Below are 54,497 nucleotides of genomic sequence, written 5' to 3'. Positions count from 1 at the left end.
AGCGCAGCCCGGCCGCGACCCGCCAGCTCGCCAGCCGCGCCCGGCGCCGGGTCCGCGGCGCCACCCCGCCCACCGAGCCGGACCTGGGACGGCACCGCCAGGTCCTGGACGCCTTCCTGACGGCCTGCCGGGCCGGGGACTTCGACGCCCTGCTGGAACTCCTCGACCCCGGGATCGTGCTGCGTGCCGACTCCGGTCCGTTGGTCGGCGGGGCGGCGGCGTCGAAGATGGTGCGGGGCGCAGCCGGTGGCCGAACAGGCAATGCTGTTCCGCGAGTTCGCGCGGTACGCGCCGGTCGTGCCGGGGGTGGTCGCGCCCGACGGCAAGCCACTGTCGGTCACGGCGCTTACCGTCACCGACGGCCGGATCACCGGTATGTACATCCTGGCCGACCCCGCGCGGCGGCCGGGCTCGACCTGTCTGACCTGGCCGGATAGCGGCGCGCGGACGCCCGTAGGCTGGTCGGCATGCGAGATCTGCCCCTCGACCCGGCCGGCCTGCGCGGCGACTGCGCGAACTGCTTCGGACTGTGCTGTGTCGCCCTGCCGTTCGCCGCGTCCGCCGACTTCCCCGTCGACAAGCGGGCCGGGACGCCCTGCCGCAACCTCCAGGACGACCACCGCTGCGGCATCCACACCCGGCTGCGGGAGCGGGGCTGGTCCGGGTGCACGGTCTACGACTGCTTCGGTGCCGGTCAGCGGGTCTCGCAGGTCACCTTCGGCGGCCAGGACTGGCGCACCGGTCCCGCCGAGCACGCCCGGCGCATGTTCGACGTGTTCCCGGTCGTCCGCCAGCTCCACGAACTGCTCTGGTACCTCACCGAGGCCCTGACCCTCCCCGCCGCCCGCCCCGTCCACGCCGGTCTGCGCCGCCTGCTGCGGAAGACGGAGGACCTGGCGGCGGGCACTCCAAAGGAGCTGTCCGCCCTGGACGTGGGCCCCCACCGCCAGGAAGTGGGCATGCTGCTGCTCCGGGCAAGCGAACTGACCCGGGCGAACCTGCGCGGCCGCCGCAAGGACCGCCGGGGCGCCGACCTGGTGGGCGCCCGTCTCCAGGGCGCCGACCTCCGGGGCATCAGCCTCCGCGGCACCTACCTCATCGCGGCCGACCTCACCGGAGCGGACCTGCGGGGCGCGGACCTGCTGGGCGCGGACCTGCGCGACGCGGATCTGACCGACGCCGACCTGACCGGCGCGATCTTCCTGACCCAGCCGCAGGTGAACGCGGCACGGGGGAGCGGCGGGACCAAGCTGCCGGGGGCGCTGGAGCGGCCCGCGCACTGGGCCGCCGCGAAGGGCTGACGGTCAGCCCTCCACCCCACTGGCGGGACAGCGTGCCTCCGCTCCGACCGGACCGGCAGTCCTCCGCTCCACTCCCATCCGCAGCCCGTCCGGCATCAGGGTCAGCCGTTCCGTCACCCGGAGCCGATAGCCGGGGTCCGGCCGCAGGGTGTAACGGCGCAGCAGCAGACCCAGGACCAGCGTCGCCTCGTGCAGGGCGAACTGGCGGCCGATACAGGCGCGGGCGCCGGTGCCGAAGGGCTTGAAGGTGTGCGGGGGCCGGGACCGTACCGCCTTGGGGTCGAAGCGGTCGGGGTCGAAACGCTCGGCGTCCGGGCCCCAGGCCGCAGGATCGCGGTGCAGCAGCGGGGTGAGGACCAGCGTCCAGGCGCCGCGCCGCATGGGGTGCTCCCCGGCCAGCACGGTGTCCTCCCGCGCCTCCCGGCCGAAGGCGGGCGCCGTCGGCCACAGCCGCAGCGACTCGTCCAGTACGCGGCGTACGTACCGCAGCTTGGCCACCTGGTCGTAGCCGGGCCGTTCGGTGTCGCCCCACACCTCGTCCACCTCGGCGCGGGCTCGGGCGGCCACCTCCGGGTGCCGGGCGAGGTAGTACAGCGCGAAGGACAGCGCGCCGGAGGTCGTCTCGTGGCCCGCGACCAGGAAGGTGATGACCTGGCGGCGGACGTTCTCGGGGGCGAGGCGTTCCCCGGTCTCGGGGTGGGCGGTCTCCAGCATCCGGTCGAGCAGGTCCCCGCTCCCGCCGGAACCGCCGCGGCGCCTGCGGACCAGGTCGTCGACCGTGCGGTGGAGGTAGGCGATGTCGGCGTCGTTGCGGCGCGCGGCGGAGCTCAGCAGGAAAGGCGCCGGGACGGTGTTCAGCCGCTGGGCGTAGGCGAGCACGCCGACCATCGCGGTGACGAAGGGGTGCGGACGGGACCGTTCGAAGGAGTCGAAGTCGTGCCCGAACCCGGTGCGCGCGATGGTCTCCAGGGTCAGCTTGGTCATGTCGCCGGGCACGTCCACGGTCCGCCCGGCCAGGGCCGCCCGGTCCCAGTGGTCGGTCAGCCGCCCGGCCACGTCCAGCATCATCGGGTGGTACCCCTCCATGGCCTCCCGGCTGAACCCGGGCGCCAGCACGTCATGCGCGAGCTGCCAGTTCGGCTCGTGGTTGTACGCCGTGAACAGCGCGTCCCCGACCACGGGCCGCAGGTTCGCTATGCCGAGGCCGACGTGCTTGGCGAACCGCGTCTCGTCCGCGAGGTCGGCGGCCAGCGCCGCGCCCCACACGAACACGAACTCCCTGTTGAACGCCTTGCGCCGGAAGATCGGCCCCAGTTGGCGGCCCAGGCGCATGGAGTCCTGGAGCGGCGTGGACCGGTTGGCGCCCAGCACATCGCCGAGCAGCGGGAGCCGGCGCGGCGGGTGCGGGATGCGGTGCAGTGCGGGCCAGCCCTGGCCGGCGCCGCGGAAACCCTTGGGCGACGCGGACCGGGTCGTCGTCTCCGCCATGGCGCGATCTCCCTTGATCCTCCGGCAGATGGGGTCTGTTGTACGTCGGTTCAATAGCGCGCGGCCCCAGTCTGATCCGGTTGTTGAACCCGCGTCAAGTAAGGTGCGGGCATGAGCGCGAACCAGGGCGGCGCGCGCACCAGGCGCCGGCTCAGCACCGAGGAGCGCAGGGAGCAGCTCCTCGCCGTCGGGGCGCGGCTGTTCTCGGAGAGCCCGTACGACGAGGTGTGGATCGAGCAGGTCGCCGAGATCGCCGGGGTGTCGCGCGGGCTGCTGTACCACTACTTCCCGACCAAGCGGGACTTCTTCGCCGCCGTGGTGGAACGGGAGAGCGAGCGGATGCTGCGGATGACGGCGGCCGTGCCCGGCGTCCCGGTCCGCGACCAGCTCACCGCGAGCCTCGACACCTACCTGGCCTGGGCGGAGGAGCAGGCGCACGGCTTCCGTGCCTTCCACCGCGCCGAGGCCTCCGGCGACCCTGCCGTGCGCAAGGTCTACCACCGCGCGCTCGCCGCCCAGGAGCGGCAGATCCTCGCGGCCATGGCCGCCGACCCGGAGTTCGGCCCGGTCTGCGAGGCCCGCCCGGACATCCGCCTCGCCGTGCGCGGCTGGCTGGCCTTCACCACCGCCGTCTGCCTGGAATGGCTGCGCGGCTCCGCGGACCTGACCCGGGACCAGGTCCGCGACCTGTGTGCTCGCGCGCTGTTGGGTGTCATCGGCGCATAACCACCAAAGGCGGGAGTGACTCCGCGCACGATCGCGCGGGGTGGTTGGCGCGCGCCCCGATCTTCGGTAGGTTAGGCAAGGCTTACCTAAGGAGGTTCGGGAATGGGTGACAGCCAGAGCTGGACGGCCGCTCCGGCCGCGGCCGAACGCGCCCGGTCGGTGCTCGCCACCGCGTGGTCCTGCGCGGTGACCGCGGAGGGCACCCGGGAGGAGTTCGTCGGCGCGCACTCCGTGACCGACGACGGCCGGATACTGCTCGCCGTACCCGAGGACAGCGTGCTGGCCGCGGCCGCGATCTGCGCCCCGCGCGGAGAGCCGTCCGCCGTGCTGGAGTTCGCCGACGTCGCGCCCGTCCCCGTCCGCAACCGCATCCGGGCCCGGCTGTGGCTGGCCGGGTGGTTCGCCCCCGAGGACGGCCACCTCGTCTTCCGGGCCACCCGCGTCGTCCTGCGGCAGCCGAGCGGCGCGGTCATCGTCGAACTCGACGAGTTCGCCGCCGCCCGGCCCGACCCGCTCGCCCTCGCCGAGGCCAGACTGCTCACCCACCTCGCCGACTGCCACCCCGACGCCGTCGAGCGGCTGACCCGGCTGGTCGAGCCGGACAGCCTGCACGGCGCCGTCCGCGTCCAGCCCCTCGCCGTCGACCGGCACGGACTGACCCTGCGCATCGAGCGCGCCCGCGCCCACGGCGACGTACGCCTGCCCTTCCACCGTCCGGCCGACGACATCGCCCAGCTCACCGAGCGCATGCACGTCCTGCTCGGCCAGGCGGCCGCGGTCACCTGCCCGCGCCCCCTACAGCGGCAGCGCGCAGACCGCGACGGGTGAGGCGAACGGCGCGCCCGCGCGCCGCAGTTCACCCTTGTCCTCGTCGACGTGGAACACGGTCACGTCGCCGGACCGCTGGTTCGCCGCGAAGAGCAGCCCGCCGTCCGGCGACAGGGCGATCTGCCGCGGGAAGTCCCCGCCCACGGGCACGGTTCCCAGCAGCCCGAGCCGGGCCCCGTCCGCCTCCACCGCGTACCGCGACAGGCTGTTGTGGCCCCGGTTGGCGAGGAAGGCGTACCGGCCGTTGGCCGTCACCACGAACTGCGCCGGGTAGCTGGTACCCGACCCGGTGCCCGTGGACTGCGCCTCGCCGACGGTGACCCGCCCGCTGCCGGGGTCGTAGGCGCAGACCGCCACGGTGTTGTCGACCTCGTTGGCGAGATAGGCGTACCGCCCGCCCGGATGAAAGGTGAGATGGCGCGGCCCCGCGCCCGGCCGGGTACGGGCGCGCGCGACCTCGGCGAGCGTGCCCTTCGCCTCGTCGAGGTGGTACGTGTACACCGTGTCCGTGCCCAGGTCGACGGCGAGGACATGGCCGCCGTCCGGGCTGGTGATCACCTGGTGGGCGTGCGGGCCCCGCTGATCCGGGCCCGGCGCGGGGGAGGAGTGCGTGACCAGGTCCGTGCGCTCGCCCAGCGCACCCGAGGCCGCGACCGGGTGCACGGCCACACTGCCGGTGCCGTAATTCGCGCTGAACAGCCAGCGCCCGCTCGGATGCACCGACAGATGACACGGCGCCGACCCGCCGGTGCTCCGGCTGCCCAGCACCTCGCGGTCGGCGAGCCGTACCGCGGTCACGGCGCCGTCCTCGCGCTCGTTCACGGCGTACAGCGTGCGCCCGTCCGGATGCACCGCCAGATACGACGGATCGCCGACGCCCGCGATCGTGCCGGAGCCGGTGATCCGGCCGGTCCGCACGTCGTACGACGCGACCCCGATGCCCTCGCCGCCGCCCTCGGCGGACGTGTACGTGCCGAGGTACAGCGCGCGGGGCCCCGGCGCGGCCTCCCGGGAAGGGCTCGGTGCCGGGGTGCCCCGCACCGGAGGCACCGGAGGCACCGGAGGCGACGGAGGCGGCGCGTTCTCGCACCCCGCCAGGGCCACCGCGGCGGCGCTTCCCGCGACGGCGCCGACGAACCGGCGCCTGCTCACGCCCCCACTGCCCATGCCCACACCCTCGGGTCGTCCGTACTCCGGCGCCTGCCACCCTGGCGCGGATCACCGGCCCGGTGCAACCGAGGGCGCTGCGACCGAGGGCGCCGCCGCTACCAGTCCCCGTCCTCGACCGGCTGCCCCTTGAGGTGCTTCACCTGGCCCGGCACGGGAGCCTCCCAGGGCTCGTGGTCGTCGCCGATCCACTCGCCGACCGGCTTGACCGCCTCCAGCGTGCCGGTGGGGTCCAGATCCTGGGCCGCGTCGTCGTAGTAGTCGAACCAGGGCAGCCCCGCCCGCGTGTACGCCGCCCGGTCCACGGGCGACGGCGGCGGCTCCTCGCCGGTGATCCGGCGCCACTGCGGGGGCGTCACCAGATGGACGAAGACCCGCCCCGCCGGTTCCTCGGCCCAGTCCGACGCCGGGCGGTCGTCCCGGTAGACCTCCTGGCGCATCGAACCGCCCACACCGAGCCCCATGGCCGGAGCCGACCGGGGTGCCGCACCCGGCGCGGCCGCCGGTGCCGCCGGAGCCATCGGCGGCGCGCCGAAGGGACCCCCGGCCGCCGTGAACGCCCGTCGCCGCTCCTCGCGCAGCCGCTCCTCCTCACGCCACCGCGCCAGCGCCTCGGCGCCCAGCGGGAACGTCTGGAGCTGGACGCCGCCCCAGACCTCCTCCCCGGTCACCTGGCCCTCCACGGTGGCCCCGAGCCCCAGCGGCACGGCCACGAACTGGCGGACCGTGCCCTTGCCGGAGTTGATGCCGTCCAGCCACGGCTGGCGGGGGAGGACGAGGTAGTTCTGCGGGTCCCGGGCGAGCCGGTCGCTCCACGGCTTTCCGGAGACCGCGCACACCTTGCCCACGCCGACCTGCAGAGCGGCGGGCTCGGCGGTCCCGGCGAAGCTCAGCCACATCGCCTCGCGCAGATACACCGGCAGCATCACCCCGCCGCGCGCCCGCCACTCCCGCGGAACCGTGTCCGGGTAGTCCGCCACCCGCCGCAGCGGGAACTCGCCGAGCCCCGGCGGCAGCGGATGCGTGCCCGTCTCGGGCAGCCGCAGCGTGCGGATGAACCGCACCGCCGCCCCGCCCGGCAGCCGCAGAGTGTTCCCGTCGATCCGTACGCCGTCGCCCACTGCCCGTGCCCCCCTGTCGATGACCTTGTCACCGGGGACGACGGACCGAAGCCAGCCGGTTCCGGCCGACCCGCACCGTCTCCTGGAGCCGGGTCAGCCGCGGCATCCGCTCCCGCTGCTCACTGGAGACCCGGTCCAGCTCCTCCAGCAGCCGGCGCGAGCGGTGCTCGGTGTCCATCTCGTCGAGCATGCGGGTGACCTCGGTCAGCACCGCGCCGTGCAGCTGCCACTGGCGGGCGTCGCGCTGGACCTCCTCCAGCAGCAGCTGGGCGAGCTTGTCCCGGGTCGCGGCGGCCTGCCGCAGCTCGGTGGCGAGCCGCTCCTCGGCGGACTCGGCGTTCTCGCTGACATGGGCGGTGACCAGCACCGCGAAACTCACCACCGCGTCGGCGACCTCGGAGAGCACCTGCTCCACGGCGGCACCGATCTGCGGTGCGAACAGCGGATCGGGGTCGCGTTCCTTGGCCAGGTCGGTGAGCGTGCGGGCGATCACCCGCAGTACCACCGTGCAGATCTCCAGGGTGTCCAGGCCGGTCCGCAGCACCACCCGGTGCAGCAGCCCCTCGCGCACCCGCGGATTGAGCCGCAGGCTGTCCTCGGCCTGTCGGAGGGCCGCGTCCACCTCGACGATGTCGTGGTCGAGCCGGCGCGCCTCGTACAGCCGGGCCGTGGCACGCTCCACCGGCGTACGGCCGGCCGCCTCCTCGCCCATGCTCAGCATCAGCTGCCGGACCCGGCGCGCCAGCCCCTCGATGGACTCGCCCGCCTCGTCCACCCAGACCGGCGGCGCGAGCAGCAGATTGCAGCCGAGCCCGACGACCGCGCCGATCAGCGTCTCCAGCACCCGCGCCCACGCCGTGTCCCCGACGGAGGTCACCCCGAGCACCAGCATCGCGCTGATCGCCACCTCGGGGACGTACTCGTCCACCCGGACCAGATGCCCCACGGCCAGCGAGGCCAGGATCACCAGCGCCAGGCTCCACCAGGTCAGACCCACCAGCAGACTGAAGGCGACGGCGACGAGGACCCCGGCCACCACCGAGTTCACCCGGCGCACGCCGTTGGTGAGGGTCGCGTAGAGGGTGACCTGGACGACCAGCAGGGCCGTCAGGGGCGCGGTGAGTGGGGCCTTCTCGGGGCTCAGGTGCAGGGCGATGACGTAGGCGACCGTCGCCGCTGCCGTCGAGCGCAGCATCTGGACGACCGCGGGTTCCCGGCTCAGCTTCAGCAGCCGCTCCCGCGACACCCACTGGCGTACGTCAAGCATCCTTGCGCTGTTCCCCTCTCACGTCTCACGAAGCTCCCACGGAGCGACGAACATGATCACGCGGTCCACCGAGCGGACCGCGACAGTCCGCAAGGAGGCCCAGAGTGATCGACTCGGGGTCGCCTGACAAGAGTCGGCGGCGGAAAGAAGGAGGAAATCCCCCCGATCCGACCGCCGGAGACCCGCACCCGCGGACGGGGGCCGGCCGGATGGTGTCCGGCCCGGCCGCACGCGAGCCTGGGATCATGAAACGGCACCGGACCGCGACGGCCCTGACCCTGTTCATCATCCTCGGCACGACGGCGTCCGTCCTCCCGGCGGCGGCCTCCGCCCCGCACGGGCGCGCGGCCACGGCAACCGACCGCGACGAGGCCGTGGTGGACGCCCTCGCCCGCGCGGCGCATCCCCTGCGCAGCGTCGAACCCGGCGGCGACACACGGGACCTGCGCGCCCTGGACCGCATGATCGGCGACGCCCGGGTCGTCGGCCTCGGTGAGGCGACCCACGGTTCCCACGACTTCTTCGCCCTCAAGGGCCGCGTCCTGCGCCACCTGGTCGAGGAGCGCGGGTTCCGCGCCTTCGCCCTGGAGGCGCCCTGGAGCACGGTCGCCCGCCTCGACGCCTACGTCGTACGCGGAGAAGGCGATCCGCGGCGCATCATGCGGGACGAGTTCCAGCGCGACTTCCGGTGGTGGAACAACACCGACTACCTGCGGCTGATCGAGTGGACCCGCGCCTACAACCTCCGTCACCCGGCCGACCCGGTCCGCCTGGTCGGCGACGACATCGCCTGGTCCGGTCCCGAGTTGTACGACGCGGTCACCGCGTACGCCGCCGAGCGCGACCCGAAGACCGCGGCCCGCCTCGAAGAGTTCTACCGCGGACTGCGGCCCACCGAGCAGACGGGCGCCTACATCGAGCGGTACCTCGGCGAGCCGTACACCGTGCGCAAGGAAAGGGCGGAGCGCACCGGACAGGCCCTGGAACTGCTGCACGGCTTGGCGCCGGGCAAGGACCGGGCGGCGTACGAGCGGGCGGTGCAGGACGCGAGGGTGATCGACCAGACGGCACGGCAGTACGCCTTCGACTTCACCGACCCCGCGCAGGTGTCCGAGGCCATGCGCTACCGGGGCGAGCAGATGGCCGCGAACGTGCTGTGGTGGCAGCGGCACACCGGTGCTCGGATGCTGCTCTCGGCGCACAACAACCACGTCGGCTACGTCCCGGACATGCCCGCCCAGTACCTGAAGGTGCAGGGCGCCTTCCTGCGCGACGCGCTCGGCGCCGGGTACGTGAGCATCGGCCTGACCTTCGACCACGGCTCGTTCCGGGCCACGGGCACCGACGACGAGTCGGTCGTGCGCCGGTGGGCGGTGGGGCCGGCGGGCCCCGGCACCAACGAGGCCGTCCTCGACCGGGTGCCCCACCGGAACTACCTGCTCGACCTGCGTACGGTCGGCTCCCCGGCCCGGGAGTGGCTGCGCCGGGAGCGGCCCACCCGCAGCGTGGGCACCGCCTACCCGGACGGCCCGCACGACATCGCTCTCGCCCGCAGCTACGACGTCCTGATCCACCTGCACCGGGTCTCCGCGGCCCGGCTGCTGGAGCGGTGAGCCGGGGGCTCAGACCCCCAACTTCTCCAGGAAGGCGCTCAGATTGCCCTCGGTCCGCGCGATCTGCTCCTCCAGGGTGAGGCTCTCCTCGATACGGATGCCCGAGTCGGGGATCTTCTTGCCGCGCAGGTAGAGGGAGCAGGCGAGGTCGGTGCACATGTACAGGCCGACCGAGTTGCCCTCGCGGCCCGCCGGACCCGCCTTGCGCGCGGTCATCAGGGAGACCCCGCCGCCCCGGTGCGTGGTCAGGCACAGCGAGCACAGGCTGCGGTGCAGGAATCCGCGCTGCTGTGAAGGGAAGCGCAGCGTGACGCCGATCAGCCGTCCGTCCCGCTCGGTGACCAGATAGCTGCGGTCGGGCGCCCCAGGATCTCGCCAGCCCAGGAAGTCCAGGTCGTCCCAGGGGAGTTGGTCGAGGTCCCTGGGGACGCTGAGCCTCTTGGCCTCGCCCTTGGAGCAGTTGACGAACGAGGAGCGGATCTCGGACTCGGTGAGTGCTTTCATGGGGGCCTCCTGAGGGGGTGTGCCGACGTCGATACCTAGGCTCCGATACCTAGGGCTCCTAGGTTTTCGCCTAAGGCTAGGCGTCGTATGCCTGTAAGGGCCAGCGAATATTCAGTGGGAAGGGGCGGGGCATGGGGACGGACTCCCGGAAACGGGCCGAGCGGATGCTGGACGCGGCGGGACTGCCGCCGGGCGACCTGACGGCGGTGCGATCGCTGTCGGGCGGCACCTACAACACGGTCGAGGAACTCCTCCTCGCCGACGGCACCCGGTACGTGCTCAAGGTCCCGCCCGCCGAGACCGTCCCCGGGCTGAGCCACGAGCGGGCGCTGCTGGTGTCCGAGGCGGAGTTCTACCGGGCCGCGGCCGCCGTCGGGGTCGCGGCGCCCAGGGTCGTCGCCTTCACCGAGGGCGCCCTGCTGATGACGGCGTGCCCGGGGGAGGCCTGGGACGACTCGCTCACCGATGCCGAACAGCGGGACCTGCGCACCGAGCTGGGCCGCCAGGTGGCCCGCCTGCACACCGTGACCGGGCCGGGCTACGGCTACCCCTCCGGCGCCCTCGGCCCCCTCGCCGCCGACTGGCGCACCGCGTTCTCCGTACTGCTCGACGCCGTCCTCGACGACGCCCGCCGGTACCGGCCGTGGCTGCCGCGCTCCGTCGAGGAGACGGACCGTACGCTCCGGGCGGCCCTGCCCGCGCTCGACGAGGTCAGCGAGGCGTGCGCGGTCCACTTCGACCTGTGGCCCGGCAACATCCTGGTCGACCGCTCGGCCGGGACGGCCCGCATCGGCGGGATCATCGACGGGGAGCGCATGTTCTGGGGCGACCCCGTCGCCGACTTCGTCTCGCTGGCCCTGCTCGGCGACATCGAGAAGGACTCGGCCTTTCTCGACGGCTACCGCGAGGCGGGCGGCCGGGTCGACTTCGGCCGGTCCACCCGGCTCCGGCTGGCCTGTTACCGCGCCTACCTCTACCTGATCATGCTCACCGAGACCGTGCCGCGCGCCGTCGACGAGGGGCGGTCGCGCTGGACCCGCGAGACAGTGGGGCCGGAACTGGTCGCGGCGCTCGACGCGATCACGGAACTGAGCCGCTGACCCGGTATCTTCCAGGGCGTCCAGGTCGGACGGCGTGTTGACAGGGGGAGCCAGATGGTGGGGCGGAACAGGCGGACGGTACGCGATCTACGGCGGGGCAACCGCGCGGCGGTCCTGCAACGCCTGTACTTCGACGGCCCCCTCAGCCGCTTCGAGCTGGGCCCGGCCACGGGACTCAGCTCCGGCTCGGTCAGCAACGTGGTCGCCGACCTGCTCGCGGACGGGGTACTGGAGGAGGCGGGCAACGTCGAGTCCGACGGCGGCAGGCCGCGCACCCTGCTCCGGGTGGCCCCGGGCGGCGGCCACATGATCGGCGTGGACGTCGGCGAGACCCGGGTGCGGGTCGAGCTGTTCGACCTCGCGCTGACCGAACTCGGCCGCACCGAGCGGGTCCTGGGCGCCGAGGGGTACGCGGTCGAGGTCGTCGTGGGGTACATCCACGACGCTGTCGCGGAGGTGCTGGCCGCCGCCGATCTCGCCCCGGAACAGCTGCTCGGCATCGGCATCGGGGTGCCCGGCATAGTCGAGCACGACCCCGAGCGCGGGGCCGTGGTGCATGGCCAGACCATCGGCTGGGACGCCGTCGCACTGGAGTCACTGCTGCGGGAACGGTGCGAACTGCCCGACAGCATCCCGTACTTCATCGACAACGGCGCGCGCACGCTCGGCCAGGCGGAGATGTGGTTCGGCGCGGGGCGCGGGGCCCGCAGCGCGATCGTGGTGCTGTTCGGCTCCGGGGTCGGCGCGTGCGTGGTGACCCCGGAGGCGGGGGAGGGGCGCGCCGTCGAGGGCGGGCACCTGACCGTCCAGGTCGCGGGGCGCCGCTGCCGCTGCGGCGCGCCGGGCTGCCTGGAGGCGTACGCCGGCGCCGAGGCGCTGCTGGAGCGGTGGCGGGAGGCGGGCGGGCGGCCGCCCGAGGGCGCCGACCAGGAGAGCGCGCTCGCGGCGCTGATGTCGGCGGCCGCCGACGGCGACCGGGTGGCGCGGGAGCTGCTGGCGGAGACCGCCGAGTACATCGGCGCGGGCCTGTCCGACCTGATCAACCTGTTCCGGCCGGAGCGCATCCTGATCGGCGGCTGGGCGGGTCTGCGGCTCGGCGCGGCGCTGCTGCCCGACATCCGGCGGCATGCGGCCGCGTACGCGCTGCGGCACCCCGCGGAGCGGGTCGGCATCGACCTGGGCGGGCTCGGACCGGACGCGGTCACCGTCGGGGCGGCGATCCTCCCCCTCGCCGCCTTCTTCGCCCTCGGCGGCCGGCGGGCCGAGCCCGCCCCCGAGGAACCGCGGCCCGTCTGGCACGCGGCACTCGCGGACCGCGCACCGCGCTGACGTTTCGCGACGCCCGCCGGCGGTACTCGCGGGACGCCACGCGCCGCGAACGGACGCCGCGCGTCACGAACGTAAGGAGGCGCCCCGTGAACAGCCAGAAGGGCGAGCCCGTGCCGAGGGACCTGCCGGACCAGCTGGCGGGGGCGGGCGAGGACCCCTGGGACGTGAACCCCGAGGACCTGGACACCGCGCCGGAGGACACCCCGGAGTCGGACGAGGCGGGCACGGGCCGCAAGGGGTCTCGGCGGGACGCGAACGTCCACCCGGAGCATCCCGCGCCGGACGAGTCGACGGCCTAGCCGGGCCTAGCCGAGCCGAGCCGAGCCGGGCGGCCGAGCCGGGCTGAGCGGGGCCTGGCTGGGCCGAGCCGGGCGGGGCAGCCCCGGGGGAGCCGACCCGGGTGGACTGGAGGCCCCCGATCAGCCCGCCTTGCGCCCCCGCATCGGCTCGGTCGCCTCGCCCGCGCCCGACCGCATGCCGTGCAGGAACTCCTCCAGCACCTCGGGGGCCGAGCGGCGGGGCTGCCAGTTCAGCTCGGTGCGGGCCCGGGTGCAGTCCATCAGGGGCATACGCAGCACCGCGTCGAACAGGTGCGGTGAGGCGGGCAGCAGATGCAGGCCCCAGGCCGCCGCGACCGCCGAGCGGGCCGCCGTGGGCGACAGACGTACCGGGCGGGCGTCGAGCAGCTCACCGAGCAGGGCCGCGTCCACCGGGGGGTCGGCCGCCAGATTGAAGGCGCCCTTCACCTCCGCGCCGATCGCCAGCCGGTACGCCTCCGCCGCGTCGTCGGTGTGCAGCGCCTGCACCCGCAGCCCGGGGATGTCCGGCAGGAACGGCAGCAGCTCCGGCCGGGCCAGCTGTCCCGGCACAAAGCGTCCGCCGAAGATCCTGCGCTGCTCGCTCGCCGACTCCCGCTTGAACAGGAACGCCGGCCGCATCCGGACCACCCGCACCTTGCGGTGCCGTCGCTCGAAGGTGTCCAGGGTCCGTTCCAGATACGCCTTCTCCCGGCAGTAGGCGGCGCCGGGCCAGCCGTGCGTGGGCCAGGACTCGTCCACCGTGTCGTCCTTGGGACCCGGCGAGTACGCGCCGACCGACGAGGCGTGCACCAGCGTCGGCACCCTGGCGGTGGACACCGCGTCGAAGACCCGGATCGAGCCGAGGACGTTCGTGCGCCAGGTCGCCGCGGGATCGTGCGTCGGCTGGAAGGCCCAGGCCAGATGGACGACCGCATCGGCGCCGGAGAACTCCTGCACCAGATCCGTCTCCTCGGAGGCCAGGTCGGCCGCCGACCACTGCGTCTTCGGCGGGAACCAGTCCGGGATCCTGCGGGCCAGGCCCAGCACCGACCCTACGGAGGGATCCTCGGAGAGAAGGCGCACGAGGCTCGTACCGACATTCCCCGTGGCCCCCGTGACGACGATCCTGCTGCCCTGTGTGCTGCTCACGGTCGACTCCTCTCCGCAAAGGGGAGCAGCCGAGTACCCCGCGCCGGGAAGAGGAAAGCCCCGACCGCGACGGGGGAATCACGGTCGGGGCGGATCAGGGGGCACGTACCGTGCCTGCATCAAGTTCAACGGAGAACCATCCCGTGCTGTTCCCCTGCCACCGGTGACGCGTGTCACCGCTTCTCGGCTGCCCCTTCCAGTGTCACCCCATCCGGGCGAACGGGCTGTCGCCGAGCGAGGCCAGCAGGTGCGCCGGACCGTCGTACACGGCCTCGGCGCCCGCCTTCTCCAGATCGGCCCGCGCGATGCCCCCGCACAGCACGGCCACGCACCGCACCCCCGCCCGGCTGCCCGCACGCATGTCCCACACCGTGTCCCCGACGAACACCGCGTCCTCGGCGGACGCCCCGGCCAGCTCCAGCGCGTGCTCCACGGGCTCCGGCGCGGGTTTCCCCTGTTCCACGTCATCGGCGCTGGCGGTCGCGGCGATGGCGTCGTCCGCGTCGATCGCCCGCCGCAGCGCGCCCAGCTCCGCGCCGCCCGCCGAGGTGGCCAGCACCACCGTCCAGCCGTCCCGGTGCAGTCGCCGCAGCAGCTCGCCGGAGTCCGGCAGGGCGGGCAGCCGGTCGAAGTACTGCCCGTACAGCGCCTTGTGCGCGGCGCTCAGCTCCTCGTCGCGGTCCTGATCCCGGTCGTCCCCGAGCAGGTGCGCGATCAGATCGCCGGAGCCGAGTCCGACGGCGCGGTGCACGGCGTGCATGGGCACCCGGTGGCCCGCCTGCCGGAAGGCCTCCCACCACGTGACCACGTGCAGATGATTGGTGTCGACGAGTGTGCCGTCCACGTCGAACACAGCCGCGCGTCCCATACGCCCGTCCCTCCGCCGTCCTGTTCAGCCGGACCGTCCGAGTACCACGTCAGGACCCCGTGACGCGTGCGGGCAGGCGCCGCTCGCGCGTCCAGGCCAGCAGCTCCTCGCGCGTCCACGTGGTGACCACGCGCCCGGCGGGCACCCCGCACTCCTCGGCCCGGGCGCAGCCGAGCACCTGCCAGTCCAGCTGTCCGGGCGCGTGGGCGTCAGTGTCGATCGAGAGCAGCACCCCTGCGGCCACCGCCCGGCGCAGCAGCCGGCGCGGCGGGTCCAGGCGTTCGGGACGGCTGTTGATCTCCACCGCGGTCCCGGTCTCCGCGCACGCCGCGAACACCTCGTCCGCGTCGAACTCGGACTCCGGCCGCCCCCGCCCGGTGATCAGCCGCCCGGTGCAGTGCCCCAGGACGTCGGAGTGCGGATTCCGTACGGCGGCCACCATGCGCCGGGTCATGGAGCGGGCGTCCATGCGCAGCTTGGAGTGCACCGAGACCACGACCACGTCGAGCCGGTCCAGCAGCTCGGGCTCCTGGTCGAGGGAGCCGTCCTCCAGGATGTCGCACTCGATGCCGGTGAGCAGGCGGAAGGGCGCCCAGGTCTCGTTGAGGGCCGCCACCACCTCCAGCTGCTCGCGCAGCCGCTCAGCCGACAGGCCCCGGGCCACCGTCAGCCGGGGCGAGTGGTCGGTCAGCACCGCCCATTCATGGCCCAGCGCCTGCGCCGTACGGCCCATCTCCTCGATCGGACTGCCGCCGTCCGACCAGTCGGAGTGCAGATGGCAGTCGCCGCGCAGGAGTGCACACAGGCCAGTGCGGTCCGCCGGGTCAGGCTCCTCGGCCCGCAGCTTCTCCAGATAGCCCGGCACCTGCCCGGCCAGCGCCTCCCGGGCGACCTGCGCCGTCTTCGGCCCGACCCCCTTCAACGACTCCAGCGTCCCGGCCACCGCCCGCTCCCGCAGCTCCGCCTCCGGCAGCGCCGCCAGCGTCCGGGCGGCGGTGCGGAAGGCCCGTACCCGGTAGGTCGGTGCCAGGGACCGCTCCAGCAGGAAGGCGATCCGCTCCAGGGCCTCGACGGGATCCATCGCCACCTCCGCCTCCAGGGTTGCCCAGCAGGCGGAGGCCCGCACGGCGGGCTCGACAGGTTCGGAATGGACAGATCCGCTTTACTCTCGTTGCATGACCGAAATCGCGAGCCCGTACATCTCCCATCCGCGGATCTTGGTGCTCGGGGTCCAGCCGGGCACGCCGCCGTTCCGCATCGTGGAGATCGACGGTGAAGTGGTGGGTGAGGCGAAAGCCGTCACCGATGTCCTGTCGGCCGCCGCCGCGTACGGCATCACCGTCCATGACCTGGACGACCCGGATGTCGTGCGCTGGGTCGGCGGCGACAAGTTCACCTGGACCCTGCACTAGGACAGGGCCCAGGGACCGAGGTCCGTCGTAAAGAAGGGTCTCAGCCGACCGTCCACTTCTGGTTGGCGCCGCCCGTGCAGCTCCAGATCTGCAGCCGGGTGCCGTTGGCCGGATTGTTGCCGGTCACGTCCAGGCACTTGTTCGCCTGGGGATTGACGATGTCGCGTGCCGCGGTGACGGTCCAGCGCTGGTTGGGCCCGCCGGTGCAGTCCCACAACTGGACGGTGCTGCCGTTCGCGGTGCCGTTGCCGGTGACGTCCAGGCACTTGCCGAGCGCCCGGATGGTGCCGTCGGAGCCGACGGTCCACTGCTGGGCCGAGGTGCCGTTGCAGTCGTAGAGCTGGACGGGGGTGCCGTTGGCCGGGTTCGCCCCGGCGACGTCGACGCACTTGCCGGCCAGGCCCCTGATCGCGCCGCCCGCGGGGGTGTCACCCGTGCTCACGGTGACGTGGTCGACGACCATCTGCTGCGGGAAGACCGTGGAGCCGTCCGGGTCGCCGGGCCAGTAGCCGCCCACCGCGAGGTTCAGGATCAGGAAGAACGGCTTGTTGAACACCCACTGCCTGCCGCCGAGATCGGCGGGCGTGCGCCGCTGGTAGACGTTGCCGTCCACGGACCAGGTGATGGAGTCCGGCGCCCAGTCGATCGCGAAGGTGTGGAACGCGTCGGCGAAGGCCTGGCCGTTCGGCAGCGTGTACGCGGCGCCGATGCCGCCCGAGCCGAAGTAGCCGGGGCCGTGCAGGGTGCCGTGGACCGTGGCGGGCTCGAAGCCGACGTTCTCCATGATGTCGATCTCGCCGGAGGCGGGCCAGTCGACGGGGGTGCCGAGCATCCAGAACGCGGGCCACATGCCCTGCCCCCGCGGCACCTTGATGCGCGCCTCGACGTGTCCGTACTGCGCGGTGAACTTCCCCGCGGTGTTCAGCCGGGCCGAGGTGTACTCGCATCTGCCGTACCAGCACTGGTAGTTGGCGGGGTTCTCGCGCCGGGCGGTGATCACCAGATGGCCCTGGCCGTCGAGGGCGGCGTTGCGGTTGCCGTCCGTGTAGTACTGCCGCTCGTGGTTGTTGACGTTGTCGCCGGTCTCGATGTGCCACTTGGCGGAGTCGACGGCCGAACCGGCGGGCCCGTCGAAGGTGTCGGAGAACGTCACTGCCCTGACGCCGGGCCCGTCGTCGGGCTCCGCCCGGGCGGAGCCGGTGGCGGCGGTCGCGACGAGGGCGGCGGACAGGGCGGTGAGCAGCCAGGCGCGCAGGGCGCGGAATCTGCGGGAAGCGGGCACGACTCTCCTTCCGTCGGCATGCCGTGGGGAGCGCGGGCCGACCGAGGTGGGGGTGAAGGTGTGTCGCTTCTTGACTTAAGGCGTGAGGTAAGAGGGCGTCAATACCTTGGTACGGACCAGTAGTCGAGAGGGGTGCGCGTCGCTCCCCGTGACACTTCCGGCCCGCCGTCCGATGACTCTATGTGCACGTCGGGTGCCAACTCCCGTTGCATTCCGTGCAGATGATGCAGGAGATGTGACGACCTTCACCCCGATGTAGCCGAAAGTGATGAATTCCTTACGTAACAGACCCGTAAGGGACTGTACGCAGGTACAGCGCGACCTTTGGAGGTATCCGTGCGACCGTTCACGCTCAACTACGCCTGTCCGCAGGGGCCGACGACCACCCTGACGCCCTACAGCTTCGACAGCGCGCGGCAGTTGAACGTCCTGCCCGACGGCCGACCCGCCGTCATGGACCGGGAGCTGCTTCTCGCGGCCGGGACCACGACGTCCACCGCGGGTTCCCAGACGCACTTCGACGACTGAGGTCCGTCCTCGCGATGACCGTGCTCATCCTCACGTCCGAGGAGGACGTCACCGCCGACATGGTGGTGGCCGGACTGCACAGCCTGGGAACCCCGGTGCTGCGGCTGAACCCAGCCGATCTGCCGGGGAAGGCCGTCCTGTCCGCCGACTACGCACACGGCGACTTCACCGGCCACCTCTCGGTCAACGGCCACGTCCTCAGCATGGGCGGACTGCGTTCCGTTTGGGTACGAAGACCCGGCGAGCCGGCCGCACACGCGCCCGAGCCCTCGCCGTGGCTGACCGCCGAGACCCGGCAGGCCCTCTACGGCATGCTCTACTCCGCCACCGCGCGCTGGATGAACCATCCCCGCGACGCGGAACGGGCCCGTCTCAAGCCCTGGCAGCTGCGGGTCGCCCACCTCAGCGGATTCGCCGTGCCGCCGACGGTGTTCACCACCTCGCCCCGGCTGGCGCGGGAGTTCGCCGAGGAACACAAGGACGTGGTGGTCAAGTCCGCCTCGGGGCCGCCGCCGGAGGAACCGGGGATGGCCCTGCCCACCACGCTGATCGGGCCCGAGGCGGACTTCTCCGCCGTCGCGGCCGGTCCCGCGCTGCTGCAGCGGTATGTGCCCAAGCGGGCCGACATCCGGCTCACCTGCGTCGGCACCCAGCTCTTCGCCGCCCGCAAGGCGGCCGAGCCGGGCCAGGTCGACGGCCGCTACGGCGACACCGGGCACCCCTGGCAGCCGGTCTCCGTACCCGGCCGTATCGCCGCCTCGGTCCGCGAGTACGCCGCCCTCGCCTCCCTCGCCTACGCCGCCTTCGACTTCGCCGAGGACGAGGACGGCGTCTGGTGGTTCCTGGAGTGCAACCAGGGCGGCCAGTTCGGCTTCATCGAACTGGAGACGGGCCAGCCCATCGCGGAATCGGTCGCCCGCTGGCTGTCCCATGTGCCGGCGCACCTGCGGCCGGCGGGGCGCCGGTGAACGCCCGGAGGTGGTCGAGGAGGCCGTCGTCAGGTGGCGTGCTGTGCCGCGCTGTGCCGGCAAGTGGTCCTCGTGCAGACGGGGCCGTCACCGACGTATTCACGGCAGTTGCCGCACTGGCGGCACTTCGTGCCGAAGAAGTTGTCGGCGATACCGGTCGGCCCCGACCGTCTGATCATGTCCGTGGCCTCGCGACGCGCCCTGATGACCAGCAGCGCGGCCTCGTCCAGGATGTCCGTCCGTTCGGCAGGCTTCGTCATCGCGGAAACACCTACACCTTCGCCGCACCCCGAGCACACTTCCATCGTCGGCCCGCCGACCCGGGCCTGCCACTGCAGGATGTGTCAGCCCGCGTGCACCGCACGCCCCAGCCGCCGCCCCAGCAGCGCATAGCCGAGCAGGGCGCCCGTGGTGTTCAGGATGACGTCGTCGATGTCGAAGGCGCGGCCGGTGACCAGGGCACCCTGGGCGCATTCCACCAGCAGCATCACCGTCGCCGTCAGCAGCACGACGCGCAGGACACCCCGGGCCTGCGGGGCGAGCATCGGCGCGAGGACGCCGAACGGGACGCCCAGGAGCAGGTTCCCGCCGATCTGGCGGACCGCGTCGCGCAGTTCGGGCTGGTCGAGGTAGGCGCGCAGGGAGCGGCCGGGGTGCAGGTTGGTGTGGGTCAGGGACTCCGAGGCGGGGGACGGCTCCAGGGTTAGTCTGGCCAGGACCACAGCGAAGGCCACCATCAGGGTGAACGCGCACAGCATCGCCAGCAGGCGGGCCAGGACACGGAGCAGATCGGGGGCCGCGCGGGCCATGTGGTCCTCCAGTCCTCAACTACCTTCAGAGACAGGCCGGTTACCCCCTGCGCCGCCTACGATGCCGCCCCGTAGTCGACCTTCACCTCCGTGAAGCCCAGCGAGTGCAGCAGCCCCTTGAGCATGTCCGTGGTGTTCGCCTCGGCCCGCTCCGTCAGCGCGCTCTCCTTTGCCGCGTCGCCGATGTGCCGGGCGGCGAGTTTCTGTACCGCCTGTTCGCTGTTGGGGTTGTCCGAGAAGAGGTCGCCGATCCGGTCGAGCAGCCCGCGCCGCTTGGAGACGGCGTAGGAGCGGTCCGGGTCGAGCGCGGGCTCCCCGAGCGCCGCGTGCGGCAGCCGGAGCGTGGCCGACGTACGGTCCTTGTCGACCGTCACGTCGTCCGCGCCGACCTTGCCGAGATCGACGTACGCGTCCACGGTGCCCGCCCCCACGTACAGCGTGCGCGTACCGCGGAGCGCGTCCGGCAGGTACTTGGCGTCCTTCTCCAGGTCCACCACCACCTGGAAGTTCCCGGAGGCGGCGTCGTAGCGGCTGATGTCCTGGACGGACTCCAGCAGCGCGGGCCCCGAACGGTCGTGGGTCTCGGTGCCGAACAGGTCCTTCAGCCCCGGCAGCACACTCATCGCGAGCCCGGCGAACAGCACGGCGAGCACCAGCACGACGGCGCTGACGGCCTTCGCCCAGCCGGGTACGAGACCAGCGAGGCGCCTGATGGGAGTCGTCATGGCGACGGCCCTCCTTCCTCCTGTCCGGATGCCCCCGAACGGGCATATGAGACAGGGTGGTTGGCCGCTACCGGCGGCTGACGGAAGCACAGGGGGCGCACGAAGCACCGGACGGAGTGCGACCCGTCGGCCCAGTAGCATCGGCCCGGCAGCAGAAACGATCATGCGAGGAGCGGATCCGTGCGAGACATCGCCGTGTTCAGCGGTAGCGCCCACCCCGAACTGGCCGCCGAGGTGTGCGCGCACCTGGATGTGCCCCTCAGCCCCACCCGGGTCAGCCGGTTCGCCAACGACTGCCTGGAGGTGCAGCTCCAGGCCAACTGCCGGGAACGGGACGTCTTCCTCGTCCAGCCGCTGGTCGCCCCGGTTCAGGAGCACCTGGTCGAACTGCTGCTGATGTGCGACGCGGCGCGCGGCGCCTCCGCCGGGCGGATCACCGTCGTCATGCCGCACTATTCCTACGCCCGCTCCGACAAGAAGGACGCCCCGCGCATCTCCCTCGGCGGACGTCTGGTCGCCGACCTGATGGTGGCCGCGGGCGCGAGCCGGGTCCTCGCCATGACCCTGCACTCGCCCCAGGTGCACGGCTTCTTCTCGGTCCCCGTGGACCATCTGCACGCCCTGCGCGAACTGGCCACCCACTTCCGCCAGTACGACCTGTCCCGCACCACCGTGGTCTCGCCCGACCTCGGCAACGCCAAGGAGGCAGCCGCCTTCGCCCGGATGCTCGGCGCCCAGGTCGCCGCCGGCGCCAAGCAGCGGTTCGCGGACGACCGGGTCAGCATCAACTCCGTCATCGGCGAGGTCGCGGACCGCGATGTCATCGTGCTCGACGACGAGATCGCCAAGGGCAGCACGGTCCTGGAACTCCTCGACCGGCTGCGTGAGTTGGGTCCGCGCTCGATCCGGGTGGCCTGCACCCACGGCCTGTTCACCTCCGGCGCCCTGAAGCGGATCGGCGAGCAGCCGGACGTGCTGGAGATCGTGTGCACCAACACCGTGCCGGTGCCCGAGGAGGAGCGCACCGACAAGCTCCGGGTGCTCACCGTCGCCCCGCAGCTCGCCGAGGCGGTTCGACGCATTCACAACGGTGAGTCCGTCAGCGCCCTGTTCGACGCGCCGTCGAGCGAATAGACAGGAAGGCACAGCCGGGAATGGCCCGGCCTCACTCACCCGATGAGGAGGCCCCGCAGTGGCGAAGGCGAAGTTCGAGCGCACCAAGCCGCACGTGAACATCGGCACCATCGGCCACATCGACCACGGCAAGACCACCCTCACGGCGGCCATCACCAAGGTGCTGCACGACCGCTACCCCGACCTCAACCCGTACACGCCGTTCGACCAGATCGACAAGGCGCCCGAGGAGCGGCAGCGCGGCATCACCATCTCCATCGCCCATGTCGAGTACCAGACGGAGACCCGTCACTACGCCCACGTCGACTGCCCGGGCCACGCCGACTACATCAAGAACATGATCACCGGCGCCGCCCAGATGGACGGCGCGATCCTCGTCGTCGCGGCCACCGACGGGCCGATGCCGCAGACCAAGGAACATGTGCTGCTCGCCCGCCAGGTGGGCGTGCCGTACATCGTCGTCGCCCTCAACAAGACCGACATGGTCGACGACGAGGAGATCCTGGAACTCGTGGAGTTGGAGGTGCGCGAACTGCTCACCGAGTACGAGTTCCCGGGCGACGACGTCCCGGTCGTCCGGGTCTCCGCGCTCAAGGCACTGGAGGGCGACGAGCAGTGGGCGCGGTCGGTGCTCGATCTGCTGGACGCCGTCGACTCGGCGGTGCCGGAGCCGCAGCGGGACGTGGACAAGCCGTTCCTGATGCCGATCGAGGACGTGTTCACCATCACCGGCCGCGGCACCGTCGTCACCGGCCGGATCGAGCGCGGCACCCTGCGCGTCCACAGCGAGGTCGAGATCATCGGCATCCACGAGCAGAAGACGAAGACGACCGTCACCGGCATCGAGATGTTCCGCAAGCTCCTGGACGAGGGCCGCGCCGGGGAGAACGTCGGCCTGTTGCTGCGCGGCGTCAAGCGCGAGGAGGTCGAGCGCGGGCAGGTCGTCATCAAGCCCGGATCGGTCACCCCGCACACCGAGTTCGAGGCGCGGGCGTACATCCTGTCCAAGGACGAGGGCGGCCGTCACACGCCGTTCTTCGACAACTACCGTCCCCAGTTCTACTTCCGCACCACCGATGTCACCGGTGTGGTCTCGCTGCCGAAGGGCACCGAGATGGTCATGCCCGGCGACAACACCACCATGACCGTCCAGTTGATCCAGCCGGTCGCCATGGAGGAGGGCCTGAAGTTCGCGATCCGTGAGGGCGGACGGACCGTCGGGGCCGGTCAGGTCACCAGGATCTTGAAGTAGCCCTGTCGATCTGTCGCTCTGTCGACCTGTCACACCGAGCCGGACGTGGCCTCGGGCTGGCCCAGGGCCGCGTCCAGCGTCGGATGCGGAGGAAGCAGCAGGGCGAGACCGGTGATCCGCATCATGCGCAGGGTCAGCGGATGGTCGCAGACCAGCTGGAGCTGCCCGCCCTGGTCCAGGACCCGGGCGCGCGCCCGGTACAGCAGCCGCAGCCCGGAGCAGTCGAAGAACTCCACGGGACGCAGGTCGATCACGATCCGCGCGTGCGGACGGGCCGTCACCCGGTCCAGCTGGGGGAGGAGTTCGATGGCGGCGGCGATGTCGATCTCGCCGAGGAACTCCAGGACCGTGTGCCCCCGGTCCTGGCGGGCACGCAGGTGGCGGGAGAAGAGTGCAGGTTCCTGCTGCACGACCACATCGCCTCCAACCTGCGCCCTGGGGTGTCGGGGGTACCGGCGGACGACCGGAAGCAGAACCGGTCCCCGCACTGCAAGTTACCCTCGATGGAGGCAATCTGAGCATGTTCGATTGACATATGTCTTTGAATTGCGCTCCGGCGTACGCGGGTTGGCGCTCAGGGACCACAACTTCGGCCGGTTCACTACGCCGTGCGACCCGGTGCCGGACGAGGAGCGCCCCCGTCCGGCACCGCCTGTGTCACTCGCCCAGCAGGACCAGCTTCCCTGCCGTACGGCCGGTCCCGCCGAGCCGGTGCGCCTCGGCGGCCTCGGCCAGCGGGAAGGTTTCGGCGATCGTGGCGCGCAGCGCGCCCTGTTCGATCAGCCCGGCGATCGCCCGCATCCCGGAGTGCGAGGCGTCCACCAGCATCCGCACCGCCCGCACCCCGAGCCGCTGCGCCTCCTCGTAGAACTCGGCGGAGCCCACCGGCAGGATCGACACCACGATCCCGCCCGGCCGCAGCACCCGCAGCGAGCGCAGGCTGTAGTCGCCGCCGATCGTGTCCAGCACGACATCGACGTCCTTCGCCACCTCGGCGAAGTCGGCCGACCGGTAGTCGATCAGCTCGTCCGCGCCCAGCGTCCGCAGCAGCTCGTGCTTGCCCTCGCTCGCCGTGCCGATGACATGGGCGCCGCGCGCCTTCGCGATCTGCACGGCCACATGACCGACCCCGCCGGCCGCCGCGTGGACCAGCACCCGCTGCCCCTCCTGGAGCCCGGCCGTCTCGACCAGCGCCTGCCACGCGGTCAGCGACACCAGCGGCAGCGCGCCGCCCTGGACGTGGTCGATCACGGCGGGCTTGAGTGCGAAGGCACGGGCCGGGCCGGTGACGTACTCCGCGTGCGAGCCGTGCCCGTACGGGTACGGCAGCATCCCGAAGACCTCGTCGCCGGGCCGGAACCGGGCGACCCCGATACCGACCTCCTCCACCACCCCGGACACGTCCCAGCCGAGGACGAACGGCGGCTTGCCGAGGAACCCGCCGTTCTCCCGGTGCTTCCAGTCGGTCGGGTTCACTCCGGCCGCCCGCACCCGGACCAGGATCTCGTTGGGGCGCGGTGAGGGCCGCTCCCGCTCCACGACCTTCAGGACCTCGGGACCGCCGAGGACGTCCTGACTGATGGCTCGCATCGTCTGCACAGTGCTCATGGTCCACCAGCCTGCCGTCGGTCCGCCTCCCGGGAAATGGCACGATTGCCAAGCTTCGATAGGATCGTGCCATGGTCAAGGAACGCGTGGTCGTCCTGGCGCTGGACGGCGTCTACCCCTTCGAGCTGGGCATTCCTGCCCGCATCCTCGGCGCGGCCGGGCGCTACGAGGTGCTGACCTGCTCGGTGGACGGCCGCCCGGTGCGGACGAACGCCGACTTCACGGTCGGTGTCGAGCACGGGCCGGAACTGCTGGCCACCGCCGACACCGTGGTCGTCGCCGCCGTCGACCCGTGGTGTCTGACCGAGCGGCTCCCGGACGAGGTGACCGAGGCCCTGGCGCTGATCCGTCCCGAGGCCCGGATCGTCTCGATCTGCACCGGTGCCTTCGTCCTGGCGGCGGCCGGGCTCCTCGACGGGCACCGGGCCACCACGCACTGGCACCTCGCCGACCACTTCCGGCGGCTGTATCCGCACATCGAGCTCGACCCCGACGTGCTGTTCGTCGACGACGGCCGGATCCTCACCTCCGCCGGGGCCGCATCCGGGGTCGATGTGTGCCTGCACATCGTGCGCAAGGACCACGGCAGCGAACTCGCCAACTTCGTCGCCCGCAGCTGTGTGGTGCCGCCGTTCCGCGAGGGCGGACAGGCGCAGTACATCCAGCAGCCGGTGCCGCAGCCGGGCGGCTCCAGCACGGCCGCCACCCGGGCCTGGGCGCTGGAACGCCTCGGCGAGCCGCTGACCCTGGCCGATCTCGCGGCGCACGCCCGGATGAGCCTGCGCACCTTCGCGCGCCGCTTCAACGACGAGGTGGGCCTGAGCCCGGGGCGCTGGCTGATCCAGCAGCGGGTCGCGCGGGCCCGGCATCTGCTGGAGGTCAGCGATCTGTCGGTGGACCACATCGCGGGAGAGGTCGGCTTCGCCACGGGGGCCTCGCTGCGGCAGCACCTGCATGCCGCGATCGGGGTGTCGCCACAGGCGTACCGGCGCACGTTCCAGGAAGCCCGCCGCGCCTGAACGTTTGGGGATGCCGCCGCGTCGGAGGGGTGCAGATACAAGCGGCGGACCAGGGGTGGGCATGCGTACCAGGCTGATGGCGGTGGCGTTCGGGGTGTTGGCGGTCGGGGTGACCGCGGTGGGGTGCGATGACGGTGCGGAGGGGGCTGTCGACGACAGGGCGTCGGCTCCGGCCACGGTGTACTCCGGGTCGCTGCGCGACTCCGCGGAGCGGGCGCTGGAGTGCGACGGCAAGGTCTTCTCCAAGGGCGGCGCCGACCGGTGGGGCGAGGGCGACGCGGGCGCGACCCCGGAGGAAGGACTGAAGCTCTACTTCGAGTTCGAACAGCCCGATGTGCCGCCCACCGGTTACCGCGAGGAGCGGCGGGAGGGGGATCGGGTGCTCTATTCCCTTGACGTGGACGGACGTACCAAGGTCGCGGTGATCGTCGCCAAGGGCGGGGAGGGGCGACCGGGTTGGGGGCCGGAGAGCAGTGCGCAGTGCGATCCGGCCGAGCTTCCGGAGAGCTATGACAGTCCGTTCGAGATCTGGACCGATGAGCGTGGGCGGCGCGTACCCGTCACCGAGGTGCACAGCAGCGTGGGTGCCGAGCACTGTGGCTGGCAGGAGGCGCACCTTCTGTCGACCGGGTGGGGGAAGGGGGGCCGTCTCTTCGCCCGGGATCCGGAGGGGGTGCTGCCGCCGGGGTCTTTGACGGCTCGCTATGACGGTTCCGCCCGTCTGCCGGGCGATGCGCGGGACACCGGGTACCGGTACGGGGACTGGGAGTTGTGGCTGAGTGACGCCACCCCGACCAAGGCGTACGTCCGCACGCCGGACGGGGTGGAGGTGTGGCCCGCGACGAAGAAGGGCTTCGGCTGCCGGTAGTTCGCGCCGCGAGGCTTTTCCTCGCCCCCGCCGCCCCTACCCTCCCCCAGAGGGGGGACCCCCACCGTCCCCTGGGGGCTCCGCCCCCCAGACCCCCAATCGGCCCTGAACGGGCCTCGTCCTCAAACGCCGGACAGGCTGAAAGCGGGGGCGAAGCCCCTGACCTCAGGGGCGCGGGGAACTGCGCGAACAACCCCCACCCACCCGCACCCGAAACACAACCCCTCGGGGTCGAAGGGGCGAAGCCCCTGGAGGACGGGTCGGGTAGGGGCGGCGGGGGCGAAACACCTCCGGCTCACCGACTGCGGTGCAGCGCCACCAGCAACTGCCAGACCTGGTCCGCCACTTCCTCCGCGGGCGCCTCGATCAGGCCGTGCAGCCAGTCGGCCAGGACGCCCGCGAACGTGGCGGTGACCGCCGAGGCGACCAGAGGGGCGTCCGGCGCGCCGACCAGCTGGCGTTCGCGCAGGCTGTAGGCCCTCAGGTCGTGGTGGAGCATACGGCCGAGGGGCCCGCCACCGCCCGGCGCGAGGAGTTCCCGGTACAGCCCGGCATGCGGAGCCAGCGCACGGAAGAACTCCACCAGCGCGGGCGGCGCGTGCACCGGATCGGGCCGCCCCCGCCAGGCGTGCAGGGCCTCCACGGCCTCGCGCACCACGTCCGCGCAGGCGTCGACGGCGAGCGCCTCCAGGCCGTCGTAGTGCAGGTAGAACGTGGCCCGGCCGACGCCGGCCCGCCGCACCACCGCGGCCACCGAGACCCGGGAAAGCGGTCGCTCGGTGCACTCGTCGAGCAGCGCCTGCCGCAGCCGCTGCCGGGTGCGCGCGGCCCTGGGGTCCTCGGGCCCCGTCGTGTCACTCACCCCGCCGCCAGGACCGCGGCCAGAGCCAGCGCGCCGGGCAGCGCCTGGGCCAGCAGGATCCGCGGGTTGGCGGTGGCCCCGCCGTACACGCCCGCGACCACCACGCAGACGAGGAAGAAGATCTGGACGTCGTGGCCCGTGGGGTCGGCCGCGATCAGGCCCCAGACCAGTCCGGCCGCCAGGAAACCGTTGTAGAGGCCCTGGTTGGCGGCCAGCGGCGCGGTGGTCCGGGCCAGCTGTGGATCGAAACCGTGGAGTGAACGCCCCGGTGCCTTCTGCCATAGGAACATCTCCAGCACCAGGATGTAGAAGTGCAGCGCGGCCACCAGCCCCACCAGCACCTTCGCGAGTGTTTCCACGGAATTCCCTCTCCTCGACTCATGGACAGGTGTCCACTATAGCTGGACATCTGTCCAGGATCGATTCCGACTGATTCCTGGCAGAGAGTGACGGAACGCTCACCTCCACCGACCGGGCCTGGTTGATCCTTTTGCCCTCGAACCCGATAAGCTCCCCCACGGCGCCGCGAGTTGACCCGTCACCCCCTGGGTTCGCTCGTGGTGCGTACTCATGAGTGCGTCCCCCCTTGCACGCCCCCCTTGTTCGATCGTGTTGGTTCGAAGGATGCAGATGGAACTCGCCACTCCGCCCCCGGCGGCGCGGGCCCCTGTCGCCTGGTACAGCTGGTGGCTGATGCCGCTGGCTTTAGGAGGCGGGACGGTAGCCGCGACATTCATGAGCTCCGAACGAATAACCGCCGCGGTCGCCGGCGCCGCGGCCACCGCGGCCGGCACCGCGTGTGTACGGCTGCTGCTCCGCACCCGGACCCAACTCGGCCGCGCCGAAGCCTCCTTCCGCGCCCAGCAGGCCGAGCACTCCCAGCAGTGGCAGCAGCATGTGGCGGGCCTGGAGCGGAAGTTCGCGGCCGAACGGGTGGCCCTGGACGGTGAACGCGCCGCCATGGAGAGCCGCCTGAACGAGCAGGCGGGCGAGTACGAGGCCCGGCTCGCCGAACAGACCCGGCTCTTCGAGGAGCGGCTGGCCGGACAGGCCAAGGCCTACGAGGCCCAACTCGCCGACCAGGCCGAAGGATTCAAGGAACAGCTGGCCGACCAGCACGAGGCCGTCGCCCGCCTCGCGGCGGAGCAGCTTCCCCAGACGCTGGAGCGGTTGCGCGCCGGTGACGCCGTGGACGACCTGCTGCCGGTCGTCAGTGAGCACACCAAGGTCAGCAAGGAACTCCGGGCCGAACTGCGCAAGGTGCTGCGCACCTCCCTGATCGGCGTGGAGACGGAGTTCAACCGCTCCACCTCCGCCGAACAGGCCGTGATCAGTATCGGCAACCGGATCCACGTCCTGACCAGCAAGCTGCGCGGACGCCTGCACGAGATGCAGGGCGAGCACGGGCGGCTGCCGTCCGTGGCGCGCGGCCTGATGGAGCTGGACCAGGCGATCGGCCCCGCCGACTGTCTCGCCGCCAGCGTCGGCGTGCTCGGCGGCTCGGACCGCCCGGGACGCCAGTGGCAGGAGCCCCAGCGCCTGCTCAGCGTGGTCCGCGGCGGCATCGGCCGGATCAAGGACTTCCACCGCGTCGAGGTACGGCATCTGCCCGACCTCGGCGTCGACGGCGGTCTGGTGGACCACCTCACGCTGATCTTCGCCCACCTCCTGGACAACGCGGCCCGCTACTCGCCGCCCACCGAACCGGTGGTCGTCTCCGGCAAGGAGGTGCCGAACGGCGTCGGCATCGAGATCCAGGACTCGGGCAAGGGCCTGAGCGAGGAGAAGAAGCGCGAGGCCGAGCACGCGCTCGCCGGCACCGCGCCCGGCGCGGGTCTCGGCGGTATCTCGGAGGACGCCAGCATCGGCCTCCGGGTCGTCGGCACCCTGGCCCGCCGCTACGGCATCCGCGTCACCTTCGCGGACTCCCCGTGGCTGGGCACCTCGGTGGTCGTGGTGGTCCCGCACAAGTACTTCAGCCCGCTCCCGGCGTCCGCCGCGGCCACCGCTCCGGCGGCCCCGGCGGCGACGGAGTCCGCGTCCCGTACCGCCGTCGCCCCCGCGCCGGCCGCCACGGTCGCCGCCGACGACGTCGACACCACGCCCGGAGGACTGCCCCGGCGCCGCAGCAGGCGGAGCGAGGCGGCCCGTCACGAGCCGGCCGAACGCACCGAAAGCAGTGAGGGGACCGCGGTCGCGGCCGTCCCGCCGGACGCCTCCTTCGCCGGCCTGGCCGCCTTCGCCACCGCCGGCCGGGAGTCCGCAGACGGCGACAGCGGGTCCGGCGCCGACGTCACCGCCGGACGCGAGTCCACCGAGCACCACACCGAAGAGAGCGACAAGTCCGTATGACGCAGCAGGGAACCGACGTGAGCTGGGCGCTCCGCGATCTCGTGGAGTCCATCCCGGAGATCCGTTTCGCCCTGGTGGCCTCCAGCGACGGCAAGGCCATCACCTCCTACGGCGCCGAAGACCCCGACGACGTCGACCGCTTCGCCGCCGTGGTGGCCGGCCTGCAGGCGCTGGCCCAGCCGGTCGCCGAGCAGTTCCCCAAATACGCGGGGCAGTTGCGGCTGGCGATGATCGAGGTCGACGGCGGTCACCTGTTCGTCGTACGGGCCGGGGTGGAGACGTATCTCGGCGTCCTCGCCCGTGAGGGCCTCGACCAGGGGCTGCTCGGACACCAGATGCGGGACCTGGCGCGCAGAATGGGCGAGTTGCTGGGCACCACCCCGCGCCTGGAGGAGCACTCTGGATGAGTGCTCCCCGCCGGCCCACGGACCCGTCCGGTCTTGAGCGCTACTACGTCCTGACGAAGGGGCGCAGCGGACCGGGCGGTTCGGCGTCGAGCCTTGACGTGGCGACCCTCATCGTCTCCCGCGTAGCCCCCTTACCGGGCATGCAGCACGAGCACGAGGAGATCCTCCGGCGCTGCCGTGATCCGCTGTCGGTCGCCGAACTCGGCGCCCACCTCGGATTGCCCTTCAACATTCTCGCGGTGCTGCTGGCGGATCTGCTGGAGGCAGGTCGCGTCGAAGCCCGAGACCCCATTCCGGTGCACGGCGCCGGCCGCGGGCCCGACCTCGCGCTCCTTGAGGAGGTACTCAGTGGACTTCAAAGGCTTTGATCACCCCGGCGAGCTGTCGGCCGGTGGGACCCGTTCGGTGAAGGTGATGATCGCCGGCGGGTTCGGCACCGGGAAGACCACGATGGTCCGCTCGGTCAGTGACATCAAGCCGCTCACCACGGAGGAGACCCTCACCCAGGCGAGCGCCGACGTCGACCATCTGATCGGGGTCGCCGACAAGACGCAGACGACCGTCAGCCTCGACTTCGGCAAGATCAGCATCAACGACTCACTGATGCTGTACCTGTTCGGGACCCCGGGCCAGGAGCGCTTCTGGTTCCTGTGGAACGGCCTGTTCAAGGGTGCGCTCGGCGCGGTCGTGCTGGTCGACACCCGGCGGCTGGCCTCCAGCTTCCGGGCGATCGAGGAGATGGAGCGGCAGAACGTGCCGTTCGTCATCGCCCTCAATGTCTTCCCCGACTCCAAGGACCACCCCATCGAGGAGATCCGGGACGCGCTCGACATCTCGCCGCAGACGCCGATCGTGGTCTGCGACGCCCGCGACCGAGCCTCCAGCCGTGATGTGCTGATCACCCTGATGCGTCATCTGATGGAACGATCCGCAGCCGCCCTGGAGCCCCGATGACCGACCAGACCTTCGACAGTCCCGACGCCCCCCGCGGCTGCCCGGTCGCGCACGGTTCGGCCGACCTGGTCCGGCTGTACGGGGACGAGGTGGCCACCGACCCGCGAGGGATCTACGAGCGGCTGCGCAAGGAGCACGGCTCGGTCGCCCCGGTCTTGCTGGAGGGCGACATCCCGGCCTGGCTGGTCCTCGGCTACCGGGACAGCCGGCGGGTGCTCGACAATCCCCGCCAGTTCGCCCGCGACGCGCACTTCTGGCGGGACATGCGCGAGGGCCGGGTGGCGGAGAACTCCCCGCTGGTCCCGATGCTCGCCTGGCGCCCCGACTGCGTCTCGCAGGACGGCGAGGCGCACCGCAGGCTGCGCGGCGCCGTCAGCGACGGCCTCCAGGCCGCCGTGGACCGCGGCATCCGGCGCCACGCCACCCACTTCGCCAACAAGCAGATCGACACGTTCGCGCACCTGGGCCGTGCCGATCTGGTGACGGACTTCGCCGATCTGCTGCCGATGCTGGTGGTCGCCCGCATCCTCGGTCTCGCCGAGGCCGAGGGGCGGCGGCTGGTCGAGTCCTGCGCGCAGGTCATGAAGGGCGGCGAGGACGCCGTCACGCACGACGGCGTGATCCGGGAGATCTTCGGCGAGCTCGCCGAGCGCAGGCGCACCGAACCCGGCTCCGACCTCGCCACCAACCTGCTGGAGCACCACGCGGGGCTCGACCACGACGAGGTCGTGATGCACCTGCGCGCGATCCTGATCGCCGCGCACGTCACGACCAATCTGCTGGCCCGGGTGCTGGAGCTGGTCCTCACCGACGCCTCCCGGCTCTCCGGGCTGATCAGCGGCCAGCTGAACATCTCGGCGGTGATGGAGGAGGCGATGTGGAACTCCCCGCCGCTGGCCGTGCTGCCGGGCCGCTTCGCCGCCAGCGACGTCGAGCTGGGCGGGCACCGCATCGGGGAGGGTGACCTGCTCGTGCTCGGTCTCGCGCCGGGCAACCTCGACCCCGAGGTCCGGCCCGACCCGAGCGTGTCGGTGCACGGCAACCAGGCGCACCTGGCGTTCGGCTCGGGCCCGCACGAGTGCCCCGGGCAGAGCATCGGGATGTCCATCATCGAGATCGGCGTGGACATCCTGCTGCACCGGCTGCCGGGCCTGCGCCTCGCGGTGCCGCCGGAGGAGCTCACCACAACCTCCTCCACCTGGACCTCGCCGCTGGACAGCCTGCCGGTCGAGTTCGAGGTGTGACGCACCACCGGACGAAGAAGGCCGCTGCCCGACCGGGCAGCGGCCTTCTCCGTCGTGCCGGGGGGCTCAGCCGTCGAGCCAGTCGCCCTTCAGGTCCGCGGGACGGTACCCGGTGGCGTTCCACAGGAAGTGCGGGTGGGCGCAGCCGAACATGTAGGCCAGCAGCGCGGTGTCCTCCCGGCCCGTCTCCGGCTCGTACATCGTGTAGAAGAACTCCGAACCGACCACGCCGGAGTCCTGCTGCACCTCACGGGCGCGGTCCGGGCCGGCCTCGGTGCGGGACGCCTCCACGGCGGCGATGTAGGTACGGCGCAGGATCGACCAGACGGTGTCGGTGTTGCCGTGCCAGGGCCCGTGCAGCGCCTCGAAAGCGTGCAGCTCGGCGTCGAACAGCGGCCAGGCCCCGGGGAAGTGGACACGGCAGCGCTCGGACAGCTCGGCGGTCCGCGCGCTGAGCGACGGTGCGCTGCGCCGCGGGCTCAGCGTGAGCGTGGTGCCGTGCGTGAGGATGCCCGAGCAGGCGTTGGGCTGGAGGTCGCACAGCGCGCAGTCCTGGGCCGGAGCCAGGCCCTGGGTGATGCCGTCGAACCACAGGGCGTGCCGCCCGGTGAGCGCCATCCAGACGATGGTGCTGGGCATCAGCCAGGTGTTCCACATCGAGGAGTGCGCCTCGGGCATGCAGCCGTACTTGATCAGCGCGATCGCGCTCGCCGCGTAGAGCGCCTTGGTGTGGGCGGACATGCCGGAGAGCCAGAAGTTGCTGATCTCGCCGGTCAGGGCGTCGACGCGGACGTCGGTCATGTCGTCCACGACCCGGCACAGCAGCAGGGAGGCGAGATGCTCCTCCTGCCACAGCTCGCTGTCGGGCGAGACGTGCCAGAACAGGCAGTCCATCATCTGCAGCGCCGAGTAGGTGCTCTGGCCGAGCGGGTTGGTCTGCGGGAGCACCACGGTGCCCGTCTGGTGCTGCTGGAGCCAGTGCTCGTCGGCGGATCGTTTGTGCGCCGCGTACAGGCCGCAGACCAGGGCCCGCGCGGTGTTGGTGCTGAAGTCCTCGGCCAGCCGGTCCTCGATGAGCCGGGTGAGGTGATCGGTGTCGATGGTGTCGATGACCCGCTTGTACTCGTGGAACAGCAGGATGTCGTCCTCGAAGCGGTGCCGGTAGCCGAGATCCCGCTCCAGATCGTTCATCACCCGGACCACGGACCAGCCGCCGGTCAGCACGCTGTCCAGCTCCCGGCGGTACGGCCAGGTCTTCACGGCGAGGGGCAGTCCCGCGCTCTGCCGCCAGCGGTAGTCGGCCAGGGTCCGCTCGGGTGCGGCGGGCAACTGGCGGCACAGGGCGCAGGAGCAGTCGGCGGCCTGCTGTGCGCGGGGCGGGGCGAGGGCCCGGCTGCGCCAGGCGCCCTCCAGCATCTCGCAGGTCAGACGGCACACTTCGATGTCGGTGCCGACCTGCGGGAAGGCCTCCTCGATCAGGCGCAGGCTGGCCTCCAGCCGGCGGAGCCGGGCCTGCCCGGCCTCGTCCGGCGGGAGGTAGGCGTGCGGCGTCGGCTGGAGGGCTCCCTCCAGGTGCAGCGTGGTGCCGGGGTGGGGGGAGCCGAGCGCGTCCAGCCGCTGCTGGGCGGCGGCCTGGCACTTGCGGTCCTCCTCGGTGCGGCCGCGGATGTGCCGGCCGAACAAACGGGCCAGGGCGATCCCCGCCTCCGCCGTGGATATCTCAGGACCACCGCCCACGACTCCAGATTTCACACCGGTCTCCCTTCAAGCAGTGGTCCTGGCAACGGAATCGAAGGCCGTGACAGTCGGCCGGGGGCGGCCGCTCTGCCGCCCCACAGATTCGAACTCGCCTTCCCGATGCGTAAGTTGAATCGAGAAGCGGAACGAGACTGCCCAGAGCGTAAATGATCTACACCGTGACCCGGCCGTGATATCCGTTACTGTTCAAGCCACTTGAGCTGCGTATACTCGCTCGCCCCCCACATAGGTCAGCGCCACCCGTGTCGAGGCCAGCTCCTCCGGCGGAACGGCGAACGGGTCCCGGTCCAGAACCACCAGGTCAGCCAGTGCACCCGGCCGCACCGCGCCGGTGTCGTCGAGGTGGTTCACATGCGCCGATCCCGCCGTGTAGGCGGTCAACGCCTCGGTGAGCCCGATGCGTTCGCCCGGCAGGAACACCGGCGCGGCGCTGTCCGGCGAGACCCGGTTGACCGCCACATGGATGCCCGCCAGCGGGTCCGGACTGCTGACCGGCCAGTCGCTGCCCGCCGCGAGCCGGGCGCCGGAGCGCAGCAGCGCGCCGAACGGGTACTGCCACGCGGCCCGTTCGGGTCCCAGGAAGGGAATGGTCAGCTCGTCCATCTGCGGTTCGTGGGCGGCCCACAGCGGCTGGATGTTCGCCGTCGCGTCGAGGAGGGCGAAGCGCGGCACGTCCTCCGGGTGCACGACCTGGAGATGCGCCAGGTGGTGCCGCGTGTCGCGCCTCCCGTTGGCCGCCCTCGCCGCCTCGATCGCGTCCAGCGCGTCCCGTACCGCCCGGTCGCCCAGCGCGTGGAAGTGGCACTGGAAGCCCAGCGCGTCCAACTCGGTCACGTACTGGGGGAGTTGGCCGGGGTCGACAAAGCTGGTGCCCAGGTTGGCGGTGGCGCAGCCGCAGCCGTCCAGGTACGGCTCCAGCAGTGCGGCTGTACCGTTCTCGGCGACCCCGTCCAGCATCAGCTTCACGGTCCCCGCCCGGAACCGTCCGTGGCTCAACGCCGCCCGGCGCTCGACGAGTTCGGGGATCTGCTCGGCGCCGCGCCCGCGGTCCCACCACAGCGCCCCCACCACCCGCGCGGTCAGCGACCCGTCGCGGGCGGCGGCGAGATAGGCCTCGGCCGGGTCGTCCATCCCGGCGAACTCCCCGACCAGCGCGTCCTGCCAGGCGGTGATGCCCAGGGACTGCAGATGGCGCTGGGCGCGCAGCAGCGCCGCGACCCGGTCCTCCTTCGTGGCCGGCGGAGTGAGCCGACCCACCAGCCGCATGGCCCCCTCCTGGAGGGTCCCGCTCGGCGTCCCCGAGGCGTCCCGCTCGATCCGTCCGTCCGCCGGATCGGGCGTGTCGCGGGTGATCCCGGCGCGTTCCAGAGCCCGGCTGTTGACCCAGGCCCCGTGGTGATCACGGTTGGGCAGATACACCGGCCGGTCCGGTACGACCGCGTCCAGCAGCTCCTTCGTCGGCGTACCGCCCTCGAAGGCCTCCATGGACCAGCCGCCCCCGGTGATCCACTCCCGCTCGGGGTGCGCCTCGGCGTACGCGCGTACCGCGGCCACGGACTCGGCGGCCGTCCGCGCCCCGGTCAGATCGCACTGCGCCAGTTCCAGCCCGGCGGGTACGGGATGGACGTGCGCGTCCTGGAACCCGGGCAGCAGCAGCCGCCCGTCCAGCTCGACCACTTCGGTGCCCGGTCCGGCGAGTTCCCGGACCTCGTCGTGTCCCACGGCGGTGATCCGGCCGCCGGTGACGGCCACCGCGGTGGCGGTGCGGCCCTCGGGGGTGAGGACGGGGCCGCCGGTGAAGAGCAGGTCTGCGTGCATGGTCCGTCTCCTAGTGGGGTGTCGGGAGCAGGCGCGGGGACTCGGAGTCGGTGCCCTCGCCGGTGCGGAAGTACGGGGACTTGCGGACCCAGCGGGCCCAGGCGGCGGCGACGAAGCCGGACGCGATCATCGCGAGCGGGGTGGCCAGCAGGAACCAGCCGTTGTCCGCGCGCAGTTCGAAGTGGTCGGCGGAGTCGTAGAAGGACCAGCCGAGATAGCCGCCGAGGGCGATCAGGACGAGCGCGCTCAGGACCGGCAGCACCACCGCCCGGACCCCTTGCCACAGGTCCTCGCGCAGCAGGGAGCGGAAGCGGACGGCGGCGGCGAGGGCGGTGAGCGCGTAGGAGAGGGTGACGATGATGCCCACGGCGGTCACGGTGGCCATGATCATGTCGGCGAGGCGCGGGATGACCAGGGAGAGCGCGGCGACCGCCGCCGCGAGCGCGCCGATCAGCACGGTCCCGGCCGCCGGAGTGCCGTACCGGGGGCTGACCCTGGACCACACCGGGCCGAGCGTACGGTCCCGGCTCATCGCGAACATGCCCCGGGCCGCCGGGATCACCCCGGCCTGCAGCGAGGCCACCGCCGAGAACATCAGCGCCACCAGCGGCAGCACCGACAGCGGCTGATCGGCGAGACGCTCACCGAAGAAGGCCAGACCCTCGGCGCCGTGGCCCGCCAACTCCTCCTCCGACAGGACCCGTTGGAAGGCGACCGAGCCGAGCAGGAACAGCCCCAGCATGGTGAAGAGGGTGGTGAAACCGGCCCGCGAGGCGTCACGGGGGTCGCGCACCTCCTCGGTGACGGTGAACGCCGCCTCGAAGCCCCAGTAGCAGAACACCGACAGCAGCAGTCCCTGGGCGAGCGCGGTCGGGGAGGGGATGGCGAAGGGGTCGAACCAGCTCAGGCTGAAGGGGTGCGGGCCGGTGACGATGCCGTAGCCGCAGAAGCCGAGCAGGACGACGTACTCGAAGACCAGCAGCCAGCCCTGGAGGCGGGCCGCCTTGCGGACGCCGGTGACGGCAGTGAGGGTGACCCCGGCCAGGACCACCAGGCCCACCGCCGTGGTCTGCGCCGTCGACCCCGGGTCGAGGCCGAGGCCGCCCACCCGGTGCACACCGGCGTCCCCGGCGAGCTGGATGAGAGCCGAACCGGTGACCGCCGTGGTGTAGGCGAGGAACGCCACCACCGCCACGATCGTCACCCAGCCGACCATGAAGCCGAGCCAGGGGTTGAGTGAACGGCCCACCCACACATAGCCGTTGCCCGCGTTGGGCTCGACGCGGTTGAGGCGGGAGTAGGCGCCCGCGATGCCCAGCACCGGCAGGAACGCCAGCAGCATGATCGCCGGCAGGTGCAGGCCGACGACGCCGGCGGTGACGCCGAGTCCGATGCCGATGCTGGTGGTGGCCGCCGTGCTGGAGGCGGCGATGGCGACCCCGTCCAGGACGCCGAGGGACTTGCGCAGAACGGGTGGGTCGAGGGCCGGGGGAGTGTCGGTCATGGCGTGCTCCGCTCGCACCAGGGGGCCTGGCAGGCCCCGGTGACCGCACATGAAACTGGCCGGGCGCTTCACAGGTCAACGGTGTTGTCATAAGGTGCCGCCACCGGCCCGGAACCGCCACCGACCCGGCCGCCACCGGCCCGCGTGGGAAGGAACAGCCATGACCGAACGCGTCGTGCCGCCCGCCGAGCGGCGGCGCAGACGGCCCACCAAGCAGGGCGTGGTGCTGTCCGAGGAGCTGATCGTGGCCACCGCGCTGCGGCTCATCGAGGAGCACGGTGCCGAGGCCCTGTCCGTACGCCGCCTGGGCCGCGCCCTGGGCGCCGACCCCAGCTCGCTGTACCGGTACTTCCGGCACACCGACGACCTGCTCCTCGCCGTCGCCGACGAGCTGATCGGCCGCACCCTGCGCGACTGGCGGCCCACCGGCGACTGGCGCGCCGACCTGCGCGACCTGGGCCTGCGCATCCACTCCGGGGCGCTCGGCCACCCGCGTGCCGCCGTGCTCAGCGCCTACCGGGTCACCGGCCGCGTGCACGAGATCCAGGCCGTCGAGACCATCCTCGGCGTGCTGCGCGGGGCCGGGTTCCCCGACCCCGAGGCGGTCCGCGTCTACCACGCCTTCGTCGACCAGGCCCTCGCCTTCAGCGCCCTCGACGCGGCCGGAGCGGCACTGCCGAAGCCCGCGCGGGACGCCGAGAACGCCGTATGGCAGGCCACGTACGCCCGCCTCCCCGCCGACACCCACCCGAACATCGCGGCCAGCGCCCGCCACCTGGTCGCCGACATGCGGCACAGCTCGTACCCGACGGCGCTGGAGATGCTGCTGAGCGCCGCTGAGGCACGGCTGTTCGAAATCCGGGGACGTGCATGATCATCCACTGCCACACTGGGCAGCGACCGACCGTGTTCCGACAGGAGGCCGTCCCACGATGACCAAGCCGCCCGCACGCCCCGCGCAACAGCGCAAGCTCGACACCCTGCACCGCCTGGAGCACGACGAGGACGTATGGGTCGCCACGGCGGGCCCCGACGGGGGAGCACCCTACCTCGTACCGCTGTCCTTCCTCTGGGACGGCGAGACCCTGCTCCTCGCCACCCCCGCCGCCAGCCCCACGGGCCGCAACCTGAAGGCGACCGGGACGGTGCGCCTGGGCGTCGGGCCGACGCGGGACGTGGTGATGATCGAGGGCACGGTCGAGACGCTCACCCCCGCGGAACTGCGCGAGGGCGAGGGAGACCGCTTCGCCGCGAAGACGGGCTTCGACCCCCGCGAACTCACCACCGAGTACCTGTACTTCAGGGTCCGTCCGCAGCGCGTGCAGGCCTGGCGCGAGGCCAACGAACTCGCCGGGCGTGATCTGATGCGCGACGGCACCTGGCTCGTCGCGGACTGATTCCGGCGCACCGGGACACCCGAACGGCACAGGGCGGCGGGGCAGTTGGGTCCCGTGCCCGCGACCGTACGGAGGAGCCATGGCCCTGGTGAAAGCGGGCGTCGTCGTGCTCGACTGCGCCGAACCCGAGAAACTCGCCGTGTTCTACCGGGAGTTGCTGGACGCCGAGCAGATCCACGAGAGCGCCAACCGGGTGGAGATCAGGAGCGCCGACGGCACCCGGATGGCCTTCCGCCGCGACATGAACGCCACCGCCCCGAGCTGGCCGCGCCCCGAGAACTCGCTCCAGGTCCACCTCGACTTCGTGGTCGACGACCTGGACGAGGCGGAACGCAGGGTCATCGGCCTGGGCGGCCGCGCCCTCGACACCCGGGACACGGCGGGGCCGTTCGAGGAACGGAGCTACAGCGACCCGGCGGGCCATTCGTTCACCCTGCTGACGGGGCCCTCCGCGGCGCCGAAGCGGGGGTAGCCCGTGGACGACCCGGGGGCCGGTACCGCTCGCGGCAGCGGCCCCCCGGTGTCCCGGGCGGCGGCGCCTACGCCTCCGCTGCCGCCTTCGCCTCGACCTTCTTCTTCACGTCGCCCGCCGGCCACACCCCCGTGGACCGCTCCACGGCCTTCGCGCCCGTGCGGTTCACGGCACTGCGCACCACCGCGAAGATGGCGCCCTGGATGGCGGAGGCGAGGAGGATCTCGCCCCAGCCGCGGTCCTGGTCGAGGGGGTCGGGGGCGTCGTCCTCGTGGCGGAGGGCCTTCCAGGTGGTCTGGAAGACCAGCCCGGCGACGGTGCCGCCCACCCAGCCGATCGCGAACCCGAGGGGCTTGTAGGCGAGCGGGAGTTTCAGCTTCTTCTGCTTCTTCTTGGCCACGTCTGCCTCCATTGGGGTCAGGGCTGTGCGGTGAGGTCCAAGACCGCCTCGGCCGCGGGCACCGGACCGGGCGGGGTGCCGGTACCGAAGGGACGACCGCCCAGCCTCTCGCGGCCGTGCGGGCTCCGCCAGCCGGAGAGGTCCGGGCCGAGGGGCACGATCCCGGTCGGGTTGATACCGGTGTGCACCTGGTAGTAGTGCCGTTTGATGTGATCGAAGTCGACGGTGTCACCGAACCCGGGGGTCTGGAAGAGATCGCGGGCGTACGCCCACAGCACCGGGTTCTCCGACAGTTTCCACCGGTTGCACTTGAAATGGCCGTGATACACGGCGTCGAACCGCACCAGCGTGGTGAACAGCCGGATGTCCGCCTCGGTGATCGTGTCGCCCACGAGATACCGCTGTCCCGCCAGCCGCGCCGCCACCCGCTCCAGCCGCCGGAACACGGCCGTACAGGCCCCCTCGTACTCCTTCTGGTCCACCGCGAACCCGGTCCGGTACACCCCGTTGTTGACGTCCTCGTAGACCTCGGCCATCACCCGGTCGATCTCGCCCCGCAGCTCGCGCGGGTACAGATCCGGCGCCCCCGCCCGGTGCAGAGCCGTCCACTCGGTGGCGAGGTCGAGGGTGAGCCGCTGGTAGTCGTTGGTGACCAGCTTCCCGCTCGGCACGTCCACGACCGCGGGCACGCTCACCCCGCCCGGGGCCCCCTCCTCCCGCGCCTCGTAGGCCTCGGCCAGGAACCGGATGCCCAGCACCGGGTCACGCCCGCCCGGGTCCAGTGTGAAGCGCCAGCTGCGGTCGTCCTGAACGGGGTCGGCGACAGCCATCGGCAGCGCGTCCTCCAGGCCCAGCAGCCGCCGCGAGATCACCGCCCGGCTCGCCCACGGACAGGCACGGCTCACCACCAGCCGGTAGCGCCCCGCCGCCACCGGCCAGCCGTCCCGCCCGTCCACGGTGATCCGGTCGGCGAAGTGACTCTTCGACCGGGCGAACGAGACATGGCCGTACGCCGCGTTGCCGTCCTCGGGCATGGGTGCCTCCTCATGGTCGGACACCCACCGGGTCCCCCGATTTCGCCCGACGGCACACAGGTGATCCACCGCGTCCCGGCGAGTTGCGACCGTCGGACGTCGGTGAGGCACGGCAGGGCCCCGCCGCGACGGGGGAGCGCGGCGGGGCCTGACGCACGTGTGCCCGGGGGCGGTGCGTTCATGCGTCCGGTCGTGAAGAAATCTCCGGACGAGGACGCTCAGCTCTCGTCGACCCGCTCCAGCACGAACACCGGAATCTCCCGGTCGGTCTTCTTCTGGTAATCCGCGTACGGCGGATACGCCGCGACGGCCCGCTCCCACCACTCGGCCTTCTCCGCGCCGGTGACCTCGCGGGCGGTCATGTCCCACTGCTCCGTACGGTCCCGCAGCTCCACCCGAGGATCGGCCTTCAGGTTGTGGTACCAGACCGGGTGCCTGGGGGCCCCGCCCTGGGAGGCCACCACCGCGTACCGGCCCTCGTGCTCGACGCGCATCAGCGGGGTCTTGCGGATCTTCCCGCTCTTCGCGCCCCGCGTCGTCAGCAGCACCACCGGCAGCCCGGTGTCCCGCAGCGTCGTCCCCTCGGTACCGCCGGAACTCTCGTACAGCTCGACCTGCTCCCGCACCCACCGGGTCGGGCTGGGCTCGTACTCACCCTCAAGAGGCATGGCATCGATCCCCTCGTCGTTGTGCGACTGCCTACCCTGCGACAACACCCGTGCGCGCACGATTCATCCAGCCCAGTGGAGCGAATCGGGCCCACGAAATCGCCGACACGGGCACCGAATGCCGCCGTCCGCCGCACCTCGCGGCGACGCTCCCGTCATGCACATCGACATCGACAGGCACACCTGCATCGGCGCCGGCCAGTGCGCGCTGGCCGCCCCCGCCCTCTTCACCCAGGACGACGACGGCCTCAGCACCCTGGTCCCGGGCCACGAGAACGGCACCGACCACCCCATGGCCCGCGAGGCGGCCAGGGCCTGCCCGGTCGGCGCGATCAGCGTGTCGCCGCCGAGCCACTGACCAGGGCCCACGCAGGCTTCGGGCATCGGCCCTTCAGTACGCTGCCGGGATGACCGAACAGCCCCGCAAAGCCTTCCTCTACGTAGTCGTCTGTGCCGCCGGAATCGCCTCCGGCGTGGGCAAGTTGGTCAGTGCCGCGCAGGAGCGGGGGTGGGAGGTCGGGGTCATCGCGACGCCCGTGGCGATGAACGGCTTCTTCGACACGGCCGCCGTCGAGGCGCTCTGCGGACGGCCCATCCGCTCCGCCTGGCGCACCCCCGCCGATCCCCGGCCCTTTCCTCCGCCGGACGCGGTGATCGCCGCCCCCGCGACCTTCAACACCGTCAACAAGTGGGGCGCGGGCCTCGCCGACACCCTCGCCGTGGCGACCCTGTGCGAGGCCCCGGGGCTCGGTGTCCCGGTGGCCGCGCTGCCCTGCGTGGCCGACGCGCTCGCCGCCCACCCCGCCTACCGGGAGAGCCTGGACCGGCTCCGCGGCATGGGCGTCCGCTTCGGCGAGCCGTACTCCGGCGAGCCCCAGGAGGACGGGCGGCGGCCGGAGTTCGGCTGGGAGCGGGCGCTGGACCTGATCGAAGCGGACGGATCCTAGACGCACTCCACCGTCGGCCCCGCCACCATCCCCCCGGTGTACAGCGCCTGGCCCTGCGGCATCCAGTACCCCAGTTTGGACACGACGCTCGAGCAGGCCTCGCGCGGCGTGACCCGGACTCGCACTGTCGCCGGGGCGCCCGGCTGGAGGTCCGTCAGGGCGCAGTCCAGCGCGAACAGGTGACGTTCCTTCGATGGATGACGGCCGATCAGCGGATTCACGCACCGCGCGTCGTCCGTCGCCAGCTCGATCCCCGAACCCTCCTCGCCGATCAGCCCGAACCGCGCGCTGCCGTCCCCGCGCTCGCTGTCGCGGTACACGGTGTACGTCAGGGTCGTCGTACCGCCGCGCCGCACCGGACCCCCGTCCACCTCGACCCGGTGTGTCGGCGGAGCCTTCGGTGCCGTCAGGGTGAGGGTGGCGCGGACCGTGCCGCGCAGGTCCACGCCCGCGGGGTCGGAGCGGACCCGGACGTCGGCCTCGATGTCGTACGTGCCGGGGCCGGGGTACTCCCGTGAGCCGGGCAGCGTGCCGGTGGCCGCCACCTCGCCGTCGCGGCGGGCCGTCCAGGTGCCCGAGGTCAGGCACGCGGGTCGCGTAGGGGAGTCGTCGCGGTGGCAGACGGCCGGTGCCGAGACCGCCGTCATCGGCGTACCGCTGCCCAGGCACAGCGACACCGACGCCCGCTGCCCGCCCGGCCCCCGCAGGATTCCCGCGGGCGCGCACAGCGTCGCCGGCTCCGCCGCGACCGGCGCGGGCGCCGACGGCGGGTCCGGCAGCGCCCACGCGGGCGCCACGAGGGCGAGCGGCAGCGCCGCCGCGCCCAGCAGAGTCCTCGGCCTGGTCCGACGTGTCCGCACCGTCCGCCTCCCGTACGGCTCCGACCGGCCCGGCGCCGGTCACCGCACCGAGCATGCGCGCACGCCCCCGGCGCACGGACGCTCCCACGCCGTACGGTCACCCCGCGGACGCCCCTGCGCACCGCCCGCCGGGTACGTACGCTCCACCTGGTACCCACCCCGAAGGCAGGAGCAGCAACGATGCAGTACGTGAAGCTCGGTTCGACGGGCCTGGACGTGTCGCGGATCTGTCTGGGCTGCATGACCTACGGGCTGCCCGACCGAGGCGTGCACGAGTGGACGCTCGACGAGGAGGCATCCCGCCCGCTCATCCGCCAGGCGGTGGAGGCGGGCATCAACTTCTTCGACACCGCCAACGTCTACTCCGACGGCACCAGCGAGGAGATCGTCGGGAGGGCGCTCGCCGACTACGCCCGCCGCGACGAGATCGTCCTGGCCACCAAGGTGCACGGCCGGACGCACCCGGGTCCCAACGGCCGCGGCCTGTCCCGCAAGGTCATCATGGCGGAGATCGACCACAGCCTCAGCCGCCTCGGCACCGACTACGTCGACCTCTACCAGATCCACCGCTTCGACCCGCACACCCCGGTCGAGGAGACCATGGAGGCGCTGCACGACCTGGTGAAGGCCGGCAAGGTCCGCTACCTCGGCGCGAGTTCGATGTACGCCTGGCAGTTCTCCAAGCTGCAGTACACCGCGGAGCGCCACGGCTGGACCAAGTTCGTCTCCATGCAGAACCACTACAACCTGCTCTACCGCGAGGAGGAGCGGGAGATGCTGCCCCTCTGCGCGGACCAGGGCGTGGGCGTACTGCCCTGGAGCCCGCTGGCCCGCGGTCGCCTCACCCGCGACTGGGGGACCGTCACCGAGCGCAGCGCGGGCGACAACTTCGGCAGCCGTCTGTACCTGGACAGCGACCGCACGATCGTCGAGGCGGTCACCCGGGTCGCGAACGACCGTGGCGTTGCGCGCGCCCAGGTCGCCCTCGCCTGGCTCCTCCAGCGGGAGACCGTGGCGGCGCCGATCGTCGGCGCGGCCCGGCCGGGACACATCGAGGACGCGGTGGCGTCGGTGGAACTGACCCTGAGCGAGAAGGAGATCGAGGAACTGGAGCAGCCCTACACGGCACGTCCGATCGTCGGCCACTGATCCCGGCCGAAAGGCCATGAAGGGGTCCGTGCGGCGCCGCGAGCTCCGTGCTGAAGGCCCTGATGGGGTCCGTGCGGTGCCGCGAGCTCGGTGCCGAGGCCCCTAATGCGGTCCGTGCGGCGTCGTGAACTCCGTGCCGCACGGACCCGCGCCCTCGCTCTCCGCCAGCACCACCCGCTCGCCCCGCATCGACAACGTCCGGTAGTAGCCCCCGATCCGCTTCGCCGACCGCCCGACGTAGTGGCCGATGAACGAGCGCCGGAACCGGTCGGCGCTGCGGTTGGGCCGGGACCCGTGCACCAGGCTGCCGTTGAAGAACAGCACGTCCCCCGGCGCCATGTCGACCGGCACCGCGGTGAGTCCGGGCGGCGGCGGAACGTACTCCCGCGCGAACGACACGTCCGCGTCCGCCTCCTCGGGACAGAACAGCTCCATCCGGTGCGTGCCGGGCACCACTTCGAGGCCGCCGTTGGCCCGGTCGATCACATCGCAGGCGATCCACGCGGCGGCACACGTGCCCGGTTCCACCCGGAGATAGAAGTTGTCCTGGTGCAGCGCCTGGCCCCGGGCGCCGGGCGGCTTGAAGTAGAACATGCTCTGCGCGGCCAGCACTTCCTCGCCGAGCAGTTCCTCCAGCACCGCGCGCAGCCGGGGGTCGAGCAGGGTCCGCAGCGACAGTTCGTCGATTTCGTGCGGCTGCATCACCCTCGGGTACGCCCGCAGCGGATCCCCGTCCCCCGGCCGCGGCTCGAAGTGCCCCGGCACCGGACCCGCCGCGTGCAGCCGCGCGAACCGCTCGCACAGCCGGTCGATCTCGTCGGCGGCGAACAGCCCCCGCACGACCACGAACCCGGCCTCGTGGAACTGCCGGACTACGGCGGAGATGTCCGTGACTGTCATGCGCGCACTCCCTCGCGTCGGGGCCCTGTGTGCGTCACGCTAGGCCGACGCCCCGGTGAGGAGGATGCCCATGCGTGCCGGCGGATTGCCCGACACCGCTGCCGGTGACCCCGCCCCGCCGCCCGGCCTGGTGGTCGTCGGACGCTTCGACCGGCCGCCCGGATACGCCGTGCACCGGCCCCTGGGCGCGGACAGCTGGCTGTTCACCTGGACCACCGGCGGCCACGGAAGACTCCGCCAGGGCGGCACCGGGGCCCGCGCGTCCGCGGGACACCTGGTCGTCCTCGCCCCCGGCGTCCGGCACCGCTACGGCGTCGACCCGGGCGCCCGCCACTGGCGGTTCTGGTGGGCGCACTGCCAGGCGCGCCCGAACTGGCAGGACTGGCTGCGCCCCTACGCCGCCGGGGACGGCCTGTACGTCGTCCCCCCGGCCCCGGACGCGCCGCGCGCCCGGATCGAGGCGGCGTTCGGGCGGATGCTCGCCGACGCCCGCTGGACCGGGACCGGCGTGCCGCCCGGCGAGAGCGGCGCCGAGGCCGAACCGGTGGCCGTGGCCCACAGCTCCGCCGCCCGCGAACTGGCCCTGTGCGCCCTGGAGGAGGCCGTCCTGCTGGCCGCGGCCGGCGCACACACCGCCGCCGCGCCCTCACCGGGCGTCGACGAGCGCGTACGGCGCGCCGAGGCCCTGATCGCCGCCGACCCCGGCGCGCCGCACACGGTCGCCTCGCTCGCCGCACACGTCGCCCTGTCGCCGTCCCGGTTCGCCCACCTGTTCACCCAGCAGCTCGGCCGGTCACCGATGCGCGCGCTGCGCGAGGCGCGGCTGCGCCACGCCGCACGTCTGCTGGAGGGCACCGACCTGCCGGTGGAACGGGTCGCGGCCGCCTCCGGATTCGCCAGCCCTTTTCACTTCAACCGCGTCTTCCGCGAACGCTACGGCACACCACCCGGCGCCTACCGGGCCATAGGCCGCTGAGCAGGCGCTCAACCGCTTATTGAATACCGTTGTCCCGTCCGGCCGCACGGGAACGAGTCTTTACTGACAGAAGTTCAATTCGACGCGCCGGGTGCCCTTCGCGCAAAATGACGGCAAGTCTTGTTCCAGGCCGTTGACCTGTGCAAAGGTGTGCCTCGCTCCCTTGAGTCGCACGCTTGGTCAGAGCCGCGCCCGGAGCATACCCATTGGTATGGACCATCAAATGCCGCATGCCCTCCGGAGGAATGCCGCCGTGCATGACGCAGGCTCGCCGAATTCCGCAGGAAACGCCCGCTCCATTGAATTGACGGACGCGCAGCTGAGCGCCGAACTCAAGAAGTGGACCGGAGCGTCGCCCGCGCTGCAGCCGGTGGGCGAACTCCTCGACCGGCACTGGGCGGCGGGCTTCGCCTACGCACGGCTGTGCACCAGCTCGGCCCGCGCCGCCGGCATGCTCACCACCGCGGCCTTCACCCGGCTCTTCGGGCAGACCCTGCGGCAGAACGGGCCGACCTCGGCGTGGCGGCCCCAACTCCTGCTGACCGTACGGCGTGTCGCGGGGGAGTGGGACACCGACCAGCAGCGTGAACTCCTCCACCCCGAGCTGCGCTCCGACCCCGCGCACGGCGAGCGCGCCACCGCCCGGCTGCTCCCGCCCGCGCACCGCAGGCTGCTGTCCGGCGCCTTCCAGCGGCTGCCCCAGTCGGCCCGCTGCCTGCTGTGGCACACCGAGGTCGAGGCCGAACCCCTGGACATACCCGCGGCTCTGCTGGGCCTGGACGTGGAGGGCGCCCGCGTCGAACTCGGCCGCGCCCGCGACCGGTTGCGCGAGGAGTGCCTCCAGGTCCACCAGGAACTCGCCCCCGACCAGGAGTGCCGCCGCTATCTGCGGCTGCTCGACGTCACCTACCGGCGCGGCGGCGTCGACATCGACCCCGACCTGCGCGATCACCTCGAGGGCTGCCGCCACTGCCTGGAGACCGCCGACCAGCTGCACTGCTTCAACCACGGCCTCGGCCTGGCGCTCGCCGAGGCGGTACTCGGCTGGGGCGCCCGCGCATACGTGGAGTCCCGCGCCCTGAGCGCCGACGAGGAGAGCGTGCCGGAGGAAGCCGCACCGCCCCTCGTCGGGGAGGACTTCGGCGCCGACCCGCTGCCCCAGGCACCCCCGGCCGACGCCCCGGTTCCCGCGTGCAGCCGCAGGGCCCGCAAGGCCGCCCGGCGTGCCGTACGGCGCCGCAATCTCACGGTGGCCGTCGTGACGGTCGGCACCCTGGTCCTCGTACCGCTGGTGCTCTGGTCCGCCAAGGGCTCCGAGGACGGCACCGCCCCGGCCGGGGCGAGCCGCCCGACCGACGCCGCCGGGTCCGACGGCGCCACACCCACCCCCAGCCCCTCCTGGGCCGGGGCAAAGGAGGCGGCCAAGGGCAGGCTCACCGGACGGCTGCACAACCTCGCCTCCGGACTCTGCGTCGCCGTCGTCGGCGGCAAGGTCGTCAAGGGCGCCGAGACCGAACTCGCCGAATGCTCGGCACGGGCCGAGCAGCAGTGGGTGTACGAGACCGACGGGCGGCTGCGCAGCGCGGCCGAGCCCGATCTGTGCCTGGACTCCAAGCTCGGCTACTCGATACGGCTCGCCCCCTGCACCGACACCCGCCGGGTCCGTTACGACTTCACGCTCCAGGGCACCCTCGTCCCGCGCTGGGACCAGGACCTCGCCCTCAGCCCCGCCGCCACCGACGGCTCCGGCGCGCTCGTGCTGAAGACCCGCAAGGACGACGGCGCCCAGCGCTGGGTCATCGACACCTCCAAGCCCGAACTCCAGATGGAGGCGGTCAACTGGGGCGAACCCAAGAGCGGTTCCCCGACGCCGACACCCGAGTCCACGCCCAGCCCCAAGGCGTCCAAGTCCCCGAAGGCCACGGCCACGCCTTCGCCCACACCGACGCCCTCGGCCGAGGACCCCTGCGCCACGGACCCGTACGCGTGCTCCTGGGACGACGACTGGGACGACGACTGGGGTGACGACGACGGCTGGGGCGACGGCTACGGCCGCGGCCGCCGCTGACCCGCAGGGCCGTCCGGAGCCATCCGGAGTCTTCGGGGATCCTCGGGGATCCTCAGGGACCTGAACCCGCCGCGAACACCGTCACGTGGACCGTCGAGGCGTTCCCGGACACCGGCACCGCGCCCGCCGTCCACGGCACCTCGATGGGCCTGCGCTCGTCCGGCGGTGTCACCAGCAGCCCGGCCGGGCGTTCCGTGCGCGCCCCGCTGATCTCCGGGCTGGAGAACGACAGGCCCGCCCAGGCGCTGTCGCCGGGTGCCAGGGTCACCCGGGCCGGTGAGCCGGGAGCGCGCCTCGGGTCGGGACCGAGCCGCCTGCCGGACGCGTCCACGAAGGCGGCGCCCGGATAGCCGTACAACGTGCAGGTACGCGACGAGGTATTGGTCAGCACGATCGGGAAGTTCCGCTGCCCGGCGCCCGGGTCCACCGGGCCGACCTCGGCACGCAGGTCCGGGGTGCGGCAGTGGGACGGGGTGGTCGGGGAGGTGCGGCGAGCGGTCGCCGTGGTGCCGTCGTCGGTGCCGCACGCCAGGAGCGGGCCGAGCAGGGCGACGGCGCTCGCCCGCAGAGCGGCCCGGCGCACGTGTGAGGAGAGGGTCTGCACGCTTCTGAGGGTTCGTCATGACCCCGGGCGTCGGGCCGAGGACAGCGGGAAACCCCGCGTACTACGCCCGTTCAGCCCTCGTCCAGCAGGGCCAGCTCCGCCCAGATCGTCTTGCCGGTCGCGGTGTGGCGGCTGCCCCAGCGCTGGGTGAGCTGGGCGACCAGCAGCAGCCCCCGGCCGCCCTCGTCCCAGGTCTTCGCCCGGCGCAGATGCGGCGCGGTGTGACTGGCGTCCGACACCTCGCAGATCAGCGTGGCCCGGTCATGGATGAGCCGCAGCCGGATCGGCTTGGAGCCGTACCGGATGGCGTTGGTGACCAGTTCGCTCACCACCAGCTCGGCCGTGAACGAGGCGTCGCTCAGTCCCCAGGTGGCGAGCTGATCCACGACCTGCTTGCGGATCGGCGCGACCAGCGCCGGGTCGGCGCGGATGTCCCAGGTGGCGACCTGGGAGGCGGGCAGCCCCCGGGTCCGGGCCAGCAGCAGCGCCACGTCGTCCGCGACCCCGCCGGGCGGCAGCAGCGTGTGCAGGATCCGGTCGCAGGACTCCTCCAGCGAGCCGGAGGGGGCGGCCAGCGACTCCAGCAGCAGGGCATGGCTGGCGTCGATGTCGCGTTCGCGGTTCTCGATCAGACCGTCGGTGAAGAACGCCAGCACGCTGCCCTCGGGCAGTTCGACCTCGGCCGACTCGAAGGGCAGCCCGCCCAGCCCCAGGGGCGGTCCGGCGGGCAGGTCGATCGGCCGGGGCTCGCCCCCGGGCGGCACCACGATGGGCGACGGCAGCCCCGCCCGCGCCAAGGTGCAGCGGCGGGACACCGGGTCGTACACGGCGTACAGACAGGTCGCGCCGACCTCGCCGGGCCTGCCGTCCCCGGCCTCCTCGGAGAGCCTGAGCACCAGGTCGTCGAGGTGGGTGAGCAGTTCGTCGGGGGCCAGGTCGATGTCGGCGAGGGTGCGTACGGCGGTGCGCAGCCGGCCCATGGTCGCCGATGCCTGGATGCCGTGCCCGACGACGTCCCCGACACACAGGGCGACCCGCATCCCGGACAGCGGGATCAGGTCGAACCAGTCGCCGCCCACGCCGAACCGGGTCGCCGGCAGATACCGGGAGGCCGCCTCCACGGCCGGTGTCCGCGGCAGCCCGCGCGGCAGCAGACTGCGCTGGAGGGCGAGGGCGGTCTCCCGCTCCCTTGAGTAGCGGCGGGCGTTGTCGACGCAGACCGCCGCACGTGCTGTGATGTCCTCCGCCAGCAGCACGTCGTCGGGTGTGAACGGGTCCGGTCGGCGGCACCGGGTGAACACCGCGACCCCGAGCGTCACACCCCGCGCCCGGATCGGCACGGACATCGTGGAGTGCATGCCGTACTCCCTGACCCAGGCGCTGCGCGCCACGTCCTGGCTCAGCCAGGCGTCGAGGTCGCCGGAGTGCACCGAGGCGACGACGGTGCGCCCGGCCGTCAGCGAGGAGGCATGCGGCGACTCGGCCGGGTACAGCTCCAGGCGCCCCGGCTCGGTCACCGCCTCCGGGCAGCCGGGGGTGATCGACCGGTGTGCGGCCCGGCGCAGGCCCACCGGCGCCGTGATGTTCACCGACGGGGCCGTGCCCTCGCTGTCCGGGTCGAGCAGGTCGACGCTGACGAAGTCGGCCAGCGCGGGCACGCACACATCGGCCAGTTCCTGTGCGGTCCGGGTGACGTCGAGGGTGGTGCCGATGCGCACGCTCGCCTCGTTGACCAACTGCAACCGCTCCCGGGAACGGTGGCTCTCGCTGAAGTCGTGGGCGGCCACGCACACCCCGCGCACCCGGCCGTCGGCGTCCGTGACCGGCGCCATCCGGGCCAGCCAGGCGTGCGCGCGCTCCTCGCCCCCGGCGCGCATGAAGGTCTGCACATCGCGGGACCGGCCGGTGGCCAGTACGCCCGCCATCTGTGCCTCCAGCTCCTCGCTCTGCGCCTTGCCGCCGATCTCGGAGACCCGCAGGCCCCGGATGCGCTCCTCGGGCAGCCCGATCACCCGGGCCATGGCGTGGTTGAGGCGGCGCAAGCGCAGCCGCTCGTCGTAGACGGCGATGGCGCACGGGGACTGGTCGAGCCCGGCGGTGGCCAGCGGATCGTCGGTGTCCCCGGGGCCGGTGGGCTCCAGCGGGGTGACCACGAGCCAGCTGCCGGGTGCGCCGTCGCGGGGCGGCCGGTGGTGGGCGAGCAGCCAGACGCGTACCCGGTGGCCGTCCTGGTGGCGCAGCGGCACCGTGCCGTCCCAGCGGGGGCCCGCCGGGACGGGCAGCTCGCCGTCGGCCAGCAGCCGCGCGACGGGCCTACCCACGACCGCGTCGGCCGGCCAGCCCAGCAGACGCCGGGCACCCGCGTTCCACTCCAGCAGGGTGCCGTGCTCGTCGACGACGGCCCGAGCCGTCGCGGCGTCGTCGAACGGGTCGTGCGGGGTCATCGTCGCCACTCCAACGCGGACACTCACGGTGACCGGTGGTCACGTGGCTACCAGCCTAGTGCTTCCCGGCCCCGGACGGCTGGGGAACCGTTGTGCGGCCGGTCGAACAGTCAAGGGTGAAATCCGGCCGATGTGGGATCAGGGGGGCAAGCGCTTTCCGATGTCCCGCCCGGCGTGATGGCGGAGGTGTCGCGCACCCGGAGGGGAGGCGGGAGTGCCCGTGCCGCGACCAACCCGCTCCGCCCGGACGACAGTTCGTCCTGTCCCGACCGTTGACGCGGCGTCACACGGGCCACAAGCATGTCTTGCGTCCGCATCTGGGAGCGCTCCCACGCGAGCGTCACCCGCACTCCGCCCGAGGAGCCCAGACGTGAAACGACGCAGAACCGCCCTGCTGTCCCTGACCGCCCTGCTGGCGACGGGACTCACCGCGCTGCCCGCCGCGCAGGCCGGAGCCGAGGAGGTCGAGCAGCTCAAGAACGGCACCTTCGACACCACCACCGAGCCCTGGTGGACCACCAGCAACGTCACCGCCGAACTGTCCGACGGACAGCTCTGCGCCGACGTCCCCGGCGGCACCGCCAACCGCTGGGACGCCACCGTCGGACAGAACGACATCACACTGGTCGAGGGCGAGTCGTACCGCTTCTCCTTCAGCGCCAACGGTGCGCCCGAGGGCCATGTGGTGCGCGCGATAGTCGGCCTGTCGGCGGCGCCCTACGACACCTACTTCGAGGTGACGCCGCAGCTGAGCGTCTCCGGGAACGACTACACGTACACCTTCACCGCGCCCGTCGACACCACCCAGGGCCAGGTCGCCTTCCAGGTCGGCGGCAGCGCCGACGACTGGCGGTTCTGCATGGACGACGTGTCCCTGCTGGGCGGGGTGGCACCCGAGCCGTACGAACCGGACACCGGCCCCCGGGTCCGCGTCAACCAGGTCGCCTACCTGCCCTCCGGACCCAAGAACGCCACCCTCGTCACCGACGCGACCGGGAAACTGCCCTGGCAACTGCGCGACGCACGCGGGAAGACGGTGGCGCACGGCTGGACCGTGCCGCGCGGCACCGACGTGTCCTCCGCGCAGAACGTCCACTCCATCGACTTCGGCTCCTACCGCAAGCGCGGCAGCGGACTCACCCTGACCGTCGACGGCGAGACCAGCCGCCCCTTCGACATCGACGCGGACGCCTACGAACAACTCCGCCTGGACGCGGCGAAGTACTACTACACCCAGCGCAGCGGCATCGCCATCCGGGACGACCTGCGGCCCGGCTACGCCCGCCCCGCCGGCCACGTCGACGTGGCACCCAACAAGGGCGACGGCGCGGTGCCCTGCCAGCCGGGGGTCTGCGACTACACCCTCGACGTCACCGGCGGCTGGTACGACGCCGGGGACCACGGCAAGTACGTCGTCAACGGTGGTATCTCCGTATGGGAGTTGCTCAGCACCTACGAGCGCGCCCTGCACGCCCGCAGCGGCGACCCGGCGGCCTTCGCCGACCGGACCCTCGCCATCCCCGAGAGCGGCAACCGGGTGCCGGATCTCCTCGACGAGGTCCGCTGGGAACTGGAGTTCCTGCTGAAGATGCAGGTGCCCGAGGGACAGCCGCTGGCCGGGATGGCGCACCACAAGATCCACGACGAGCAGTGGACCGGTCTGCCCCTGCTGCCGAGCGACGACCCGCAGAAGCGTGAACTGCACCCGCCGTCCACCGCCGCGACCCTGAACCTGGCGGCGACGGCGGCCCAGGCGGCCCGCCTGTACAAGCCGTACGACCGTCAGTTCGCCGCGAAGGCCCTGGCGGCGGCCCGCAAGGCGTGGGCGGCGGCGCTGGCCCACCCCGACCGCTACGCCTCCGAGAGCGACGGCATCGGCGGCGGCACCTACGCCGACAACAACGTCACGGACGAGTTCTACTGGGCGGCGGCCGAGCTGTATCTCACCACCGGCGAGAAGGAGTTCGCCGACCGGGTCCTCAACTCCCCGGTGCACACCGCCGACATCTTCGGCCCCCTCGGCTACGACTGGGCCCGCACCGCGGCGGCGGCCCGCCTCGACCTCGCCACCGTGCCGAACCGGCTCCCCGGCCGCGACAAGGTCCGCAAGTCCGTGATCAAGGGCGCCGACGGCTACCTGGCCACCCTCAAGTCACACCCCTACGGCATGCCCTACGCCCCGGTGGACAACCTCTACGACTGGGGCTCCAACCACCAGATCGCGCACAACGCCGTCGTCATCGCCACCGCCCACGACCTCACCGGAGCCGCCAAGTACCGGGACGGCGCGGTGCAGAGCATCGACTACCTGCTCGGCCGCAACGCCCTGAACATCTCCTACGTCACGGGCTACGGCGAGGTCAGCGCGCAGAACCAGCACGCGCGGTGGTACGCCCACCAGCTCGACCCGAACCAGCCCAACCCGCCCCGCGGAACCCTGGCCGGCGGGCCCAACTCCAGCATCCAGGACCCCTACGCACAGAGCAAACTCCAGGGCTGCGTCGGCCAGTTCTGCTACATCGACGACATCCAGTCCTGGTCGACCAACGAGCACACGATCAACTGGAACTCGGCACTCACCAGGCTCGCCTCCTTCGTGGCGGACCAAGGATGACGCGCTGAGCCCGCTCGGGCGGCACACTGGGCCCATGAACTCGCCCTTGCCGCAAGCAGATCCCCGCCGGACCAGCGTCGTGGTCGTGGGCCTGGACGCCTACGAGGCGGGCGCGCACTGGGCCCTGGACGGCCCGGTGTCCGACGCGCTGCGGTTCGCGGACTGGTTCCTCGACCGCGGAGTGCCGCCCGAGCGCATCACCGCCCTGCTCTCCGCCCCGCCCGGCCGGGCCGACGCGCTGCCCGGGGTGCCGTACCTGGTCCTCGGCGCGGACCGGGCCGGCGTGCACCGCACCCTGCTGCGCACGCTCGGGGCGGAGGAGAGCGAACTGCTGTGGGTGGTGTGGGGCGGTCACGGCGTCGTGGACCCCGAGGGCAGACGGCGGCTCTTCTACGCGGACGCCACCGAACAGGACCCCCTCAACCTGGACTTCGACGCCCTGCTGGCCCACTACCGGGCTGCTCCCCGCCACCCCCGGCAGATCTGGCTGGTCGACGCCTGCCAGCAGCTCCACAACCCCTGGCGGGCCCGGCGCAACCTGCCCCGCGAGGACTACGGCACCCCCATGCCGCGCACCGCCCGCGACCAGGCGGTCCTGTTCGCCACTCGCCCCGGCGAGGCCGCGCGCAACCTCTCCGGCACGCGCACCGGCCTGTTCAGCCGCGAGGCTCTGGACGTCCTCACATCCGACCCGGAGGTG

At 72.3% G+C, this 54,497-nt stretch carries 55 protein-coding genes and 1 pseudogene (2 of these 56 only partly in view); 30 read left to right on the top strand and 26 right to left on the bottom strand.

Annotation, left to right across the window (positions count from 1 at the left end; all coding sequences use genetic code 11):
• Together ACZ7L7_RS26705 and ACZ7L7_RS26700 are read left to right on the top strand one after the other, a co-directional pair.
• Positions 1-402: pseudogene (locus tag ACZ7L7_RS26705) on the top strand (sigma factor-like helix-turn-helix DNA-binding protein) (its annotated part extends 325 nt beyond the left edge of the window); the annotation flags it as partial.
• Positions 403-467: 65 nt separating this feature from the next.
• Positions 468-1,301, top strand: a complete 834-nt coding sequence (locus ACZ7L7_RS26700) for a pentapeptide repeat-containing protein (protein ID WP_285511988.1) — start codon at positions 468-470, stop codon at positions 1,299-1,301.
• Positions 1,302-1,304: 3 nt separating this feature from the next.
• On the opposite strand, the gene ACZ7L7_RS26695 is transcribed toward ACZ7L7_RS26700, so the two are convergent.
• Positions 1,305-2,789 carry a cytochrome P450 gene (locus tag ACZ7L7_RS26695; protein WP_285511989.1) on the bottom strand — a complete coding sequence of 495 codons (1,485 nt, stop codon included), beginning with the start codon at positions 2,787-2,789 and terminating at the stop codon, positions 1,305-1,307.
• A gap of 111 nt (positions 2,790-2,900) precedes the next feature.
• Here ACZ7L7_RS26695 and ACZ7L7_RS26690 point away from each other — a divergent pair, with 111 nt between their 5' ends.
• Together ACZ7L7_RS26690 and ACZ7L7_RS26685 are read left to right on the top strand one after the other, a co-directional pair.
• A complete protein-coding gene (locus ACZ7L7_RS26690; protein WP_285511990.1) occupies positions 2,901-3,515 on the top strand; it encodes a TetR/AcrR family transcriptional regulator in 615 nt (204 codons plus the stop codon).
• Between the two features lie 102 nt (positions 3,516-3,617).
• Positions 3,618-4,343 (top strand): DUF2470 domain-containing protein, encoded by a 726-nt coding sequence (locus ACZ7L7_RS26685; protein ID WP_285511991.1) that lies wholly within the window; start codon positions 3,618-3,620, stop codon positions 4,341-4,343.
• Here the strand turns inward: ACZ7L7_RS26685 and ACZ7L7_RS26680 are convergent.
• From ACZ7L7_RS26680 to ACZ7L7_RS26670, 3 genes are all read right to left on the bottom strand, one after another.
• Entirely contained in the window at positions 4,311-5,510 is a 1,200-nt protein-coding gene (locus tag ACZ7L7_RS26680) for a lactonase family protein (protein WP_472077476.1), read from the bottom strand. The genes ACZ7L7_RS26685 and ACZ7L7_RS26680 overlap by 33 nt on opposite strands.
• Before the next feature lie 98 nt (positions 5,511-5,608).
• On the bottom strand, positions 5,609-6,631 hold the full coding sequence (locus tag ACZ7L7_RS26675; protein WP_285511993.1) for a hypothetical protein: 1,023 nt from the start codon (positions 6,629-6,631) through the stop codon (positions 5,609-5,611).
• A 28-nt stretch (positions 6,632-6,659) separates the two neighbouring features.
• The gene (locus ACZ7L7_RS26670) at positions 6,660-7,898 is read right to left on the bottom strand and encodes an FUSC family protein (RefSeq protein WP_285511994.1); all 1,239 of its coding nucleotides are present in this window, start codon (positions 7,896-7,898) and stop codon (positions 6,660-6,662) included.
• A gap of 245 nt (positions 7,899-8,143) precedes the next feature.
• Here ACZ7L7_RS26670 and ACZ7L7_RS26665 point away from each other — a divergent pair, with 245 nt between their 5' ends.
• Positions 8,144-9,511 (top strand): erythromycin esterase family protein, encoded by a 1,368-nt coding sequence (locus ACZ7L7_RS26665; RefSeq protein WP_453604737.1) that lies wholly within the window; start codon positions 8,144-8,146, stop codon positions 9,509-9,511.
• A gap of 9 nt (positions 9,512-9,520) precedes the next feature.
• On the opposite strand, the gene ACZ7L7_RS26660 is transcribed toward ACZ7L7_RS26665, so the two are convergent.
• Positions 9,521-10,015 carry an FBP domain-containing protein gene (locus tag ACZ7L7_RS26660; protein WP_285511996.1) on the bottom strand — a complete coding sequence of 165 codons (495 nt, stop codon included), beginning with the start codon at positions 10,013-10,015 and terminating at the stop codon, positions 9,521-9,523.
• A gap of 131 nt (positions 10,016-10,146) precedes the next feature.
• Here ACZ7L7_RS26660 and ACZ7L7_RS26655 point away from each other — a divergent pair, with 131 nt between their 5' ends.
• The 3 genes from ACZ7L7_RS26655 (at position 10,147) to ACZ7L7_RS26645 (ending at position 12,743) form a co-directional block, all read left to right on the top strand.
• On the top strand, positions 10,147-11,115 hold the full coding sequence (locus ACZ7L7_RS26655) for a phosphotransferase family protein (protein WP_472077473.1): 969 nt from the start codon (positions 10,147-10,149) through the stop codon (positions 11,113-11,115).
• Between the two features lie 54 nt (positions 11,116-11,169).
• A complete protein-coding gene (locus ACZ7L7_RS26650; protein ID WP_472077471.1) occupies positions 11,170-12,444 on the top strand; it encodes an ROK family protein in 1,275 nt (424 codons plus the stop codon).
• An 86-nt stretch (positions 12,445-12,530) separates the two neighbouring features.
• Positions 12,531-12,743 carry a hypothetical protein gene (locus tag ACZ7L7_RS26645; RefSeq protein WP_285511999.1) on the top strand — a complete coding sequence of 71 codons (213 nt, stop codon included), beginning with the start codon at positions 12,531-12,533 and terminating at the stop codon, positions 12,741-12,743.
• Positions 12,744-12,863: 120 nt separating this feature from the next.
• Here ACZ7L7_RS26645 and ACZ7L7_RS26640 read toward each other — a convergent pair whose 3' ends face one another.
• From ACZ7L7_RS26640 to ACZ7L7_RS26630, 3 genes are all read right to left on the bottom strand, one after another.
• Positions 12,864-13,892, bottom strand: coding sequence for an NAD-dependent epimerase/dehydratase family protein (locus ACZ7L7_RS26640; RefSeq protein WP_285512000.1), 1,029 nt, complete (start codon positions 13,890-13,892; stop codon positions 12,864-12,866).
• 202 nt (positions 13,893-14,094) lie between these two features.
• A complete protein-coding gene (locus tag ACZ7L7_RS26635; RefSeq protein ID WP_285512001.1) occupies positions 14,095-14,760 on the bottom strand; it encodes an HAD family hydrolase in 666 nt (221 codons plus the stop codon).
• A 49-nt stretch (positions 14,761-14,809) separates the two neighbouring features.
• A complete protein-coding gene (locus tag ACZ7L7_RS26630) occupies positions 14,810-15,841 on the bottom strand; it encodes a PHP domain-containing protein (protein ID WP_453604746.1) in 1,032 nt (343 codons plus the stop codon).
• A 94-nt stretch (positions 15,842-15,935) separates the two neighbouring features.
• On the opposite strand from ACZ7L7_RS26630, the gene ACZ7L7_RS26625 reads away from it, so the two are divergent.
• On the top strand, positions 15,936-16,172 hold the full coding sequence (locus ACZ7L7_RS26625) for a hypothetical protein (protein WP_093722032.1): 237 nt from the start codon (positions 15,936-15,938) through the stop codon (positions 16,170-16,172).
• Between the two features lie 40 nt (positions 16,173-16,212).
• On the opposite strand, the gene ACZ7L7_RS26620 is transcribed toward ACZ7L7_RS26625, so the two are convergent.
• A complete protein-coding gene (locus tag ACZ7L7_RS26620; protein ID WP_285512003.1) occupies positions 16,213-17,454 on the bottom strand; it encodes a ricin-type beta-trefoil lectin domain protein in 1,242 nt (413 codons plus the stop codon).
• A gap of 336 nt (positions 17,455-17,790) precedes the next feature.
• Here ACZ7L7_RS26620 and tgmA point away from each other — a divergent pair, with 336 nt between their 5' ends.
• Both tgmA and tgmB read left to right on the top strand, forming a co-directional pair.
• Positions 17,791-17,982 carry a putative ATP-grasp-modified RiPP gene (gene tgmA, locus ACZ7L7_RS26615; RefSeq protein ID WP_285512004.1) on the top strand — a complete coding sequence of 64 codons (192 nt, stop codon included), beginning with the start codon at positions 17,791-17,793 and terminating at the stop codon, positions 17,980-17,982.
• A gap of 14 nt (positions 17,983-17,996) precedes the next feature.
• A complete protein-coding gene (tgmB, locus tag ACZ7L7_RS26610) occupies positions 17,997-18,950 on the top strand; it encodes an ATP-grasp ribosomal peptide maturase (protein ID WP_453604749.1) in 954 nt (317 codons plus the stop codon).
• Positions 18,951-18,979: 29 nt separating this feature from the next.
• Here the strand turns inward: tgmB and ACZ7L7_RS26605 are convergent, their stop codons facing one another.
• The 3 genes from ACZ7L7_RS26605 to ACZ7L7_RS26595 form a co-directional block, all read right to left on the bottom strand.
• On the bottom strand, positions 18,980-19,210 hold the full coding sequence (locus ACZ7L7_RS26605) for a DUF6422 family protein (RefSeq protein ID WP_285512006.1): 231 nt from the start codon (positions 19,208-19,210) through the stop codon (positions 18,980-18,982).
• 84 nt (positions 19,211-19,294) lie between these two features.
• Positions 19,295-19,759: a VanZ family protein gene (locus ACZ7L7_RS26600; RefSeq protein ID WP_285512007.1), complete on the bottom strand. Its 465-nt coding sequence runs from the start codon at positions 19,757-19,759 to the stop codon at positions 19,295-19,297.
• Between the two features lie 56 nt (positions 19,760-19,815).
• Positions 19,816-20,484 carry a DUF4230 domain-containing protein gene (locus ACZ7L7_RS26595; RefSeq protein ID WP_472077467.1) on the bottom strand — a complete coding sequence of 223 codons (669 nt, stop codon included), beginning with the start codon at positions 20,482-20,484 and terminating at the stop codon, positions 19,816-19,818.
• Positions 20,485-20,664: 180 nt separating this feature from the next.
• Here ACZ7L7_RS26595 and ACZ7L7_RS26590 point away from each other — a divergent pair, with 180 nt between their 5' ends.
• On the top strand, positions 20,665-21,618 hold the full coding sequence (locus ACZ7L7_RS26590) for a ribose-phosphate diphosphokinase (RefSeq protein WP_261720219.1): 954 nt from the start codon (positions 20,665-20,667) through the stop codon (positions 21,616-21,618).
• 58 nt (positions 21,619-21,676) lie between these two features.
• Positions 21,677-22,870: an elongation factor Tu gene (gene tuf, locus ACZ7L7_RS26585; protein WP_471431795.1), complete on the top strand. Its 1,194-nt coding sequence runs from the start codon at positions 21,677-21,679 to the stop codon at positions 22,868-22,870.
• Positions 22,871-22,899: 29 nt separating this feature from the next.
• Here the strand turns inward: tuf and ACZ7L7_RS26580 are convergent, their stop codons facing one another.
• Together ACZ7L7_RS26580 and ACZ7L7_RS26575 are read right to left on the bottom strand one after the other, a co-directional pair.
• Positions 22,900-23,280, bottom strand: a complete 381-nt coding sequence (locus ACZ7L7_RS26580; protein WP_285512011.1) for an anti-sigma factor antagonist — start codon at positions 23,278-23,280, stop codon at positions 22,900-22,902.
• Positions 23,281-23,527: 247 nt separating this feature from the next.
• A complete protein-coding gene (locus ACZ7L7_RS26575; RefSeq protein WP_472077464.1) occupies positions 23,528-24,478 on the bottom strand; it encodes an NADP-dependent oxidoreductase in 951 nt (316 codons plus the stop codon).
• Between the two features lie 71 nt (positions 24,479-24,549).
• On the opposite strand from ACZ7L7_RS26575, the gene ACZ7L7_RS26570 reads away from it, so the two are divergent.
• Positions 24,550-25,497: a GlxA family transcriptional regulator gene (locus ACZ7L7_RS26570; protein ID WP_285512013.1), complete on the top strand. Its 948-nt coding sequence runs from the start codon at positions 24,550-24,552 to the stop codon at positions 25,495-25,497.
• Between the two features lie 61 nt (positions 25,498-25,558).
• The gene (locus tag ACZ7L7_RS26565) at positions 25,559-26,365 is read left to right on the top strand and encodes a hypothetical protein (protein ID WP_285512014.1); all 807 of its coding nucleotides are present in this window, start codon (positions 25,559-25,561) and stop codon (positions 26,363-26,365) included.
• A gap of 295 nt (positions 26,366-26,660) precedes the next feature.
• Here ACZ7L7_RS26565 and ACZ7L7_RS26560 read toward each other — a convergent pair whose 3' ends face one another.
• Together ACZ7L7_RS26560 and ACZ7L7_RS26555 are read right to left on the bottom strand one after the other, a co-directional pair.
• Positions 26,661-27,227 (bottom strand): TetR/AcrR family transcriptional regulator, encoded by a 567-nt coding sequence (locus tag ACZ7L7_RS26560; RefSeq protein ID WP_471431799.1) that lies wholly within the window; start codon positions 27,225-27,227, stop codon positions 26,661-26,663.
• Positions 27,224-27,586 (bottom strand): DUF1304 domain-containing protein, encoded by a 363-nt coding sequence (locus ACZ7L7_RS26555; RefSeq protein WP_453604760.1) that lies wholly within the window; start codon positions 27,584-27,586, stop codon positions 27,224-27,226. Before ACZ7L7_RS26555 ends, ACZ7L7_RS26560 begins: the two co-directional genes overlap by 4 nt.
• A gap of 271 nt (positions 27,587-27,857) precedes the next feature.
• On the opposite strand from ACZ7L7_RS26555, the gene ACZ7L7_RS26550 reads away from it, so the two are divergent.
• From ACZ7L7_RS26550 to ACZ7L7_RS26530, 5 genes are read left to right on the top strand one after another with little or no spacing between them, the layout of a single operon-like run.
• Positions 27,858-29,579, top strand: coding sequence for an ATP-binding protein (locus ACZ7L7_RS26550; RefSeq protein ID WP_472077461.1), 1,722 nt, complete (start codon positions 27,858-27,860; stop codon positions 29,577-29,579).
• Complete coding sequence (locus ACZ7L7_RS26545; RefSeq protein ID WP_015655861.1) at positions 29,576-29,986, top strand: roadblock/LC7 domain-containing protein; 411 nt, start codon at positions 29,576-29,578, stop codon at positions 29,984-29,986. Before ACZ7L7_RS26550 ends, ACZ7L7_RS26545 begins: the two co-directional genes overlap by 4 nt.
• Positions 29,983-30,354, top strand: a complete 372-nt coding sequence (locus ACZ7L7_RS26540; RefSeq protein ID WP_285512018.1) for a DUF742 domain-containing protein — start codon at positions 29,983-29,985, stop codon at positions 30,352-30,354. Before ACZ7L7_RS26545 ends, ACZ7L7_RS26540 begins: the two co-directional genes overlap by 4 nt.
• Positions 30,335-30,940 (top strand): GTP-binding protein, encoded by a 606-nt coding sequence (locus tag ACZ7L7_RS26535; RefSeq protein ID WP_285512019.1) that lies wholly within the window; start codon positions 30,335-30,337, stop codon positions 30,938-30,940. Before ACZ7L7_RS26540 ends, ACZ7L7_RS26535 begins: the two co-directional genes overlap by 20 nt.
• Positions 30,937-32,184, top strand: a complete 1,248-nt coding sequence (locus ACZ7L7_RS26530; RefSeq protein ID WP_453604765.1) for a cytochrome P450 family protein — start codon at positions 30,937-30,939, stop codon at positions 32,182-32,184. The genes ACZ7L7_RS26535 and ACZ7L7_RS26530 overlap by 4 nt, the downstream gene beginning before the upstream one ends.
• A gap of 66 nt (positions 32,185-32,250) precedes the next feature.
• Here ACZ7L7_RS26530 and ACZ7L7_RS26525 read toward each other — a convergent pair whose 3' ends face one another.
• The 3 genes from ACZ7L7_RS26525 to ACZ7L7_RS26515 all read right to left on the bottom strand — a co-directional run bounded on the left by ACZ7L7_RS26525 (position 32,251) and on the right by ACZ7L7_RS26515 (position 37,264).
• Positions 32,251-33,936 carry a hypothetical protein gene (locus ACZ7L7_RS26525; protein WP_285512021.1) on the bottom strand — a complete coding sequence of 562 codons (1,686 nt, stop codon included), beginning with the start codon at positions 33,934-33,936 and terminating at the stop codon, positions 32,251-32,253.
• A 192-nt stretch (positions 33,937-34,128) separates the two neighbouring features.
• Positions 34,129-35,760 carry an amidohydrolase gene (locus ACZ7L7_RS26520; protein ID WP_472077458.1) on the bottom strand — a complete coding sequence of 544 codons (1,632 nt, stop codon included), beginning with the start codon at positions 35,758-35,760 and terminating at the stop codon, positions 34,129-34,131.
• A gap of 10 nt (positions 35,761-35,770) precedes the next feature.
• Positions 35,771-37,264, bottom strand: coding sequence for an APC family permease (locus tag ACZ7L7_RS26515; protein ID WP_471593086.1), 1,494 nt, complete (start codon positions 37,262-37,264; stop codon positions 35,771-35,773).
• Positions 37,265-37,424: 160 nt separating this feature from the next.
• On the opposite strand from ACZ7L7_RS26515, the gene ACZ7L7_RS26510 reads away from it, so the two are divergent.
• The 3 genes from ACZ7L7_RS26510 to ACZ7L7_RS26500 all read left to right on the top strand — a co-directional run bounded on the left by ACZ7L7_RS26510 (position 37,425) and on the right by ACZ7L7_RS26500 (position 39,133).
• Positions 37,425-38,138, top strand: coding sequence for a TetR/AcrR family transcriptional regulator (locus tag ACZ7L7_RS26510; protein WP_453604773.1), 714 nt, complete (start codon positions 37,425-37,427; stop codon positions 38,136-38,138).
• A 58-nt stretch (positions 38,139-38,196) separates the two neighbouring features.
• A complete protein-coding gene (locus tag ACZ7L7_RS26505; RefSeq protein WP_285512025.1) occupies positions 38,197-38,661 on the top strand; it encodes a pyridoxamine 5'-phosphate oxidase family protein in 465 nt (154 codons plus the stop codon).
• 79 nt (positions 38,662-38,740) lie between these two features.
• Positions 38,741-39,133, top strand: coding sequence for a VOC family protein (locus ACZ7L7_RS26500; protein ID WP_285512026.1), 393 nt, complete (start codon positions 38,741-38,743; stop codon positions 39,131-39,133).
• A 67-nt stretch (positions 39,134-39,200) separates the two neighbouring features.
• Here the strand turns inward: ACZ7L7_RS26500 and ACZ7L7_RS26495 are convergent, their stop codons facing one another.
• The 3 genes from ACZ7L7_RS26495 to ACZ7L7_RS26485 all read right to left on the bottom strand — a co-directional run bounded on the left by ACZ7L7_RS26495 (position 39,201) and on the right by ACZ7L7_RS26485 (position 41,235).
• Positions 39,201-39,545, bottom strand: a complete 345-nt coding sequence (locus ACZ7L7_RS26495; protein WP_472077455.1) for a DUF4235 domain-containing protein — start codon at positions 39,543-39,545, stop codon at positions 39,201-39,203.
• 5 nt (positions 39,546-39,550) lie between these two features.
• Positions 39,551-40,567 carry a glutathione S-transferase family protein gene (locus tag ACZ7L7_RS26490; protein ID WP_285512028.1) on the bottom strand — a complete coding sequence of 339 codons (1,017 nt, stop codon included), beginning with the start codon at positions 40,565-40,567 and terminating at the stop codon, positions 39,551-39,553.
• A gap of 218 nt (positions 40,568-40,785) precedes the next feature.
• The gene (locus tag ACZ7L7_RS26485; protein WP_285512029.1) at positions 40,786-41,235 is read right to left on the bottom strand and encodes a nitroreductase family deazaflavin-dependent oxidoreductase; all 450 of its coding nucleotides are present in this window, start codon (positions 41,233-41,235) and stop codon (positions 40,786-40,788) included.
• Between the two features lie 157 nt (positions 41,236-41,392).
• On the opposite strand from ACZ7L7_RS26485, the gene ACZ7L7_RS26480 reads away from it, so the two are divergent.
• Both ACZ7L7_RS26480 and ACZ7L7_RS26475 read left to right on the top strand, forming a co-directional pair.
• Positions 41,393-41,593 (top strand): ferredoxin, encoded by a 201-nt coding sequence (locus ACZ7L7_RS26480; protein WP_285512030.1) that lies wholly within the window; start codon positions 41,393-41,395, stop codon positions 41,591-41,593.
• A 49-nt stretch (positions 41,594-41,642) separates the two neighbouring features.
• A complete protein-coding gene (locus ACZ7L7_RS26475; RefSeq protein WP_472077453.1) occupies positions 41,643-42,182 on the top strand; it encodes a flavoprotein in 540 nt (179 codons plus the stop codon).
• Here the strand turns inward: ACZ7L7_RS26475 and ACZ7L7_RS26470 are convergent.
• Positions 42,179-43,042 (bottom strand): hypothetical protein, encoded by an 864-nt coding sequence (locus ACZ7L7_RS26470; RefSeq protein WP_471593087.1) that lies wholly within the window; start codon positions 43,040-43,042, stop codon positions 42,179-42,181. The two genes, ACZ7L7_RS26475 and ACZ7L7_RS26470, sit on opposite strands and share 4 nt — an antisense overlap.
• Positions 43,043-43,222: 180 nt before the next feature.
• Between ACZ7L7_RS26470 and ACZ7L7_RS26465 the strand changes: the two genes are divergently transcribed.
• Positions 43,223-44,191: an aldo/keto reductase gene (locus ACZ7L7_RS26465; RefSeq protein ID WP_472077451.1), complete on the top strand. Its 969-nt coding sequence runs from the start codon at positions 43,223-43,225 to the stop codon at positions 44,189-44,191.
• A gap of 102 nt (positions 44,192-44,293) precedes the next feature.
• Here ACZ7L7_RS26465 and ACZ7L7_RS26460 read toward each other — a convergent pair whose 3' ends face one another.
• Complete coding sequence (locus tag ACZ7L7_RS26460; protein WP_285512034.1) at positions 44,294-45,091, bottom strand: phytanoyl-CoA dioxygenase family protein; 798 nt, start codon at positions 45,089-45,091, stop codon at positions 44,294-44,296.
• A 70-nt stretch (positions 45,092-45,161) separates the two neighbouring features.
• On the opposite strand from ACZ7L7_RS26460, the gene ACZ7L7_RS26455 reads away from it, so the two are divergent.
• Both ACZ7L7_RS26455 and ACZ7L7_RS26450 read left to right on the top strand, forming a co-directional pair.
• Positions 45,162-46,067 (top strand): helix-turn-helix domain-containing protein, encoded by a 906-nt coding sequence (locus tag ACZ7L7_RS26455; RefSeq protein WP_472077449.1) that lies wholly within the window; start codon positions 45,162-45,164, stop codon positions 46,065-46,067.
• Between the two features lie 253 nt (positions 46,068-46,320).
• A complete protein-coding gene (locus ACZ7L7_RS26450; protein WP_453604782.1) occupies positions 46,321-48,135 on the top strand; it encodes a ricin-type beta-trefoil lectin domain protein in 1,815 nt (604 codons plus the stop codon).
• A gap of 52 nt (positions 48,136-48,187) precedes the next feature.
• Here the strand turns inward: ACZ7L7_RS26450 and ACZ7L7_RS26445 are convergent, their stop codons facing one another.
• Both ACZ7L7_RS26445 and ACZ7L7_RS26440 read right to left on the bottom strand, forming a co-directional pair.
• Entirely contained in the window at positions 48,188-48,739 is a 552-nt protein-coding gene (locus tag ACZ7L7_RS26445; protein WP_285512037.1) for a DUF4232 domain-containing protein, read from the bottom strand.
• A 71-nt stretch (positions 48,740-48,810) separates the two neighbouring features.
• Entirely contained in the window at positions 48,811-51,183 is a 2,373-nt protein-coding gene (locus ACZ7L7_RS26440; protein ID WP_471593088.1) for a SpoIIE family protein phosphatase, read from the bottom strand.
• Between the two features lie 370 nt (positions 51,184-51,553).
• Here ACZ7L7_RS26440 and ACZ7L7_RS26435 point away from each other — a divergent pair, with 370 nt between their 5' ends.
• Complete coding sequence (locus tag ACZ7L7_RS26435) at positions 51,554-53,797, top strand: glycoside hydrolase family 9 protein (protein ID WP_472077446.1); 2,244 nt, start codon at positions 51,554-51,556, stop codon at positions 53,795-53,797.
• A 34-nt stretch (positions 53,798-53,831) separates the two neighbouring features.
• A protein-coding gene (locus ACZ7L7_RS26430) for an effector-associated domain 2-containing protein (protein WP_453604788.1) crosses the window boundary here: on the top strand, positions 53,832-54,497 show its 5' portion. 471 nt of this gene lie beyond the right edge of the window; the window shows 666 of its 1,137 coding nt (coding positions 1-666); the start codon lies at positions 53,832-53,834; the stop codon falls past the right edge of the window.

Source organism: Streptomyces sp. NPDC110618, assembly GCF_055657065.1.
Note: the sequence above shows the minus strand (reverse complement) of the source record. Positions and strands in the feature narration are given on the sequence as shown.

Bases quoted from the DNA above. Each gene is read 5' to 3' on its own strand.
- ACZ7L7_RS26570 (WP_285512013.1), top strand. From the start codon at position 24,550: ATGGTCAAGGAACGCGTGGTCGTCCTGGCGCTGGACGGCGTCTACCCC.
- ACZ7L7_RS26455 (WP_472077449.1), top strand. From the start codon at position 45,162: ATGCGTGCCGGCGGATTGCCCGACACCGCTGCCGGTGACCCCGCCCCG.
- ACZ7L7_RS26510 (WP_453604773.1), top strand. From the start codon at position 37,425: ATGACCGAACGCGTCGTGCCGCCCGCCGAGCGGCGGCGCAGACGGCCC.
- ACZ7L7_RS26505 (WP_285512025.1), top strand. From the start codon at position 38,197: ATGACCAAGCCGCCCGCACGCCCCGCGCAACAGCGCAAGCTCGACACC.
- ACZ7L7_RS26540 (WP_285512018.1), top strand. From the start codon at position 29,983: ATGAGTGCTCCCCGCCGGCCCACGGACCCGTCCGGTCTTGAGCGCTAC.
- ACZ7L7_RS26545 (WP_015655861.1), top strand. From the start codon at position 29,576: ATGACGCAGCAGGGAACCGACGTGAGCTGGGCGCTCCGCGATCTCGTG.
- ACZ7L7_RS26635 (WP_285512001.1), bottom strand. From the start codon at position 14,760: ATGGGACGCGCGGCTGTGTTCGACGTGGACGGCACACTCGTCGACACC.
- ACZ7L7_RS26490 (WP_285512028.1), bottom strand. From the start codon at position 40,567: ATGCCCGAGGACGGCAACGCGGCGTACGGCCATGTCTCGTTCGCCCGG.
- ACZ7L7_RS26600 (WP_285512007.1), bottom strand. From the start codon at position 19,759: ATGGCCCGCGCGGCCCCCGATCTGCTCCGTGTCCTGGCCCGCCTGCTG.
- ACZ7L7_RS26495 (WP_472077455.1), bottom strand. From the start codon at position 39,545: ATGGAGGCAGACGTGGCCAAGAAGAAGCAGAAGAAGCTGAAACTCCCG.
- ACZ7L7_RS26565 (WP_285512014.1), top strand. From the start codon at position 25,559: ATGCGTACCAGGCTGATGGCGGTGGCGTTCGGGGTGTTGGCGGTCGGG.
- ACZ7L7_RS26680 (WP_472077476.1), bottom strand. From the start codon at position 5,510: ATGGGCAGTGGGGGCGTGAGCAGGCGCCGGTTCGTCGGCGCCGTCGCG.
- ACZ7L7_RS26595 (WP_472077467.1), bottom strand. From the start codon at position 20,484: ATGACGACTCCCATCAGGCGCCTCGCTGGTCTCGTACCCGGCTGGGCG.
- ACZ7L7_RS26690 (WP_285511990.1), top strand. From the start codon at position 2,901: ATGAGCGCGAACCAGGGCGGCGCGCGCACCAGGCGCCGGCTCAGCACC.
- ACZ7L7_RS26685 (WP_285511991.1), top strand. From the start codon at position 3,618: ATGGGTGACAGCCAGAGCTGGACGGCCGCTCCGGCCGCGGCCGAACGC.
- ACZ7L7_RS26630 (WP_453604746.1), bottom strand. From the start codon at position 15,841: ATGGATCCCGTCGAGGCCCTGGAGCGGATCGCCTTCCTGCTGGAGCGG.
- ACZ7L7_RS26440 (WP_471593088.1), bottom strand. From the start codon at position 51,183: ATGACCCCGCACGACCCGTTCGACGACGCCGCGACGGCTCGGGCCGTC.
- ACZ7L7_RS26480 (WP_285512030.1), top strand. From the start codon at position 41,393: ATGCACATCGACATCGACAGGCACACCTGCATCGGCGCCGGCCAGTGC.
- ACZ7L7_RS26625 (WP_093722032.1), top strand. From the start codon at position 15,936: ATGACCGAAATCGCGAGCCCGTACATCTCCCATCCGCGGATCTTGGTG.
- ACZ7L7_RS26465 (WP_472077451.1), top strand. From the start codon at position 43,223: ATGCAGTACGTGAAGCTCGGTTCGACGGGCCTGGACGTGTCGCGGATC.
- ACZ7L7_RS26485 (WP_285512029.1), bottom strand. From the start codon at position 41,235: ATGCCTCTTGAGGGTGAGTACGAGCCCAGCCCGACCCGGTGGGTGCGG.
- ACZ7L7_RS26605 (WP_285512006.1), bottom strand. From the start codon at position 19,210: ATGACGAAGCCTGCCGAACGGACGGACATCCTGGACGAGGCCGCGCTG.
- ACZ7L7_RS26655 (WP_472077473.1), top strand. From the start codon at position 10,147: ATGGGGACGGACTCCCGGAAACGGGCCGAGCGGATGCTGGACGCGGCG.
- tgmB (WP_453604749.1), top strand. From the start codon at position 17,997: ATGACCGTGCTCATCCTCACGTCCGAGGAGGACGTCACCGCCGACATG.
- ACZ7L7_RS26530 (WP_453604765.1), top strand. From the start codon at position 30,937: ATGACCGACCAGACCTTCGACAGTCCCGACGCCCCCCGCGGCTGCCCG.
- ACZ7L7_RS26650 (WP_472077471.1), top strand. From the start codon at position 11,170: ATGGTGGGGCGGAACAGGCGGACGGTACGCGATCTACGGCGGGGCAAC.
- ACZ7L7_RS26660 (WP_285511996.1), bottom strand. From the start codon at position 10,015: ATGAAAGCACTCACCGAGTCCGAGATCCGCTCCTCGTTCGTCAACTGC.
- ACZ7L7_RS26520 (WP_472077458.1), bottom strand. From the start codon at position 35,760: ATGCACGCAGACCTGCTCTTCACCGGCGGCCCCGTCCTCACCCCCGAG.
- ACZ7L7_RS26665 (WP_453604737.1), top strand. From the start codon at position 8,144: ATGAAACGGCACCGGACCGCGACGGCCCTGACCCTGTTCATCATCCTC.
- ACZ7L7_RS26460 (WP_285512034.1), bottom strand. From the start codon at position 45,091: ATGACAGTCACGGACATCTCCGCCGTAGTCCGGCAGTTCCACGAGGCC.
- ACZ7L7_RS26500 (WP_285512026.1), top strand. From the start codon at position 38,741: ATGGCCCTGGTGAAAGCGGGCGTCGTCGTGCTCGACTGCGCCGAACCC.
- ACZ7L7_RS26700 (WP_285511988.1), top strand. From the start codon at position 468: ATGCGAGATCTGCCCCTCGACCCGGCCGGCCTGCGCGGCGACTGCGCG.
- ACZ7L7_RS26670 (WP_285511994.1), bottom strand. From the start codon at position 7,898: ATGCTTGACGTACGCCAGTGGGTGTCGCGGGAGCGGCTGCTGAAGCTG.
- ACZ7L7_RS26695 (WP_285511989.1), bottom strand. From the start codon at position 2,789: ATGGCGGAGACGACGACCCGGTCCGCGTCGCCCAAGGGTTTCCGCGGC.
- ACZ7L7_RS26575 (WP_472077464.1), bottom strand. From the start codon at position 24,478: ATGAGCACTGTGCAGACGATGCGAGCCATCAGTCAGGACGTCCTCGGC.
- ACZ7L7_RS26550 (WP_472077461.1), top strand. From the start codon at position 27,858: ATGGAACTCGCCACTCCGCCCCCGGCGGCGCGGGCCCCTGTCGCCTGG.
- ACZ7L7_RS26515 (WP_471593086.1), bottom strand. From the start codon at position 37,264: ATGACCGACACTCCCCCGGCCCTCGACCCACCCGTTCTGCGCAAGTCC.
- ACZ7L7_RS26475 (WP_472077453.1), top strand. From the start codon at position 41,643: ATGACCGAACAGCCCCGCAAAGCCTTCCTCTACGTAGTCGTCTGTGCC.